Genomic DNA, 56,874 nt, shown 5'->3' with positions numbered 1-56,874 from the left:
GTGCCGGCGCCCCTCCCCGCGGGGAGTGACGACGTGCGCCCCGGTGCCGGCGCGCGGCCCGTCGAGGTGGGCGGCGTTGCGCGAGGGTGAGGGCTCGCGGACCCGGGCGGTGCCCGCGCGCACCGCCTGCTCGGCCCGCCCCGCCACGACGCCCATGCCGCAGACGATCCAGAGCGTGTACGCCACCGGACCCTCCTGGAGCGTCGGCAGCACCGTGTAGCTGACCAGCGTGCCCGCGACCACGGCCGTGGGCAGGAAGCCGTCGAGGGTCGGCGCGCGCAGCCCGCGGAGGAACAGGTACACCAGCAGCGCCGCGAACAGCAGCATCACGATGATCCCCGACTCGATCGCGAGCACGAGGAAGAAGCTCTCGACGAGGACGCTGTCGGTCGAGTACAGCTGCGCGCGCGGGCCGACCTTGCCGAGGCCGAAGCCGAACGGGTGCGCGACGAGCAGCGGGATGTTCTCGAGCAGGCTGTCGCTGTGGCCGATCAGCGACGGGTCGGCGACGTGCGAGATCACCTTGTCGATGTAGAGGTAGAGCGTGACTCCGCCGACGGCCGCGGCCGTGGTCACGGTGAGCATCGCCCACACCAGCATCGGCTTCGCGCGGAACAGCGCCCAGGCCACCAGGGTCACCGCGAGCATCGCCAGGCCGATGTAGCCGCTCCGGGACTGCGTCAGGTAGACGGCCACCAGCGGCAGGAGCGTCAGAGCGCCCTTCAGCCACAGCGGCCAGCGGGGGCGGGTCCACAGCACGGCGAGCGCGATCGTGACGGCGACGGCGCTCTCGTTCGGGGCGCTGTAGGGGCTGAAGCCGCGGGGCACGATGCTCCCGGCGACGAAGAGGGAGGAGGGGAACGGCGTCCCGGGAGCCAGCGGGAACACCCCGAGGGTGAACAGCCAGTCGAGCCCCTGGTTCCAGGTGAGGATGGTCGTGATCGAGGAGAGCTGCAGCGCGACGACGAACGCGGCCGCGAGGATCCCGAGGTGGCGCTTCTCGAGCACCGCGGGCACCACGATGAGCGCGAGGAACGGCAGGAAGTCGTTGCGCCAGCCGTAGGCGGCCTGGATCGGGTTCTCCGTCCACACGGCCGAGACGGCGCCGAGGCCGACGATCATCAGTACGAGCACGACGATCGGCACCGGCACCCGCTTGATCCGCCCGCTGACCAGCACGAGCAGGAAGAGTCCGAGGATGGTGGCGTCCTTGATCGCGCCGAACGCGGTCGCCGAGGCGCCCGGCAGGAACGCGGAGGCGACTCCGTTCGCGGGGAGGGCGAAGACCAGCAGCAGGACGCCCAGCCACGGCAGGCCGAGCCCGTCGCGGCCGAGGAGGGCGCGGAGCGTGCGGCGGGTGCGCACCGGTCCGCGGGCGGCCGTGCGGGAGCCGGCCCGGGGCAGCGGCGCCGCGGTGCGGGTCATGCCGCGCCGCCCCGCATCGTGAGGCGCCGGACGACCAGCGGGACGTCGGAGGGCCGCGGGACGATGGTCCGCGCCGGGGGCCGGATCGCGAGCACCATCACCACCAGCGCCATCAGGATCCCGCTCGCGTTGGCGATGGCGGCGGCGATCGCGCCGTTCGCCGGGCCGAAGGCGAACAGGAGCACGAGGCAGGTGATCAGCCCGGCGCCCTGCGCGACGGTGAGGCTGATGCCGCGGTTGCGCGCCGAGAGCACCTCGCCGGCGCTGACGGTGACGACCACGAAGACGGAGCCGAGGATCGCGAAGAAGACCGCGGGCATCGCCTCCGCGAACTCGTCGCCGAAGAGGAACGGCACGCCCCAGGGGGTGACGACGGCGAGGAACACGGCCGAGGCCAGGCCGACCGCGAAGGCCGAGCGCAGCGCGTCGCCGGTCGCGGTGACGCGGGCGCCCCCCTCCGTCCGGCTGATGTCCGAGAAGACCGGAGCGGCGACCGCGTGCGCGAGGAACACGGGCAGCGTGCCGATCGTCACGGCGACCGAGTAGAGACCGGCCTGGTGCGAGCCGATCAGCGGCAGCATGATCACCTGGTCGAGGCGCTGGTACGCGGCGTCCGAGGCCTGCGCGCCGTAGAAGGTGACGGAGCCGCGGACGAGCGGCCGCCAGGGCGCCGGAGCGGCTCCGCGGGGTCGGTCGAGCAGCGAGCCGATCAGCGCGGTCATCACGGAGCCGGCGAAGTTCGACCAGATCACGCCGGAGACGGTGATCGAGTCGAGGAGGAACAGCACCACGATCCCGCCGACGTAGACCAGCGGCTGCGTGGCCTGGAGCAGCGCGACCGCTCCGAAGCGGCGCTGCGCCCCGACGACGCCGATGTCGATCATCCAGCAGACCATGAGCGGGGTGCCGGTGATCGCGACGAACACCGCGATCGTGGCCGCCTCGTCGAGCGCCGAGAGGAGGGTCGAGGTGAGCAGCCAGGCGACCAGTGCCGCCGGGATCGCGGTCAGCAGCGCGAGCCGCCGGGCAGTGCGCACCGCGCCGAGGTCGCCCGCCGCGGCGAGCACGCGCCGGCGGATCTCGAGGGGCATGCCGAGCGCGAGCACGATCGGGATCAGGTACATCGAGGCGAGGGCCGCGGCCGTCTCGCCGCGTCCGCTCGGGCCGAGGGCCTGCGCGATCAGCGGGGCGCTGACCAGCCCGAGCGCCGCCACCGAGAGCCGGCTCGCGAGCATGGTGATCGGGGAGTTCAGGAGGCGCAGCAGCCCGCTCACGAGGCCTCCGCGGCCCGGGCGCCGACGGCGGCGAGCAGCCGCTCCTCGAAGCCGTCGAGAGCGAAGGTGCCGGTCTCGTCGTGGACGGTCAGGTGCATGCTGTCGCGCAGCGGCGCGATCTCGACCCAGACGCCGAGCGGGAAGCGCAGGTGGGCGGGCATCCCGCCGACCATGGTGTCCGGCTCGATCCGCGGCAGCAGCTCCTCCGGGACGGGCACCTCGGTGGAGGGGAGGGAGACGTGGATCTCCCACGGCACGCGGGGCGTCCCGCGCGGCGTGCGCAGGGGTGCCAGCGGGTGCTGCACGAGGGTCTTGATGCTCAGCAGCGCGCTCGCGAGCAGCCAGGTCGCGGGGAGGCCGGACTTCGTGGCCGCGGACAGCCGCTCGAGGAGCGAGGTCGCGGACCAGTCGTCGGCGCGGAGGCGGCCGAGCGGGAGGGACGGCGAGAGGTTGCCGCCGACCTCGGTGCCCTTCGCGACCCAGCGGCGCGCGTCGACCGGTACGACGACGCGGAAGTCGAGGCCGTCGGCGGCGCAGTCCTGCAGGCAGCGGAGCACGAGGCTCGCGGTCTTGAGCGACACCGGTGGGCGGGCGGGGCGCCGGCCGTCGCGCGCCTGCTCCGGGGTCGCGGCGATCGCCCGGAGCGTCTCGGGGCCGAGCACCGCGGTCACCAGGCGCGCGCGGCGGTCCGACTCCTCCTTCGAGAGGGTCGCGTCCAGCTGGTAGCCGGTGCCGGTCGCGGCGGTCAGGGTGCGGAAGGTGTCGCGGGCCCTCCTGGCGCCGGCGAGACCGGTGAGCTCGAAGCGCTCCACGATCTCGCGCAGCGGAGCGGTCGCGAGCGGTTTCGGAGCGGTGCCGTCGGCTCCCGGGGCGCCCAGCTTCTCGATCACGAGCGCGACGACCGCGGTCGCTCCCGTGCCGTCGAAGAGGCTGTGCGGGAGGGTGAAGCCGACCGTCGCGCCGTCGAACAGGATCCGGACCGGCAGCTCGCCCGGCGCGAACTGCGGCGCCAGCAGTCGGTGCGCCAGGTCCTCGCGCTCGAGCGGGCCGTCGACGACCCGCACGGCGCGCTCGGCCGCGTCGAGGGCGGCGGCCACGTCGATCCGGCGCCACCCGCGGAGGCGGGTGCGGCGCCGCAGGAGCACGGCGCCGCGGGGCGAGAGGAGGAGGTCGCGCAGCGCGGTGCGCACACGCTCCGCGGTCACGCCCGTCAGCGGGCCGACGTGGTAGCTGATGAGGAGGTCGTCGTAGCCGAGGTCGCGCGGGGCCCTCACGCCCGGCTCCTGCTCGCTCCCGCGGAGGCCCGCTCGGCGATAACGCTCAGCAGCGAGCGCTCGTAGCCGGCGTTCACCTCGGCCCAGGAGTAGGAGTGCACGGCCCGCAGGTGCCCGCGGTACGAGAGCCGCTCCTGCTCGATCGGGTCGTTCAGCACGGCGAGCACGCCCTCGGCGATCGCGTCCGGGGTCGGAGCGACGAAGCGCCCCGCCTCCTGGAGCACCTCGCGGTTGAAGACGGTGTCGCGGGCGACGACCGGAGCCCCGCAGGCCATCGCCTGCACGAGAGCCGGGTTGGTGCCGCCGACGCTGTGCCCGTGGAAGTAGGCCCCGGCGTGCTGCCAGAGGGAGTGGAGCCGGGTGTCGTCGCTGACGTGCCCGAACCAGTGCACCCGCGCGTTCTGCTGCGCGAGGGCGCTCACCGCCTGGTCGATCGGCCCGCCGTAGCCGGAGGAGCCGACGACGACCACGTCGTGGGTCCGCGCGATCCGCTCGGCCGCCTCGATGAACTCGGGCACCGTGTTCTCGGGGACGAAGCGCGCCACGATCAGCGCGTAGCCGCGGTGGGTGAGCCCCGGCTCGACCGGGTGCTCCGGCGGGACGTCGCCGCCGTAGGGGATGACGTCGCCGTCGCGGCCGAACTCCCGCTTCCAGCGCGTCTCGATCGCCGCGGCGTCGTAGACCATGCGGTCGCCGTGGCGGGCGGTCCAGACCGCGCCCTGGTGGAAGACGAACTTCGCGAAGCGGCCCCACTTGGCGCGGTCCCACTCGATGCCGTCGACGTTGACGACGGTGGGGATGCCGCGCTGCTTGAGGATCGGCAGCCAGAAGCCGTTGGCGCAGTTGAGCACCAGGGCGACGTCGGGCTTGCGCTTCGCCGCGTCGAGAGCGGCCGTGAGCCCGTAGGAGAGGGTGCTGAGCGACTTGCTCTCGACTCCCCGCGTCTGCCGGGTGATCACCCGCTCGTCGCGGTCCGGGTCCTGCAGGGCCGTGGTGCCCGGCCTTCCGTAGACCGTGACCTCCCATCCCTGCTCCGCCAGGAATGGCGCGAGACGTCGGACGGCTGTCTCGAATCCCCCGTAGTAACTGGGATAGCCCCGCGTGCCGATAATGGCGACCGACCTGCCCATGTCCCGGTTCTCCCTTTGTTGTGCGTCGCCTCGTCACAGGCGATCGCCGGACGAAATCTGCTGTCGCAATACCAGGCGTATGCGACGGTGCACAGCATTCATTCGACGGCTTAACTCGCACCCCCGAAGGCGGGTATTGGCGCTCATACTAGCGGCGAACGGACCGCCGTTCGCCACCGCTGGAGGGACAGGATCGCGACACCCATCAGGAAGAAGATCGAGAGGATCAGGACGGTCATCCCGACGATGATCCGCTCCCCGCCGGAGAGCTCCGGGTCGAGGAACTCGTACACGTAGCGCGACGTGAGAGCGCCCCTGGCGAAGGTGTAGGCGAACCACAGGACGGGGAACACCATCATCGCCCAGACCAGCCGGAGGTCGACCGGGCGGGCGCCCGGGACGGCGAGCAGCTCGACCAGCGCGAGCGCCGGCACGAGCACGTGCAGGACCACCGTGCTCGGGTTCAGCTGAGCCGGGTCGCCGAGCACGGCGGGCCCGTAGATCACCAGGAACAGGCCCGACATGCTCAGCAGCGTTGCGGTGTTGAGGGTGCGCATCGCCGTGATCGCCCGCGACTCCCCGTGCGCCGCAGCACTCCTCCTGCCCCCGGATCGCGCGGATCGCCAGGCGCTCCGGCCCGCGATCGCGAAGGCGATCACCGAGAGGATGTTGGTCAGCGCCGTGACCGAGCTCAGGAAGTCGGCGGTCGCGTCCGAGCCCACCTGCGTCTGGGCGACGACGACCGCGTTGAGCACCACGACCGCCCCCAGCGCGGCGACGGCCCAGCGGACGAGTGCAGTGCGGCGTCGAGCTCTCATGGGGCCCTCTCCTCGGTGCGGCGACCCTCGGGCCGGTACTCGTGGGCGTCCGGTGCAGGAGTCCGTTCGCTACAGTCGGGACATCCATGAGAACCCATTCCCAGACAGGGGTCGAATGCCCGGCACAGGTTCGCACCGAGGATCCCTACGGGTCCTGCTCGATGGTAATTGGTGGATTCGCGGCCCGATCTCCAACCGCGAGGTCATGCGAGAGATCACCTTCTCCTGGGCACGACTCTTTCCTGAGGATTCCCTTATCATTGCTGTCCCCCTGACGGGGGTGGAGACGGCGAGGCGAGAGTTAGCGGGAATCGCCCGAGTAGTGCCGACGAGACTCCGGCCGCAGGGGATCAGTGCCGTTATCGAACTCGCTCTGCTCTCTCTCCGGCTGCGTCCGGACATCACGTTGGCGCACAACTTCACCCCCCTTCTGGGGCGGTCCGCCGTGTTCATCCAGGACTTCCTCTTCCTCACGAATCCGGAGTGGTTCACGCGGAAGGAGCGCGCCTACTTCTCGCTCATGCCGCTCAGCGTCCGCCGCGCCGACGTGGTGATCGCGAGCAGCGTCGCGGAGTCGCGCCGCATCGTCCGCACCTCCGCCGCGACGAGCGCCGTGCCCGTCGGCCTCGGCCTCAACCGGGCGTTCGCCGCCGCGGAGCCCGTGGCGCCCGCCGGCGTCGACGGCCTCGACGGCTTCCTCCTCGCCGTCGGCCGCCTCAACGCGCGCAAGAACCTCGCGACCACGATCGAGGCCGCTCTCGCCTCGGGAGTGCTCTCCCCCTCCTTCCCGCTCCTCGTCGTCGGCGAGGCCTCGGGCGTCCGCACCGAGTTCCCCCCGACCGTGCGCGCCGCGCTCGACGACGGCTCGGTGCGCCTGCTCGGGCGGATCGAGACCGAGGAGCTCCGCTGGCTCTACGAGAACGCCGCACTGTTCCTCTTCCTCACCCTCGACGAGGGCTTCGGCCTGCCGACCCTCGAGGCCCTGGCCTGCCGCACGCCGATCCTCGCCAGCGACATCCCCGTGTTCCGCGAGATCCTCGGCGAGCACGCCCGCCTGGTCGATCCGCGCGACGTGCCGGCGATCGCGGCGTCGATCCGCGAGCTCGTCGCCGACCCGCCGGAGCCGCTCGATCCGACTCCGGTGCTCGAGTACTACAGCTGGGACGCCGTGGTCGCCCGGCTGCGCGCCGCGATGGTGGCGGTACTGCCGTGAGCGGGCCGTCCGTGTCGATCGTGATCGTCACCTACAACAGCATCGGCGTCATCCGCTCCTGCCTCGACGCGCTCGCCGGCCGCGACGAGAGCGTCGAGATCCTGGTGGTCGACAACCTCTCGCGCGACGAGACGGTCGCCGTGCTGCGCGCCGAGTACCCGGACGTCCAGGTCGTCGAGAACACCGAGAACGCCGGATTCTCGCGGGCCGTCAACCTCGGCGCCGCCCACGCCACCGGCCGCCACCTGCTGCTGCTGAACCCGGATGCGCAGATCTCGGCGGAGGTCGTCGGCTCGCTCGCGTCACTTCTCGACAGCGATCCGACGATCGGCGCCGTCTCCCCCCTCCTCGAGAACGAGGGCGAGGACGTCGTGATCGTCGCCGCCGGCCACGCCCCCACGGTCCGCCGGATGCTCGTGCACCAGACCGGCCTCTCGCGCCTCGGTCGCCGCTTCCCCTCCTTCGAGGGCCACTACCTGTTCGCCGCCGACCTGCACGGCCGCCCGCGCGACGTCGACTGGGTGAGCGGCGGCTGCCTGATGATCCCGCTGGCCGTCTGGGACCGCGTCGGCGGACTCACCGACCGCTGGTTCATGTACGCCGAGGACGTCGAGATCTGCCTCCGCCTGCGCGCCGAGGGCCTGCGCGTGGTCCTCGATCCGCGCCTGCACGCCCTGCACGCGATGGGCGGCTCCTCGAGCGGCGTCGACGGCCGCGTCGGCACCGCCTGGATCGTCAACCTCTTCGACCTGTACGGCTGGCGGATGGCGCGCTCGGACCTGCAGCAGCAGGTCTGGCGGGCGGTCGTGCTCGCGGGGATGGCGTCGCGGATGCTGGTGTACCGGCTGTCCGGCCTGCGCCCCGGACGCGCCGCGGCGGCGGCCGGCCAGCTGCGGCGGTACGGGATCTACATGCGGGCGTTGCGGGCGGCCCCGCTGACGCGCGACCGCGATCCGCTCGCCTGACGGCCCCTCTCCGTCCGGCGTTCCCCGCGCACGGTCCGCGGCCCGCGATCGAGGCGTCACGAACAGTCGCTTCCGGGCGCGCTTGAGGACCGTTCGTGACGCATCGGAGTCCCGTTCGCGCGACAGGCTCGTCCGTCGGCCGGCAGCGGGCGCGGGAAAGGGGCGGCAGCCCCGGGTCCAGCCCGGAGCCGCCGCCCCTCCTCGCCGCTACTTGCCGGTACCGCGGTACGCCACCCGGAAGGTCTCCCGGGTCCCGTCCGGTGCGGTCGCCGTCACGCGGAACGAGCCCGACGGCACCCGCGAGAGGTGCGTGTCGACCGAGACCGTCTTCGTGCGGCCCGCCGCCAGCGAGGCGACCTTCAGCTCACCGAAGGCCGTCGGGATGCTGAGACGGACCGGCGTGCTCCCCTCGTTCGTCGCGGTGGCGGTCAGCACGACCGAGCCGCCGCGCTTCACGCCGGTGATCGTCACGTCGACGTCGACCCGGGTCGCCGGGGCGACGACGGTGACGGCGGGGAGGAGTCGGCTGACGCCTCCCGAGACCGCGGTGATCGAGACGGCACCCGTGCCGGGGCCCGCCGTGGCCGCGGGGAGCGGAGCGGAGCCGTCGGCGCCGGTCGTCGCGGCGGCGGTCGTGCCTCCGTCGGCGAAGCGGGCCGGACCCTCGATCGTGTACGCGACGTCCGCGCCCGCCACCGGCTCGCCGGCCGCGTTCGCTGCGGTGACTCCGAGGCCGGCGATCGCCGCTCCGGTCTCGACGGTCTGCGCCGCGCCCGCGGGGGTCAGCGAGGCGACCGCCGCCGGATCGGTGAACATCGACGGAGTGAGCGGTGTGACCGTCAGGCTCTCGAGGCGCGCCGTCCCTCCGGAGGAGAGGAGCGAGACTCCCGTGCTGCTCGGGTCGGGGAAGACCTGGTCGGTGATCGTCGCGCGGCCGCCCTGCGCGAACGTCTCGACGGAGGCGTGATCGACGTAGAGCTCGAGGTGCAGCTTCCCGTCGTCGAGGGCCACCGGTGCGGTCTCGACCGACGGGAAGTCGGCGTCGAAGCCGATGTCGCCCGAGCGGGTGCGGTCGACGCTCAGCTGACCGGACGCGACGTCGTAGGTGATCGGCGTGCGCTGGGAGCCGTCAGCGGAGTTGCGGACCGAGAGGCCGAAGGAGTCGGCGTCCCCGGCGCTGAAGGTGGCGTCGAGCCTGTAGACGCTGCCCTCAGCCGCGGCCGGGAGTGCGGTCTCCCCGTCGGCGATGTCCGTGGCGCCCAGCGTGAACGCCTCGTCGCCGCGCTCGAGGGCCGCGGTCTGATCGACGACCTTCTGCACGAGCTTCGGGGCGCCGTCGACGGTCTCGAGGGAGAGCTCGCGCGGGAGCGCCATCGCTCCCCGCCAGGTTCCGGTCGGGATGGCCTCGCCGTACTGCCAGTTGTTCATCCACGCGATCATGATCCGCTTGTCGTCGGGCGCGTTGTCGAAGGTGACCCCTGCGTAGTAGTCGCGGCCCCAGTCGAGCCAGTCGTAGTCGACGAGGCGGCTCTGCGCGGGCTCGTCGGCGAGCATGAACTGGTCGGCGAGGATGTGGCCCCAGCCGGCGCGGTTGTTGTCGACGACCTGCAGGTGCGCCGCGCGGCCGGCGAGGTCCGCGACGTCCCAGCTCTTCCAGTCCAGCGTCTCGCTGTCGCTGCCGGTCGCAGTGCGGACGATCTCCCCGTCGACGACGAGGTTCACGCTCGTCTCGTTGGAGCGGACCTGCGCCGGAGCGTCGGCGAGCACGATGTGGTCGACCGTCAGGTGACCCCAGCCGCCGGTCGCGTCGTCCACGACGACGATCCGCGCCGCCTTCCCCTGGTAGGCCGAGACGTCCCAGCTCTTCCAGTTCAGGGCGCCGTCGTTCGTGCCGGCGGTGGTCTGCACGACCTCGCCGTCGACGACGAGCTGCACCTCGAGGGCCTGGGCGTCACCCTCGGGGCGGAAGCCCCCGCCGACGAGCATGCTCAGGTGGCTCTTGTCGATCGTGAACTCCGGCGAGGTCAGGGTGCCGAGGTTGTCGTCGCCCTTCGGTCCGCCGTCGAAGGTGTTGATCCGCTTCTGGCCGAGGAAGAACTCGCCGCCGCTGGTCGAGGGGTTGGTGCCGTCGGCGAGGTCGCCGGTCACTGCCCAGCCGTTGTCCGCGAGGCCCTGCTGGTCCGGGAACTCGAAGCCCTCGAAGAGCAGCTCGCTCCCGGCGGGCGGGTCGTTGGCGAGCTGCGTGCCGTCGACGTGCGGGTGGTTCCCGCCGCCGACGAGGAAGTTCAGGTGGTCCTGGTCCACCGTGAAGTCGGGCGACTCCATCGTGCCGATCGGCCAGTCGCCGTCGTTGAACCCGTTGATGAGTCCCGTCCCGGCGAAGCCGGTGACGGTCTGCTGGCCGTCGATCGGCCCGGTGGCGGGAGCGGAGGCGAAGGGCCCGTTCTTCCAGTTCCCGGGCTCGTTGTCCACGGTCCAGCCGTTGTAGGTGCCGTCGTCGAAGCCTGCGAGGGTCGTGCCCTCGGGGAGGGTGTCGGAGCCGACGGTCGACTCCGCGGTGAACGTGGTGCCGTCGAAGTCGCCGACGAAGTACTGCCCGCCGGAGCCGCCGCCCACCGCTCCCGGGTTGAGGTTGACGACCATGACCCACTTGATGTTCGACGGGTCGCCGTCGACCGCCAGCGGGAACAGGTCCGGGCACTCCCAGACGCCTCCGGTCGCGTTGGCCGGGCCGAACTCGCTGAGCTCGGTCCAGTTCCGCAGGTCCGTCGACTTGTGCAGCAGGACCTTGTGGTCGTCGGCCTCCACGGTGACGACCACCCAGTAGGAGGATTCCGGAGTGCCGCCGTCGTACCAGAACACGTGCGGGTCGCGGAAGTCGTTCTGGTCACGGTCGATGACCGGGTTGCCCTCGTACTTCGTCCACGTCTGCCCGGCGTCGGTGCTGTACGCGAGCGCCTGCGCCTGCTCCCCCGTCTTGTACGCGGCCGTGTACATCGCCACCAGGGGCGGGTTCTCGGCGGTGCCGAATCCGGAGGTGTTGTCCTTGTCCACGACGATCGAGCCGGAGAAGATGTCCGACTCCGCATCGCCCGGGATCGCGAGCGGCTGCTCGGTCCAGTGCGTGAGGTCGGTGCTGGTGGCGTGGCCCCAGCTCATGTTCCCCCAGCGCGTCCCCTGCGGGTTGTACTGGTAGTAGAGGTGGTAGACGCCCTCGTAGAACACGAGCCCGTTCGGATCGTTCATCCAGTTCTTCGTCGGCGAGTAGTGGATCGCCGGACGGTAGGTCTCGGCGGCCGCGTCGAGTGCCGCGGCGCGGTCGAGCGGAGCGGCGGAGACAGCGGGGACGGAGAGCCCGCCGCCGACGAGGCAGAGCGCGGCGGCGACGGCCACCAGGCCGCTGCGCCGTGGGAGCGAGCGATGAGGAGAAAGCACGGAAGAACGCCCTTCGTTGCGCGTGTCACGAGTGACAACGTTGTCAATTGCGGGGCAATCTACGGACTGTCCTCCGGACAATTCAAGAGCGGTCTTCGAGAAAGATCAGATCCCGTCCCACCGCCTCTCAGTCGGGGCAGGGCACCTCGCCGGAGCCGCGGGCGATCAGCTCGGTGGGGATCACGAACGTCTGCGCCGGCTCGTCCTCGCCGTCGAGGCGGAGGAACACCCGCTCGGCGGCCGTCCGCCCGATGACCGCGGGGTTCTGCGCGATCACCGAGACGGCGGGCTCGAGGAGCTCCGCCAGGGGGATGTCGTCGAAGCCGATCAGGGCGACCCTTCCGTGCGCGCCACGACGGCGGAGCGCGGCGAGCACGCCGATCGTGATCAGGTTCTGCCCGCCGACGATCGCGGTCGGCGGCACCTCGAGGTCGAGCAGAGCGGTCGCCATCTCCTCCGCCGCGTGCTCGTCGTGGGCGCCGTGGCGCACGTACGCGGGCGGCACCGGCAGACCGAGCCGGCTCATCTCCTCGAGGAAGCCGCGCTCCCGCTCCTGAGCGGTGAAGATCTCGGGCCGGTCGCCCAGGAACGCGATGCGGCGATGCCCGAAGGAGGCGAGGTGCCCCACTGCGCGGGCGATGCCGGCGGCGTTGTCGGTGATCACCGCGTCCGCCGTGATCCCCGAGGGGACGCGGTCGACGAACACCGCAGGCGTGCCGCGGTCCACCTCGACGCCCAGGTAGGCCTGGCTGGGCGCGACCGTGGTCAGGATGAGCCCGTCGACGCGCCGCGAGACGAAGGCGTTCACCGAGGAGCGCTCACGGGCGGGGTCGTCATCGAGGCTCGAGGCGAAGACCGCGACCCCGCGCTCGTTCGCGAGATCCTCGACGGCACGGTGGAGAGCACCCGAGAAGGGGTTCGCCACGCTGCCCACCAGCAGTCCGAGGGTGTTCGTGCGCCCGTTGGAGCGGCGGAGGTTCCCGGCGTGCAGATCCGGCTGGTACTGCAGCTGCGAGGCGGCGGCCTGCACCCGCTCGATCGTGGCGGCCGACACGTTCGGCTCGCCGTTGATGACCCGGGAGACCGTCTTGATGCCCACTCCGGCCAGAGCGGCGACGTGCTTCATGGTCGGACGGCGGCCTGCACCGGCGCCGCTTCGATCTGACAACGATGTCACGGTCGGGTCTCGCTTTCTGGAGGATCGCTTGACCTTAGCGTCACCGACCCGATAGACCTACCTCTGACATCGTTGTCGGGAGGCTGCTCCCGCCTTATGAACAGGACTTTCAATGACGAACCGTTCCCCTCGCCTCACCCGGTACATCGGCCTCGGCTCCGTCGCGATCCTCGCGGCCCTGGGCATGACCGCCTGCTCCAGCTCCGGCCCCGGCTCGTCCGACGACGGCTCCACCGCCGGCAGCGGAGACGGCGTCGGCGTCACCCTCATCGTCAAGACGACGACGAACCCCTTCTTCGTCGCGATGGAGGACGGCGCCAAGGAGGCGGCCACCTCCGCCGGCGTGAACCTCACGCTCGCCGCGGGCAAGGAGGACGGCGACGAGGACACCCAGATCCAGGCCATCGAGAACGCGATCTCGAAGGGCGACAAGGGCATCCTGATCACCCCGAACGGCCCCTCCGTCGTCGACGCCATCCAGAAGGCGCGCGACGCCGGTCTCTTCGTCATCGCCCTCGACACGGCGCCCGACCCCGCCGACGCCGTCGACATCACCTTCGCCACCGACAACTTCAAGGCCGGCGAGGCCATCGGCGAGTGGACCGCCGCGCAGCTCGACGGGAAGAAGGCGACCATCGCGATGCTCGACCTCTTCGACGACAAGGTCGTCTCGGTCGACTACAACCGCGACCAGGGCTTCCTCACCGGCATGGGGATCGACGTCGCCGACGACCAGACCAACGGCGACGAGGCGAAGACCGGCAGCTACAGCGGCGGCGACTACGAGATCGTCGGCAACGAGGCCACCCAGGGCGCCGAGGACGGCGGCCGCACCGCCATGGAGACGCTCCTCTCCAAGAACCCCGACGTGAACGTCGTCTACACGATCAACGAGCCCGCCGCCTACGGCGCTTACCAGGCCCTCCAGGCCGCGGGCAAGGAGAAGGACGTCCTGCTCGTCTCGATCGACGGCGGCTGCGCCGGCGTGAAGAACGTCAAGGAGGGTCTCATCGGCGCCACAGCGCAGCAGTACCCGGTGAAGATGGCCCAGCTCGGCGTCGAGGCGATCGCCCAGCTCGCCGAGGACGGCACCAAGCCCAGCACCAGCGAGGGCCTCGACTTCTTCGACACCGGCTCGCAGCTGGTGACCGACACCCCGGTCGACGGCCTCGACAGCATCACCTCCGACGACGCCGCCGGGATCTGCTGGGGCGAGTAGCCCCCCGCGGGCGGGGCGCTCCGGCGCCCCGCCCTCCTCCTCCCGCTCCCAGCGACTCCAGAAAGGCCATCGTGGCTCAGAAGACCACCGACCCGAATCCGCCGACCTCCGCACTCGACCTCGCGAGCGAGTTCCTCGACCGCCGCACGCCGCTGGACCGCGTCCGCGGAGTCCTGCACCGCTATCCGGCCGTCAGCCCGGCGGTCGTCCTCGTCCTGGCCGTCATCGTCTTCGGGCTCCTGAACGACCGCTTCCTCGACCCGTCGAACCTCTCGCTCATCACGCAGCAGGTCGCGGTGGTCGGCACCCTCGCCGTCGCGCAGACGCTGATCATCCTCACCGCCGGCATCGACCTCTCGGTCGGCGCGGTCATGGTCCTCACCTCGATGGTCATCGCGCAGACCGCGACCGAGAACGGGCTCCCGGCGGTCGTCGCCCTGCTCCTGGGCCTGGTCGTCGGCCTCGCGGCGGGCGCCTTCAACGGCCTGCTCGTGACGAAGCTCCGGCTCCCCCCGTTCATCGTCACGCTCGGCACGCTCAACATCTTCGTCGCGCTCACGCTCCTCTACTCGAGCGGCTCGACGGTCCGCGGCACCGACATGCCGGCTCTGCTGCCCTCCACCGGCGGCACCTTCGACATCCTCGGCGTCCGCATCAGCTACGGCGTCCTGCTGATGCTCCTCGTCTACATCGTGATCGCGTTCATCCTCGGCAAGACCGCCTGGGGCCGCCACGTCTACGCGGTGGGCGACGACAAGGAGGCCGCCCGCCTGGCCGGCATCAGCGTGAACCGCGTCCTGATGAGCGTCTACCTCGCCGCCGGCGCGATCCTCGCCATCGGCGCGTGGATCCAGATCGGCCGCACCAACGCGGCGAGCCCGAACGCCGGAGCCGACCTCAACCTCGACTCCATCACCGCGGTCGTCATCGGCGGCACCAGCCTCTTCGGCGGGCGCGGCACGGTCTGGGGCACGCTCCTCGGCGCCCTCATCGTCGGCGTCTTCCGCAACGGGCTCTCGCTCGCCGGGCTCGACGTCCTCTACCAGACGCTCGCTGTCGGCGTCCTCATCATCGTCGCCGTCTCGGTCGACCAGTGGATCCGGAAGGTTCGCAAGTGACCCTCATCGATGCCGCGGGCACCGCTCCCGCCGCCGCCCGCACCCCCGTCCTGCAGGCCAAGCGCCTCGTCAAGACCTTCGGCCGCGTGGTCGGGCTCGACGGCGTCAGCCTCGAGCTCTACCCCGGCGAGGTCCTCGCCATCATCGGCGACAACGGCGCCGGGAAGTCGACGCTGATCAAGTGCCTCACCGGCGCCGAGATCCCCGACGAGGGCGAGATCCTCCTCGACGGGCAGCCGGTGACCTTCAAGCGCCCTCAGGACGCCCGCGGCGCCGGCATCGAGACGGTCTACCAGAACCTCGCCGTCTCCCCGGCGCTCGACGTCGCCTCGAACCTCTACCTCGGCCGCGAGAAGCGCAAGAAGGGGATCCTCGGCTCCGTCTTCCGGATGCTCGACACCGCCGGCATGCGCAAGGAGGCGCGCGCCGAGCTGACCGAGCTGGGCATCTCGACCCTCCAGGACGTCACGGTCCCGGTCGAGAACCTCTCCGGAGGACAGCGCCAGGCCGTGGCCGTCGCCCGCGCCGCCGCATTCGGCTCGAAGGTCGTCGTCCTCGACGAGCCGACCGCCGCCCTCGGAGTCCGCGAGTCGAACCAGGTGCTGCAGCTCGTGCGCAATCTGCGCGACCGCGGCATCCCGGTCATCCTGATCAGCCACAACATGCCGCACGTGTTCGACGTGGCCGACCGGATCCACATCCAGCGCCTCGGCAAGAAGGCCGCGACGATCACCCCGCAGTCGCACTCGATGACCGACGCGGTCGCGATCATGACCGGGGCGGCGACGGCATGAGCGCCCGCATCCTCTACGCCGAGTTCACCGCGAAGCCCGGTCACGAGGAGACGGTCGCCGGCATGATCGCCGACCTCGCCGTCCTGGTCCGCCGGGAGCCGGGCAATGTCGAGTTCACGCCCTACCGGCGGGAGGACGATCCGGCCCGGTTCTTCGTCTACGAGGTCTACCGCGACGAGGACGCCTTCCAGGCGCACATCTCGGCCGACTACGGAGCCGAGTTCAACAGGGAGCTCGGCCCGCTGATCGTCGAGCCGCACTCGCAGCTCACCTGGCTCGTCGCGGTCTGATCCGTCGCAGAAGCGCACCGTCTCTCCGGGGGCGGTGCGCTTCCGCGTCCCTCGACTTCTTCCACGCCGACGGGAGCGCCCTCGAGTTCCCCGGCAGCGACCGGATGGTGCGCGTCTCCCGCGAGGATCTGGCGGCCGTGCCGCACGCCGTGGGCGTGGCGGTCGGGGCCGAGAAGACCGCGAGCATCATCGGCGCCGTCCGCGGCTCGCTGATCAACACGCTCGTGACGGACGCAGCCACGGCGGCGGCCATCCTCGCCGCCCTCTGGGCGCCGGCCGTCGCTCCCCACTGACCAGAAGTCGTCGCACTCGACGCCGAATGCGACAACTCCTGGGGAGTCGAGGAGGGCGACCCGCGTCAGGGCTGCGTGAACGCGACCTTCTGCACGCTGGTGCGTCCGTCGAGCGTCGTCGTCGTGATGCGCATGCTGTACGACCCGGCCGGGGCGGCGGCGCCGTTCGTCAGGCGTCCGTCCCAGGCGAGGGTCTGCCGGCCCGCGAGGTGGCGGATCGACGAGGTCAGCTGCTTCGCGACTCCGCCGGACGCCGTGAGCACCGCGACGCTGGTCGTCGCGCCGTCGCCGGTCATCCAGTCGAGCGTCGTCGTGCCGCCGGGGCGGGTCACCGCGGGCGCCGAGACCACGAACGCCGGCGTCCGGCCGAGCGTCGCGGTCGCGTGGCCGTCGGCGACGGCCAGCGCCGTGCTGCCCGCGGTGGTCCGGATCGACGCCGTCGCCCCCGAGACCTGCACCGAGGCCGTCGACGGGCCCGCGGTGTAGAGCGCCTGCACCGTCTCGGTCGGCGTCTGCAGCACCGTCCCGTGCAGATTCACTCCGTAGTCGGCCGTCACGTCGTCGATCGAGACCGTGCCGGAGGAGATGCCCGACATCGCCTTGTAGACGAAGGCGTCCACGAGCTTCACCGGGTAGTCCCACACCCCGTCGCCGTCACCGCCGGAGTGCGTGTAGTTGGCGTTCAGCCCGTCCGAGAACAGCGTCATCTTCTGCCACGGCGAGCCGCCGACGTTGCCGACGAGGCCCTGGAAGGTCTCCCCGGTCGCGTCCTGCAGCTTCAGGTAGACGGGGCTGGTGCTCGCGTCGCCGCTGACCCGGACCGAGACCGCTGTCGGCGAGCCGGGGAGGGTGCGCGAGGTGTGGAGCTGCGCGCCCTTCGAGGCGCCGGAGAAGTCGTACGTCAGCTTCAGCGCGCCCGAGCCGGAGTAGCCGGTCGACGTCGCGGCCAGCGAGGCGGTCCCGCCGCCGATCGGCGCCACGGCCCACCCGCTCGTGGAGGAGAGGTCGTCGACCTTCACCGGCGAGGCGGAGGCGGTCGCGCTCGCCCGGCCGACCGCGGTGCCGGTCGCGAGGACCGCGCCGACCTCCTTCAGCGCCGCGTACGCGGGCTTCTGCCGTCCGGAGCGCTCGGTCACCGAGAAGGTGTCCAGCGGCGCCTGCGGGTCGGGGCCTCCGACCAGGTTGTACCAGGCGATCGCCTTGATCCCGCGGGCCGCGGCGTCGAGGTAGGAGCGCGAGAGGTACGACGCCTGGTCGGCCTCGCTGGTGGCGCCGGTGCAGGTGGTGCAGGTCGCCCAGCTGACCTCGGTGATCCACAGGCTCCGGCCCGGCGCGCTGCGGTTGAGGAAGTTCTGCGCCGCGTCGAGGTAGGTCGGGATCGCTCCCGTCTCGGGCGCTCCGTCGACCGTGTACGTGTGGATCGCGAGTCCGTCGAAGGAGTCGCCCGCCCCGGCCGCCAGCACGCCCGCCATGAACGGGTCGCTGAACTGGTCGAGCCCGCCGACCAGCACGGTCGCGGTCGGGTCCACGGCCTTGATCGCCGTGTACGCGGCCTTCAGCATCTCGCCGTACTGGCCGGCCGTGGCGCCTCCGCGCCAGTAGTAGTCGGTGTTCGGTTCGTTCCACACCTCCCAGACGTGCACGCGGTCCTTGTACCGGGCCACGGTCGCCGCTGCGTACGACGCGAAGTCGGCGTTGCTGCGCGGCGGGTAGTACTGGGCGTCCTCCGCCGCGGTGCCGGCCGGGGCCGACGAGGCCCAGGGCGCGGAGTAGGCGAGCTTCCCGATCATGTCGACGTTGCGCGCCTGGCTGATCGCGACGGCCTGGTCGAACTTCGCCCAGTCGTAGAAGCCCTTCCGCGGCTCGACGCGCTTCCACTCGAACTCCTCGCGGGCCCAGCGCACCTGCGCGTCCTCGAGGAGGGCGGCCTGCCGGTCGGCCTCGACGGGCGAGTCCTGCTCGGTGAGGAAGCTGTTGATGCCGCTGATCGACGTGGGCGACGCCTCGGTGACCCGGGCGCTCACTCCGGTGAGGTAGGGGCGGGTCGCCGTGGCGGCTCCCGAGAGCGCGCCGTCGGCGGTCGTGTCCCAGGTGAGGCGTCCGGCGATGCTGCCGGCCATCGCGGCTCCGCTGTCGTCGGTGCCGTCGTAGGTCGCGGTGATCTCGCCCGCGGCGGCGGCGGTCCCGCCGTAGGTGCGGGTGCGGCCGGCGCTGTCGCGCAGCACCAGGGCGTAGTCGCCGGGCCCGCCCGCCGTGAAGCGGACGGTCGTGGTGGCCGCGTTCTCGCGGGAGAAGCGGGCGGCGCTCGCGGTCGGCAGGGTCCAGTCCTTGTCGAGGACGCGCAGGTTGTCGAGCACGACGGTGCCGGTGGCGGGGGCCGAGGCGCCGTTGTGCACCACGTTGATCCGCACCAGCGAGACCGGGTAGTCGAGCACGCCGTCGTCGTTGCCGAGGTGGGTGTTCGCGGCGGGCGACCGGAGGTCGATCGTCGCGGTCGTCCACCGGCTGAGGCTCATCGCGTCGACGCGGTAGAAGAACATCTCGCCGGTGGCGTCGCGCAGCTTGAGGAACACGGTGTTCCAGCTGCTGTCGCCGAGCAGGTCGACCTTGAGCGCGGTCGCGGGCTGCGTCAGCAGCGGCACCGGAGTCGTCGCGGTCTCGATCTCGGCGTCGGCGCGGGAGAGGTCGTAGGAGATCTTCAGCGCGCCCGAACCCTCGGTGCGGGTGGCCGAGGTCGAGGGGGTCGCGGTGCCGGCGGCCTGCACCCAGTCGGTCCCGGCGGAGTCGAAGGACTGCGCGAGGCTCGCGTCCGCGTCGATCTCCGCAAGGGTCAGCAGGAGCGGGATCCCGCTGCGGGTGGCGTTCGAGGCGAGGACGCCGTCGTCCGTCCCGTCCTGCGAGAAGACGCCGCTGACGTCGCCGCGCATGCGGGTCCCGGAGTCGTCCGAGCCGTCCCAGGTCAGGGTGACCGGGCCGGCCGCGGCCGCACGCCCGGTGATCGTCTTCACGCGCCCCTCCTTGTCGCGCAGCTCGAGGCGGTGGTCGCCCGGGCCTGCCGCGGTGAAGGAGAACGAGGTGGTCGCCGAGGCGCCGGGGGTGAAGAACGCGGTCGCGGCCGTCGGCAGCGACCAGCCGGTGGCGAGGGTGCGCAGGTTGTCGAGCACGACGGTCCCGGTGGCGGGCTGGCTGCCGTTGCGCACGATGATCACGCCGGAGAGCTTCACCGGGAAGTCGAGCACCTGGTCGCCGTCGCCGCCCTCGATCAGCGCGGCCGGAGCGGTGAGGTCGACGTCGATCGTCGCCCACGCCGTCGAGCGCATCGCGTCGAGCCGGTAGGTGAAGGTCTCGCCCGAGGCGTCGCGGAGGCGCGTGTAGACGGTGTTGTAGGTGCCGTCGCCCTTGAGGTCGATCCGGAGCGACGAGGCCGGCTTCGCGATCACGGTCGCGGGGGTGCTCTGCACCGTCTCGACCAGGCCCGACGAGACGTCGTAGTCGATCCGCTGGGCGTAGGAGCCCTGGGTCTTCTGCGCGCTGGTGCGCGAGACCGCCGCCGAGCCCATCGCGACGCTCCAGCCCGACGCCGCACCCTCGAAGCCCTCGACCACGCTGGTCGTCGACGGCTGCGCCGCGGCGACGGTCAGCAGGGTCGGAGTCGCCGAGCGGGTCCGCGACGCGGAGAACTGCCCGTCCGGGGTCGAGTCCTGCAGGAAGGTGCTGCGGATCGGGCCGTCCATCTCCTGTCCGTCGTCGGCCTTCCCGTCCCACTGCACGGCGGTCTCGCCGGGCTCCGCGAGGGTGCCGGTGAGGGAGCGGCTGCGGCCGGTGCCGTCGCGGAGGACGATCATCCAGTCGCCGGCCGTGGCGGCCGAGAACGCGAGGCTCGCGACTCCGCCCTCCGACGGCACGAGGAACTCGGTGTCGGCGACGGGCATCGTCCACCGGCTGCTCACCGCGCGCAGGTTGTCGAGCACGAGCGAGCCGGTGGCGGACTGCTCGCCGTTGCGCACGACGTAGAAGCCGGTCAGCGTCAGCGGCATGTCGAGCACGGAGTCGGCGTTGCCCCCCTCAGCGAGCACCGGGTCCTGGGTGAGGTCGATGGGCACCGTGGTCCACGTGGTCTGCCGCATCGCGTCCATCCGGTAGGTGAACGCCTCGCCGCTCGCGTCGGTGACGCGGAGGTAGACCGTGTTGTAGCTGCCGTCGCCCTTGAGGTCGACCTTCAGCCCCGTGACCGGGCCGGTGGCGACGTCGAGCGGAGCGGTCCGCGTGATGCCGGCCATGCCGTCGGTGAGGTCGTAGTCGACGGCGAGCGCGTCGGTGCCCTCGGTGCCGGCCGCGCCGCCCCCGGCCGCGGAGGCGCGGCGCAGGGTGGCGGATCCGGTGGCGACTCCCCAGCCGGCGTCTCCGCCGTCGAAGGCCTCGACCACCGAGGTCGCGTCGGGGTCGTCGGCCGCGGCCAGGGTGAGCAGGAACGGGACGCCGGTCGTCGTCGCGGCGCCGAGGGAGCCGTCGGCCGAGTCGTCCTGGCGGAGCACCGCGCGCACGTCGCCGGTCATCGCGGCTCCGGAGTCGTCGCGTCCGTCCCAGTCGACGGCGACGGGACCCGCCGCGGCGGCCGTGCCGGTGAGGGTGCGCGAGAGCCCGGCGGCGTCCGCGAGCCGCAGCTCCCAGTCGCCCGCGGATCCGGCGTCGAAGGAGAGCGCGGCGCTCGCCCCGGCGGCGAGGTAGGTCGACGCGGTGACGGGGAGGGTCCAGCCGGTGGTGTCCGCGCGCAGGTCGTCGAGGGCGAACGTGCCGGTCGGCGGCTGCTCGCCGTTGCGGACCACGAGGACGCCGGCCACGGTGAGCGGCGCGTCCATGACTCCGTTGCCGTCGCCGCCGTCGCGGGCCACCGGCTCCGCGGTCAGGTCCACGGTGAGCGTCTGCCACTGGGTCGAGCGCATCGCGTCGACGCGGTGCACGAAGGTCTCGCCGCTCGTGTCGCGGACCCGCAGGTAGACGGTGTTGTAGGAGCCGTCGCCGCGGAGGTCGACCGTCAGGGACGAGGCGGGCGCGGGGATGACGGGCGCCTGCAGCGGGTCGAAGCCGAGCTCGGCGAGCCCCCCGGTGACGTCGTACGAGACCTCGAGCGACGAGTCGCCCTCCGTGCTGTCGTCGGAGACGGCCGTGGAGGCCGTGCCGGTCACCGTCGTGAGCGCGGGCGAGCCGCTCTCGAAGCCCGTCACGGGAGTGGTCCCGGGAGTCGCGGCCGACGCGGCGCTCGGCGCCGTGAGCAGGCCCGCGACGAGGGCGGCGGTGACGAGGAGGACTGTTCGGGCACGGGACATGGGGGCACTCCGCTGGGCGTCGGATCGAGGATCGAACGCTCGCCTGGGGGTGATGGCGAGCCGGCCGCATCGACGACCTGCGCGTCACGCTAGGACCGGCGGAGGTACCCGGACGGGCGCGGAGGAAAGCTCGATTCGCCCGCACTCGAAGAGGGGTGGCGGGCCGGGGCGGATCCCCTCGGGCGATATCACGAGGGCCGATCCGCGCGCCAGCCCTCGCAGAGAGGGCAGACGGGGCGCTGAGAGGAACGCTATCCCGTGCGGCGCCGGAGCGCACGCCTCACTTCGTTCGAGTGCTCTCAGGTCCAGTCGAGAGCGGAGCGCTCGGCCCAGTAGCGGGCCGGATCCACGGCGAGCGCCGGGAGATCCGCGAGCTCCACAGGCTGCGCGCGCAGGTTGGCCCGCAGCTGCTCCGGAGTCGCCGCGCCGCTCAGCACGACGTCGGTCCAGGGCTGCGCGAGGGCGGCCCCCAGGGCGACGGCGTCCGGCGCGGCGCCGGCGTGCTCGATCGGGTGCGCCACGAGCCTCCCGTTGGCGAGGGCCTCCTTGACCACCACCAGCCAGCCGTCGTCGTGCGCGGCGGCGAGCGCCCGGCCCGCGGACTGCTCGAGCGGGTTCCAGGTGCTCTGGACCGCGCTGAACGGCGACTCCGGGATCGCGCGGGCGAGCTCGATCACGCGCGCCTGCTCGGGTCCGCTGGTGGAGAGGCCGACGCGCACTCCGGAGCCGGCGAGGCCGCGCAGGCGGTCCAGCAGCGGGCGGTCGGTGAGGGCCGGGCTCTCGGGAGTGATCGAGTGGACGAGGTAGGAGTCGGGCGCCGAGCCGAGCGCGTCGAGCGTGAGCGGCCACTGGCGGTCGAGCATCGCGACCGAGTGCTCCTTGCGCTCGTGCACCGGCGCATCCATCGCCCACCCGCCGACGTACTCGTAGCCCCACTTCGACTCGATCGTGAGCGCCGCCCGCCGCTCCGGATGCCGGGCGAGCCAGCCGCCGAGGAACTCCTCCGCCCGCCCGTAGGAGCGCGCGGCGTCGAGGAAGCGGACGCCGGCGTCCCACGCCGCGTCGAGCAGCAGGTGCGTGCGCTCGCGCAGCGCGTCGACGCTCCGCTCGGCCGCGGGGCCGAGGTCGTCGTCGCGCCCTGCCGTGATGTACGCCGGCCGGCCCACGGCCGCCAGCCCGATCCCGAAGCGCTGCATCCCGCCCACGGTACGCCCGTCCCGGAGCTCCGGCAGCCGCTAGCGTCGAGCGGTGACCTCAGCCCTCGACCGCAGCATCCTCCGGCTCGCCGTCCCGGCGCTGGGCTCGCTGGTCGCCGAGCCGCTGTTCCTGCTCACCGACTCCGCCCTGGTCGGCCACCTCGGCGCCGTCCCGCTCGCCGGGCTCGCGCTGGGCGGCACGGTGCTGCAGACGATCGTCGGCCTGATGGTCTTCCTCGCGTACAGCACCACTCCGCGGGTCGGCCGGGCCCTCGGCGAGGGCGACGAGCGGAGGGCCGTGGCGGCCGGGATCGACGGCGGCTGGCTGGCCCTGCTCCTCGGCGCCGGCATCGCCGTGGTGGGCGCGCTCACCGCTCCGGCCGTCGTGGCGCTCTTCGGCGCGGAGCCGGCGGTGGCCGAGGCGGGCGTGCGGTACCTGGCGGTGAGCATGGCCGGGATCCCCGCCATGCTCGGCGTCTTCGCGCTCACCGGGCTCCTCCGCGGCTTCCAGGACACCCGCACTCCGCTGGTGATCGCGGCCGGAGGATTCGCCCTCAACGCCGCTCTCAACGCCGTGCTGATCTACCCGGCCGGCCTGGGGATAACCGGCTCCGCACTGGGGACGGTGATCGCGCAGTGGGCCATGCTCGCGGCCTACGCGGGAGTCGCGCTGCGGCTCGCCCGGAGGGTCGGCGCGCCGCTGCGGCCGCACCTCGCGGGCCTGGCCTCGTCCGCGGGATCCGGCGGCTGGATGCTGCTGCGCACCGCGAGCCTCCGCGCGGCGATCCTGCTCGCGGTCGCGACCGCCACCTCGCTCGGGGCGGAGGAGCTGGGCGCCTTCCAGGTGGCGATGACGCTGTTCTCGACGGTCGCCTTCGCCCTCGACGCGGTCGCGATCGCCGCACAGGCGCTGCTGGGCCGCCTCCTCGGCGCGGGCGACGCCGAGCAGGCCCGCGCCGTCACGAAACGCTGTGTGACCTGGGGAATCGGTGCGGGTGCAGTGCTCGGCGCGCTGGTCACCGGTCTGAGCGGTGTCCTGCCGTACGTCTTCTCGAGCGACCCGGAGGTGCTGCGGCTGCTGCCCGCGGCGATCGCCGTCGTGGGCCTCACCGCTCCGCTCGGCGGCTACGTCTTCGTGCTCGACGGCGTGCTGATCGGCGCCGGCGACGGCCGCTACCTGGCGCTCAGCGGCCTCGCGAACCTCGCCGTCTTCGTCCCGCTCGCCCTGCTCGCCCCCGCCGCGCCCGCCGAGTGGCGCCTCCTCGCGCTCTGGCTCGCCTTCGCCGTCGGCTTCCTCGGCGCCCGCGCGGTCACTCTCGGGCTCCGGGTCCGCAGCGACGTCTGGCTCCGCTGACCGCACTCCTCCCCTGTGGAGAAGCCTGTGGACAACTCCGGTCAGCGCGGCGGTGCGCTGGTGTTCCCGCGGTGGAAGACGGCGTGGAAGCAGACCGCCTCCGCCTCCTCGTCGGCCAGGAGCGCGACCGCGGCCCGTCCCGCCGCACGGCCCTTCTCGACCGCGGGCTGGGCCATCGTCGTGAGGTCGTACTCGGCCGCGAGACCGGGCACCTGCACGCCGTCGAAGCCGACCACCGAGAGGTCCTCGGGCACGCGCAGCCCGCGCTCCTCCGCCGCGAGGATCACACCCGCGGCCAGCAGATCGCTCTGCGCGACGACCGCGGTCGGCGGCTCCGCCCCCTCGAGCAGCGTGCGGCCCGCGGCGACGCCCTCGTCGACCGAGCTCGCTGCGGCGGCGACGACCGACGCGTCCGGGAAGACGTCCTGCACGCCGAGGAGGCGGTCGACCGGAGTGATGCTGGGGCTCGAGCGCCAGCCGGCCGGGATCGCGCCGCGGCGGCGGTCCTTCGCGAACGGGAGCGAGACCACCGCGACCCGCTCGTGGCCGAGCTCGCGCAGGTGCTCCGCGAGGGTGCGGCTGGCCTCGCGGTTGTCGAGCGAGATCACGGCGCCGCCCAGCTCCGAGAGGCCCTCGACCACGACGACCGGCACCCCCCGGCGACGCAGCACGGCGACGGAGTCGTCGACCGACGGGCTGCAGCCGACCAGGATCATCGCGTCGACCGGGGCCGTCGCCAGCAGGCCCGCGCCGTCGCCGGTCTCGGTGAGCAGCAGGATCCCGGCGTCGACCCCGCCGAGCACGTCGGCGATCCCGTCGAGCATGGCGATCTTGATCGGGTCGCGGAACGCGTGCAGCATCCGCTCGTCCACGACGACCCCCACGATCCCCGAGCGGCCGCGGCGGAGCGAGCGCGCCCGCGGGTCGGGACCGGCGTAGTCGAGCTCGGACGCCGCGCGCAGCACCCGCTCCTTCGTGGCCTCCGAGACGGGGCCGGAGCCGCTGAAGACCAGCGAGGCGGTGGAGGGGGACACTCCGGCCCGGCTCGCGACGCGGGCGAGCGTCGGCCGGGGGCTCTTGCGGGGTTCCACGTTCCTCCTCGTGGGGGCGGCGCGCTCGTCGTCGGTTGACCGTCCCCGGGGTTCCGGATAGCTTAGACCGGCTCGCTTCGAATCGATTCGACCGTGCCTCTCGATCCGGTGTCCGGATCCCGCCCGCACCAGGAGAACCGCCATGACCTCGACGTCCGCGCTCACGCGCCCGCAGCTGGTCGCCTGGCGCAACGCCGTCTTCACGATCTTCGTCCTCAGCGGGATCTCCATCGCCACCTGGGTCTCGCGCACCCCCGCCATCCGTGACGAGCTCCAGCTCTCGACCGCCGGAGTGGGCCTGCTGATCCTCTCGATGTCGATCGGCGCGATCGTCGGACTCGCGTTCTCGACGCCGGTCATGGGCGCGATCGGCGCCCGGCGCGGCATGGCGCTCGGCCTCACCGTCTCGGCGGCGGGGCTCGCGGTGCTGGGCGTCTCGGCCGACGTCATCGGCGTCCTCCCCGCGGCCTTCGCCGGCATGGCGATGCTCGGCTTCGGCAACGGAGCGGTCGACGTGATGATGAACGTCGAGGGAGCGGCCAACGAGAAGGCCTTCGGCAAGACGCTCCTGCCGCTGTTCCACGCCTTCTTCAGCCTCGGCACCGTGGCCGGCGCGCTGATCGGCGCGGGCGCCTCCGCCCTGGCCGTGCCCGTCGCCGTCCACCTCGGCGCGATCGCCGTGGTGATCGCCGTGACCGCGGTGATCGCGATCCGCTTCGTCCCGGTCCGCGAGGAGCTCGACACCTCCGGCGCGGCGACCACGGTGAAGCCGCCGGTCCGCGAGCGCGTCGCCGCCTCCCTCGGCGTCTGGCGCGACGGCCGCCTCGTCCTCATCGGCCTGATCATGCTGGGCATGGCCTTCGCCGAGGGCTCCGCGAACGACTGGCTGACCCTGGCGATGGTCGACGGCCACGGCACCGACAAGACGACCGCCGCCGTCGTGTTCGGCGTGTTCGTCGCCGCCATGACCGTCGGACGCGTGATCGGCGGACCCGTGCTCGACCGCTTCGGCCGCGTCCCGGTGCTGCGCGCCTCCGCCGGGCTCGCGATCGTCGGCATCCTGCTGTTCATCCTCGCCCCGGTCGACGCGCTCGTCGTCGTCGGCGCGGTCGCCTGGGGTCTGGGCTGCTCGCTCGGCTTCCCGGTGGGCATGTCGGCCGCGGCGGAGGGGCCGCACTCGGCCGCCCGTGTCAGCGCGGTGGCGATGCTCGGCTACGTCGCGTTCCTGGTCGGACCGCCGGCGATCGGCTTCCTCGGCGAGCACTACGGCCTGCTGAACGCCCTCTTCCTGGTTCTGGCCCTGGTGGTCGTGGCCGGGCTCGCCTCCCCCGCCGCCCGCAGCCGACGGAGCTGACCGCCCCGCTCCACGCGCCTCCGCAAGCCCCCGTGCGGCCCGGGCGCCCCGACGCGCCTCCCCCTAGGCTTCCCAGGACGGCGGCGGAGGGGGAGCGGATGCGGTACCGAGCGCGCGACGGCGCCCTGCTCCACGTCGACGAGCACGGAGCCGGTCAGGGGCGGCCCCTGGTGGTCGTCCCCGGCGAGCCGGAGCGCCACCCCTCCTACCTCGGCTCGTTCGCCTCGATCGCCTGCACGCGCCGCGTCCTCGTGCTGCACCCGCGCGGAGTGGGCGGCTCCGCGGAGCTGCCTCCCGCTCCCCCGGCCACGACGGCCGCCGACGTGGAGGACCTGCGCCGTCACCTCGGCGTCGACGAGCTCGATCTCGCCGCGCACGACTCCGGATGCCGCGCCGTCCTGCTCGCCGCCGTGGACGCGCCCGAGCGCATCGCCCACCTGCTCCTGATCGCCCCCGGCACCGCCTGGCTCGGGATCGACGACCGGGCTGCCGGTCACACGACTCCCGCCGGCTCCGACGACACCGCGGCGATCCGCGACGCTCTGCAGCGCCTCGACTGCCCCGCCGTCGTCCTCGGCGGCGAGGACGATCCGGTGACGGGCGTCGCCGCTCTGGAGGCGCTCACCGCGCTCCTGCCGCAGGCGAGCCTGGCCGTCATCGAGTCGAGCGGCCACCACCCGTGGGCGGAGGCGCCGGCCGAGTTCGCGGTCGCGCTGCGCGCCTCGCTCTCGGTGCCGCCGCCCGCTCCTCCGCTCGGCCGCCGGCCTCCCGTCGCCGCGCACTGAGCCGGGAGCCCGCCGGAGCCGCGCCGTCTATCCTCGACGGGTGCGTCTCGTCATCGCGCGCTGCTCCGTCGACTACACCGGCCGTCTCAGCGCCCACCTCCCGCTCGCCACCCGCCTCCTGCTCGTCAAGGCCGACGGGAGCGTCCTCATCCACTCCGACGGCGGCTCCTACAAGCCGCTGAACTGGATGAGCCCGCCCTGCACGCTGATCACGGGCGAGCCCGACGAGGAGGCGCGCACCGCGGGAGTGACGCAGCAGTGGACCGTCGCGCACCGCAAGACCGGCGACGCTCTCGTCGTCTCGATCCACGAGGTGCTGCACGATTCGGCGCACGAGCTCGGCGTCGATCCGGGACTCGTGAAGGACGGAGTGGAGTCGCATCTCCAGCGCCTTCTCGCCGAGCAGATCGGCCTCCTCGGAGAGGGGCACACTCTCGTCCGGCGCGAGTACATGACCGCGATCGGCCCGGTCGACATCCTCGCCCGCGATTCCTCGGGAGCCGCCGTCGCCGTCGAGATCAAGCGCCGCGGCGAGATCGACGGAGTCGAGCAGCTCACCCGCTATCTCGAGCTGATGAATCGCGATCCGCACCTCTTCCCGGTGACGGGAGTCTTCGCCGCTCAGGAGATCAAGCCGCAGGCGCGGACTCTCGCCGAGGACCGCGGAATCCGCTGCGTGGTGCTCGACTACGAGGCCATGCGCGGCACCGACGACTCCCACACGCGCCTGTTCTGACAGGCACGGCGACAGGCACGGCGAAGGCCCCCGCGATCGGATCACGGGGGCCTTCCGCTCACCGGGCGCGAGGCCCGGGAATGCCGCGTCTCACCGGGCCGAGAGCCCGGCGGCCGCTACTTGTGGGCGGCCTGGTAGGCGGCCTGGACCTCGGAGGGGATGCGTCCGCGGTCGGAGACGGGGTGGCCGTTGGCGTTCGCCCACTCGCGGATGGCCTTGAGCTGCTTGGGGTCGCTCTTGGAGGCGGTCGCGACGCTCGTGGCGGCCGCGGGGCGCGAGCCGACGCGGCGGGCGCTCGAGACGAACTTCTCGAGCGCCGAGTGGAGCTCGGCGATGTTGTCGGGGCCGAGATCGATCTCGTAGTTGGCGCCCTCGATGCTGAAGCGGACGGTACCGCCGTCACCGGAATCGATAAGGGTTCCGTCGATATCGTCGACAAGCGTGATCTTCTGGGCCACTTTTCCTCCTGGAGTTCGCGGGACCGGACTGTCTCGACCCGGACCGGGAGAGACATTACCCCCTTTCACAATCGAGTGCGCCATGAATGGCGCCATTCGTCCCTTTCTCGCGCCATGTCGAGGGGAATGTTCAGGATAAGCGGAGGCAATCACGGCGGAATCGAGCTGTTCGCCACCAGCCGTCGAATAGAGGACACGGTGTCCGCAGACGGCCGTAACGATTCCGGACACCGATCGCGCGCATTCCCGGGAACCGGTCCCGGCGATTCCGATCACGCCCCGGTCTTCGTTAGCGTGGAGCCATGGCACGACGAGGCGGACCCCCTGCACGCCCGGCGCGACCCGGTCCGTACCGCAATGCGGAGGCTCGGGAAGCACTGGAGGCGCTCGTCGCCGCTCCCACCGCCGAGGCCGTCGACCGGCTGCTCGAGGCCTGCCTCGACGGCTCCCTCGTGGTCGACGTCACGGGCTCCCAGCCCGGAGGCGTGCCGCACGTCCGCACCGTCGCGACGACCACCGGGGAGCAGGTCCTGCCGCTGTTCACCTCCACGGACGAGGTGCGCACCGCGGTCCCCCGGCAGCAGCATCCGCGGGTGCAGATGCTGGTCCTTCCCGGACGCGAGGCCTTCGCGCTGATCCGCACCGCCGACTTCGTCGCCGTGCAGCTCGACCCCGGCTCGATCGCCCAGGTCGTCACCCGTTCGTTCGTCGAACGGGCTCTGGACGCCGAACGGCCGTAGAGTGTGGCCCCCGGCGGGGCAGCGCCGGCGTCACCCCGTCCTCCGAGGTCAGGAGCCCGCCATGTCCGACACGACCCTCGCCGCCACCGGCCTCGACGCGCGAGCCGGCACCTGGTCCTGCATCCTGTTCGACCTCGACGGCACGATCACCGACTCGGCCCCCGGCATCACCGGCACCCTCGTCGAGACCTTCGTCGAGCTGGGCCGCCCCGTTCCCGCTCCGGCCGAGCTGCTGGCCTACGTCGGCCCTCCGCTGCTCGAGGCGTTCCGCGAGCTCGGCGGGATGACCGTCGAGGAGGCACAGGCCGCGCTCGTGGTCTACCGCCGCCGCTACAACGCGGGCGGGCTGTTCGACTCCTCGGTCTACCCGGGGCTGCCCGAGGTGCTCGCGCGCATCGCCGAGGCCGGCGTGCCGCTCTCGCTCGCGACCTCCAAGCCGGAGTCGGCGGCCACGCGCATCCTCGAGCACTACGGCCTGGCGCAGTACTTCACGGTGATCTGCGGCGCCTCCGAGGACGAGGTCCGCAGCGCCAAGGCCGACGTCGTGGAGGAGGCGCTGCGCCGGCTCCGCGAGCTCGGCGTCGACCTCTCGGCGCCGGTGATGGTGGGCGACCGCGAGCACGACGTGCAGGGCGCCGCCGCCCACGGCGTGCCGACGATCATGGTCGAGTGGGGCTACGGATCGCCGCTCGAGGCGGTCGGGACGATCGCGCTGGTGTCCGGCGCCGAGGAGCTCGCGGACCTCCTGCTCCCGTGACCTGCGTACGATGAGGGCATGACTGGTCTGGGCGTCGTCCTCTCGTTCGTGCTGTTCCTCGGCGGGATCCTCGTTCTCGGCAACTCGTTCCTGCTGCCCGACATCGCCGGATTCCTCTTCGTCGGCGGCATCCTGATGATCTCGGGATCGCTCGCCGTCGCGTTCCACGTCCTGCCGAAGTCGCAGTAGCCGGGTCGCTCTGAGCGGCCGCCTCCGCGGCTCGCCGCTCCGCTCACCCCAGCGTGCTCGCGTCGAGGTTGACGACTGCATTGATGTAGACCGCCTCGCCGGCTCCGGCGATCGTCGGGTTCATCCGGAGCAGCTGCTGCACCGGGATCCCGAAGCGCTGCGCGATGTCGAAGAACGTGTCGTCCTGCACCACGGTGTAGCTCACGATGTCCCCCTCCCCATCGCGGGTCGGCTCGCCGTTCGCCCCGGGAACCGCGCCGTTGTCGACCGCGAAGGCGGTCTCGGGGATGTCCGGCGTCGCGTTCGGCGTGAACGTGACCGTCGCCTCGGGGACCGGCGCGAAGACCGTGGCCGTCGCTTGCGGGAGCGCCGCCGTGACGGTCGGGTCCGGCACCGGAGTCGGCGTCGCCGTGGCGAACACGGTGACCGTGACCGTGGGAGCCGGAGCGGGCGCCGAGCACCCCGCGAGCGCGAGCACCCCGGCCAGTGCCGTCGCTCCGATGACCGTCCTGCGCATGTCCCCCGCCCTCCGCGCGCCCCGCGGCGCCCGCTCCACCCTAGGAGACGGGGCGGCCGGCGGCACGTGCTATCGCAGGAGGCCGGTGCTGCGGATCCACCGTCGTGCGGGGAGCCCTGTGGTCGTCCGGGACGGGTCGGCCTCGCCGGGACCGGGTCAGGACGGGGGCTCGGGGAGCAGGCGCAGCCCGCCGCCGCTGTTCGCCGCGTCCATCAGGAGCTCGACCCAGGTCGGGTTGATCGTCGGCTGCCGGCTCCCCGCGAAGTGGAACTGCAGGGCGATGTTCGGGTTCATCCAGAAGGAGTGGCGGCCGCGCGCACCCTCGGGCATCGAGTCGAGGGTGAGGCTGAAGCGCTCGTCGCGTCGGAACTTCGCGTAGATCACGATCTGGAGGTGGGCCAGGGTCCGGTCCTCGATCTCGATGACGGCGGGAGGAGTGCCGTAGAGGAATTGACCCATGCCGCCAGACTATAGGCCCCTCGGCTTATTACTAGTCCGTCTAGCTATTTCGCCGCGGAGGGTTCCGCCGGGTCGGCTTCGTCCGTATCGTGCCCGTCGCCGTGCTCCGCGTCGATCTCGTCGACGGCCGCGCTCATCCGGCGGAGGAAGTTGACGACGACCTCGGCCTCGGGGGCGTCCAGGTCCTCGGCGATCTCGAGCATCCGGCGGTGCATCTCCTGGAGCGTGGCGCGCACCTCGTCATCGCTGTCGACGGTCGCCTCCACGACGATCCCGCGCCGGTCGGTCGGGTTGGGCTTGCGCACGAGGTGGCCGCTGCGGACCAGGCGGTCGATGAGGACCGTGGTCGACGCGGACGAGATGGAGAGGTGCGAGGCCAGATCCTTGCCGGTCACCAGCTCGCCCTTGCGCTGCTGGCGGAGCAGGTACTGGATGGCGATCAGGTCCGTCTCGCCCATCGCCATCCGCTCGCGCGTGCGGCGGCGCATCGAGACCTCGGAGACGCGGTACGTGCGCATGGCGCTCAGCACCTCGACAGCGCGGCGGGTGGACGACTCGTCCGGGTACCAGTACCCGGCGCCGCTCCGCAGGCTCGTGTCGCTCATCCGCACATCCTAGACCGGCTGATCACCAGGCCGTCTAGCGAGTCGCCCGCGCCTACGCTGGACCGGTGACCGCCACCCTCGTCGCCAAGGGCCTCTCCGGAGGCTATGCGCACCGCACCCTGTTCGACGGACTCGACCTGACGGTCGCCCCCGGGGACGTGGTGGGCGTCGTCGGGGCGAACGGAGCCGGCAAGTCGACGCTCCTGCGCATCCTCGCCGGCGAGACGGCTCCGCTCGAGGGCTCCGTCGTTCTCTCGCCGGGCGACGCCTTCGTCGGCTGGCTGCCGCAGGAGCACGAGCGCCGCGAGGGCGAGACCGTGGCCGGCTACATCGCGCGCCGCACCGGCTGCGCCGAGGCCTCCGCCGAGCTCGACGCCGCCGCCGCCGCCCTGGCCGACCCCGATCCCGACGGCTCGATCGCCGACCGCTACGCCCTCGCACTCGACCGCTGGCTCGCGAGCGGCGCGGCCGACCTCGACGAGCGCACCCCGGTCGTCCTGGCCGACCTGGGCCTGTCGCTCGGAGCCGCGGCCGCCTCCTCGACGATGACCTCCCTCTCCGGCGGGCAGGCGGCGCGGGTGGGCCTCGCGGCACTGCTGCTCTCGCGCTTCGACGTGGTGCTGCTCGACGAGCCGACCAACGACCTCGACCTCGACGGCCTGGAGCGCCTGGAGGCCTTCGTCCGTGGACTCCGCGGCGGCGCGGTCCTCGTGAGCCACGATCGCGAGTTCCTCGCCCGCAGCGTGACCCGCGTGCTCGAGCTCGATCTCGCGCAGGGCACCAACCGGGTCTACGGAGGCGGCTACGACGCGTTCCTGGAGGAGCGCGAGACCGCGCGCCGCCAGCGCCGCGAGAAGTACGAGGACTTCGCCGAGCAGAAGGCCGACCTGGTCTCCCGCGCCCGCACCCAGCGGGAGTGGTCGAGCCAGGGCGTGCGCAACGCGATGAAGAAGGCCCCCGACAACGACAAGATCCGCCGCAAGGCCTCGGCGGAGTCGAGCGAGAAGCAGGCGCAGAAGGTGCGCCAGATGGAGAGCCGGATCGCGCGGCTCGAGGAGGTCGAGGAGCCGCGCAAGGAGTGGCAGCTCACCTTCACGATCGGCAGCGCCCCGCGCTCGAGCTCGGTCGTCTCGACGCTGAACGGCGCGGTCGCCCGCCGCGGCGCCTTCACGCTCGGGCCGGTGTCGCTCCAGGTCGACGCGGGCGACCGGATCGGCATCACCGGGCCCAACGGCTCCGGCAAGTCGACGCTGCTGTCGCTCCTCCTCGGCCGCGCCGAGCCGGAGGAGGGCGGCGCCTCCCTCGGAGCGAGCGTGGCGATCGGCGAGATCGATCAGGCCCGCGGGATGCTCGCCGCCGAGGTGCCGCTCGCGGACGCGTTCGAGGCGCTGGTGCCCGAGTGGCCGACCGCCGAGGTCCGCACGCTGCTGGCGAAGTTCGGGCTGAAGGCCGACCACGTCGGCCGCCGCGTCGGCGAGCTCTCGCCGGGCGAGCGGACGCGGGCCGCCCTGGCGCTCCTCCAGGCCCGCGGCACGAACCTCCTGGTGCTCGACGAGCCGACCAACCACCTCGACCTCGTCGCCATCGAGCAGCTGGAGGAGGCGCTCGAGGCGTACGAGGGCACACTGCTGCTGGTCACCCACGACCGGCGGATGCTCGAGACGGTGCAGCTGACGCGGCACTGGCACGTCGAGGCGGGCGTCGTCACGGAGGCGTGACGCCCGCCGCCGCGTCAGTCCCCGGAGGCGCGGGCCGCCTCGTCCTCGCGCCAGCCGGCCTCCTTCTGCACGTACTCGTTGTCGGCGAACTCCGCGAAGTCGCTCTCGTCGGTGATCCGGCGCACCTCGAGGCGGTTGCCGGGCACCAGGGGGCAGCGCAGCGCCCACTCGCGGGCCTGCTCCTTGGAGTCGACCCCGATGATCCAGAAGCCGTTGAAGAGCGACTCGGTCGGGCCGTAGGCGCCGTCGACGACGGTCGGCGGCTCGGAGGAGAAGTCGACCACGAAGCCGGAGGAGGCGACGTCGTCGGCCAGGCCGTCGCCCGAGAGCAGCACGCCCGCCTCGATCATCGCCTCGTTGTACTGCCCCATCCGGGTGATGATCTCGTCGAACGGGATGGAGGCGTAGGCCTCCTTCGCCGCATCGGTCGCGCGCATGATCAGCATGTACTTCATCGGGTCTCCCTGAGGTCGGTGCGCGGGGGCGCACCGCTCACTCTGGCGCGTCGCGGGCACGAGCGGAACAGCGGGGCCGGAGGCGCATCGTCCTCGGCGCGGCCGTCAGCCGCAACCCCCGCGCAGACCCTCGCCGAGCGGCGGAGACTGGCGACGGCCCGTTGCTCGACGGGCGCTCATCGACGGAAGGAACGACCCCATGGTGGATCTCGGAGGACTCGCGGACAAGGCGAAGAACGCCGCGAGCAGCGACAAGGGCGAGGAGCTGACCGACAAGGGACTCGACAAGGCGGGCGACGCCGCCGACTCCGCGACCGGCGGGAAGTTCGCCGGGCAGGTCGACAAGGCCCAGGAGGCCGGCGACCAGCACGTCGGCAACGACTGACCCCCGGGGCGGCCCTTCCGCGCTGTCGCGGAGGGCCGCCCGTCCGTCAGTCCCGGTCGCCCAGCCCGACGAGCAGCGCCCGCACCACGGCGACGGAGCGATCGGCCGCGTCGTCGACGTGCGCCTCGAACTCGCCGGGGGCGCAGAGGTCCGAGATCCCGCGGACCGAGACGAACGGCAGCCCGTGCACGTGCGCCGTCTGCGCGAGCGCGACCGATTCCATGTCGGTGGCGAGCGCGCCGGGGAAGTCGCTCCGCACGCGGTCCACGTGGGCGCTGGAGACGAAGACGTCGCTCGAGACGATCAGGCCGCGGCGCACCTCCGGCCCCCCGGGCAGCTCGAGCTCCGCGGCGAGCGCCGCGTCGTCCCCGGAGTAGCGGGCGGGCATCCCCGGGACCTGCCCGAGCGCGTAGCCGAACGCCCGCGCATCGGCGTCGGTCTGCACGTACTCGGCGCCGATCACGACCTCGCCCACGCGGACGTCGGCGCCCAGGCCGCCGGCGGTCCCCGCGCTCACCACGAGCGGCCGGGAGCCGGCCTCCCGCAGGATCGCTGCGGTGAGACCGCCGGCCGCGTTGACGAGGCCGATGCCCGTGCGGACGAGCAGCACCGCTCGGGAGTCGAGCTCGAGCTCCCACTGCAGGGCGTTGCCGACGGCGCGCGGCTCGGAGGCGCTGGTCGCGGCGGCGAGGAACGGCGCGGCCTCCTCGTCCATCGCGACCAGGACGATCGCCGTGCTCACGCGGTGACCGTCTCCCACTCCGAGCGGTGCGCGAGGAACGTGCGCGCCGCCTCCTGCGCCCCCTCGAGGGAGTGGTTGGCGCCCCAGCCGCACTGGGTCTCGTTGGCGGCCGGGACCTCGTCGGCCTCGGTGATGTCCTGGAGCGTCGCCTCGACCAGGCCGAGCACCTCGGAGAGCTCGGGCTCGCCCGAGAGGAGCAGGTAGAAGCCGGTCTGGCAGCCCATCGGCGAGAAGTCGATCACGCGGTCGGAGTGGTTGCGGGACTTCTCGGCGAACAGGTGCTCGAGCGAGTGCACGGTGGGCATCTCGAGGTGCCCGCGGTTGGGCTGGGTGAAGCGCACGTCGTACTTGACGAGGTGGTCGCCTCCGGGCAGCGTCTTCGCGTCGGCGAGGCGCACGTACGGCGCGGCGACGGTGCGGTGGTCGAGGTTGAACGACTCGACGTTCATGCGCGGCTGATCCACGGTGGTCTCCTTCGCTGGGGGTCCCTCCATTGTCCTCCGCTCCGCGGAGCAGAGGCGGACCCCGGCGGATCCCGCTGCTTCTCCTCCGGGGCTGCGCCCGGATGCGAGGACGGAACGGAGATCCCCGATCGACCGGGCGGAGGGTGGCCGGAGCGGGGCGGCCGTACGCGGGCGGGTAGCCGAGGGCCGTCGAGCCGTCGTTCGCAGTCGTCTTCCCGGTCGTCGTTCCTCCTCCTCGGCGTGCGGGGCGGCGTCCTCGGTCCACTCGACCACGGACTGGTCGGGCACGGAGAGCCAGCGTGCCGTCGCGCCCGACGCGGCGGGGACCCGGGCCCCTGAGCACTGGAGAACGGGCCGCTCCGGTCCCTGGGGAGGAGCCTCGGCCGCTCCTCAGAACAGGTCCGCGAAACCCATCGCGACGAGGTTGTCGTGCGAGATCCGCAGGCAGTCGAGCGCGCTCCGCCCGTAGCGCTCGTCCTGCTCGACGAGGAGGTGGTCGACGCCGAGCGCGAGGCTCGTCCCGATGATCCCCGGGAAGTCGAGATTGCCCTCCCCCACCTCGGCGAACTGCACGTTCGAGGTGAAGGCGTGCACGGACCACCCGCCGGACATGTCGGCGGGCGGCCCGACCCGGTAGTCCTTCAGGTGCACCAGGGCGACGCGCTCCCCGTACCGGCGCAGCGTCGTCACAGGATCGAGCCCGCCCCGCTGCACCCAGTGCACGTCGAGCTCGAGCCCCAGCAGCGGAGCCCGCTCGGCGATGACGTCGAGCAGGAGGCGGCCGCCGTGCCGCGCGAACTCGTTGTGGTGGTTGTGGAGCAGCAGCCTCAGCCCGTCGTCGCGGAGCCTCGCCGCGGCGGCCTGGCAGCGGTCGGCGAAGTCGAGCAGAGCGGCCGGCGAGGCCGCCGCGGAGGCGGGCAGCATGCCGATCCGGACCGTGCGCGTGCCGAGCGCGCGGGCGTCGGCGACGATCCCGGCGAGCCCGCCCTCGAGCGCGGCGCCCGGGGAGTCCCCCGGTGCCAGGCCCGCCGAGATCGCCGCGATCTCCACGCCGAGCTCGTCCCGCGCCCGCTGCAGCTCGGCCACGGTGGCCGCCGTCAGCGGGATCTGCGAGATCTCCACCGACCGGTAGCCGATCGCTCGGACCTCCCGGAGCGTCGCGAAGGCGCCCGCCGAGGCGAACGCGTCCTTCAGCATCATCGCCTGCACGCCGATCCTGGTCACGGCAGTCCTCCCGGTCGCGGTGGGGGCCGGCGTCTCCGCGGCCCGGAACGCCCCCGACGGTAGAGGCGCGCCTCCGATCTTGTCAATCGATTGCCAATACGCGTATGGTCGTGGCACGGCGGCGCTCCTGCCCGCCGGTTCCCGACGACGAGAACGAGGCACGCACCGTGACCACCGCACCCGCGACGACCGCATCCGAGAACCCCGCACCCTGGACCCTCTCCGGCTTCGGCGACGAGATCGACCCCGACCCGGTCGTCCAGGTCGCCGTCCTCCGAGCGCTCGGCGCGCACAGCATCGAGGTGCGCAGCGCCTGGGGCCGGAACGTCGTCGACCTCGACGACGAGCGCCTCGCCCGCCTCGCCGCCGTGCTCGAGCGCGGCGGCCAGTCCGTCTCGGCCGTCGCCTCGCCCATCGGCAAGGTCGACGTCGCCCTCGACCCCGAGCTCGAGGTGGCGCGCCTCGACCGCGTCATCCGCGTCGCGCACACCCTCGGCACACCGAGCATCCGCGTCTTCTCGTTCTACCGGGGCGAGGGAGTGCCGGTCGAGAACATCCGCGACGACGTCCTGCTGCGCATGCGCAGGCTCGCCGATCGCGCCGAGCGCGAGGGCGTGGTGCTGCTGCACGAGAACGAGAAGGACATCTACGGCGACGTCCCCGAGCGGATCCTCGACCTGGTCGAGTCCGTCGGCTCGCCCGCCCTGCGCCTCGCCTGGGACAACGCGAACTTCGTGCAGTGCGGGGTGCGGCCCTTCGACGACGGCTGGACGGCGCTGCGGCCCTACGTCGACTACCTGCAGGTGAAGGACGCGGTGGCCGCGACCGGCACCGTGGTGCCCGCCGGCGAGGGCGACGGCCAGCTGCGCGAGACGCTCACCGCCCTGCGCGACGACGGCTGGACGGGCGTCGCCTCGCTGGAGCCGCACCTCGCGATCACGGACGCCCTCGGCGGATTCTCCGGCCCCGAGTCGTTCGGAGTGGCCGCTCGGGCCTTCCGGGGGCTCGCCTCCTCGCTCGGGATCGACCTGCGATGACCGTCCGCGCGGCGGTGATCGGCTGCGGCGACATCTCCTCCGTCCACCTCGCGGCGATCGGCACCGCACCCGGCGCGGAGCTGGTGGCGGTCTGCGACACCGACCCGGGCCGGCTCGCCGCGGCCGCCGAGAGGCACGCGGTGCCGGGCTTCCCCGAGGCGGTCCGGATGCTCGACTCCGTCCGCCCCGACGTCGTGCACGTCTGCACTCCGCACAGCACGCACGCCGCGCTGGCGGTCGCGGCCCTGGACCGCGGCGTCGCGGTGCTCCTCGAGAAGCCGCTCGCCTCCTCCGTCGCCGAGGGCGAGCAGGTGATCGCCGCGGCCGAGCGGGGCGGGGCGCGCATCGGCGTCTGCTTCCAGAACCGCTACAACCCGCCCGTGCAGCGCCTCCGCGAGCTGCTGGCGTCCGGCTCCCTGGGTGCCGTGACGGGTGCGGCCGCGACCGTGCTCTGGCACCGCACTCCCGGCTACTACCTCGACCGCCCCTGGCGCGGGATGCGGGCCGAGGGCGGCGGCGGGATGCTGATGAACCAGGCGATCCACACCGTCGACCTCCTGCAGTGGCTCCTCGGCGAGGTGGTCGCGGTGAGCGGCTCCGCCTCCACGCGCCTGCTGCCGATCGAGGTCGAGGACACCGCCGACCTGGTGCTCACCCACGCCTCCGGCGCGCGCAGCGTCCTCTACGCGACCGTGGCGAACGCGTGGGACGAGCCGGTCGAGCTCCGCCTGCGCACCGAGCGCGCCACCGTCTCGCTGCGCGGTGCCCTCACCGTGCGGCGCGACGACGGATCCGTCGAGGTCGTCCCGGACACGGAGCGCCGATCCGGCGGGCGCTCGTACTGGGGCGCCTCGCACGAGCTGCTCGTGCACGACTTCTACGCCCGCCTCGGCGAGGACGAGCCCTTCTGGATCTCGCCCCGCGAGGCGGCGAGGTCGCTCGCGATCGTCCAGGCCGCCTACGCCCCGAGCGCGCCCGCGCGGATCCCCCTTTCCACCCCGAACGAAGGACTCCTTCCATGACCACCGTCCGCCTCGGCATCATCGGATTCGGCGCCCAGGGCTCCTCCTACGCCCGCTTCCTCGCCGACGGCAGGGTGCGCGACCTCGTCGTCACGGCCGTCGCCGACGTCGACCCCGCCCGGGAGGCGGCGGCCGCCGCGCTCGCACCCGGAGCGTCCTTCCACACCGACCACCGCTCCCTCCTCGCGAGCGGAGAGGTCGACGCCGTCGTCGTCTGCACTCCGCACTACCTCCACCCCGGGATCGGCATCGACGCTCTCGAGCACGGGCTGCACGTGCTGGTCGACAAGCCGGCGGGCGTCTACGCCGCGCAGGTGGCGGAGCTGAACGAGGCCGCCGCCGCCCGTCCCGGGCAGCGCTTCGCGATCATGTTCAACCAGCGGGCTAACCCGCTCTACCGCCGGCTCAAGGAGGTCGTCGACGAGGGCGGGATCGGCCGGATCCTGCGCTCGAACTGGATCATCACGACCTGGTGGCGGCCGCAGGCCTACTTCGACCAGAGCGCGTGGCGCGCGACCTGGGGAGGCGAGGGCGGAGGCGTCCTGGTCAACCAGGCGCCCCACCAGCTCGACCTGTGGCAGTGGCTGTGCGGAGTGCCGGAGTCGGTGGTCGCGAAGGCCGGCTACGGGCGGTGCCGCGACATCGCGGTGGAGGACGAGGTGACGGTGCTCGCCGACTTCGGCGGGGGCGCGACCGGAGTGCTGGTCACCACGACGCACGACCCGATCGGCACCGACCGCCTCGAGATCGTCGGCGACCGCGGCCGGATCGTCGTCGACGACTCCCGGGTCGCGACCATCACCCGGCTGAACGCCCCCGAGCGCGAGGTCAGCGCCGCCCTCAGCGCCGAGGACGTGGGCCTCCTGCTCAGCGGTCGCTACGACACCGCGGGCCTCTCCACGACGGAGCGGATCGAGTCGGCGTCGGTCTGGGGCGAGCAGCACACGGCCGTCCTGCAGGACTTCGCGGACAGCATCCTGCACGGCACGCCGCTGCTCGCACCCGGGGCGGAGGGGATCCTCGGGGTCCGGCTCGCCAACGCCATCCACTACTCGAGCTGGACGGGACGCGAGGTACCGCTCGACCTCGACGAGGGCGTGTTCCTGGCGGCGCTCAACGAGCGGATCCGCGAGGAGGGGGCGTTCCCGGAGCGGAGCTGACGGGGCGGAGCCGCGCGGACCCGCGCTGGAGGGGCCGGAGCGGTGGGCGGCCGACCGGCGACGGCGGCCTCCCGGAGCGCGGGCTCCCCGATCCGGCCCGACCCGGACGCGAGCGACGGGCCGGGCGGGCTTCTCGGCCCTGTGGCAGCATGGGCGGCGGACGGCGCCCCGTCCGCCGCCGTGCCCCTCGAGAGAAGACCGCGATCGTGCCCAGCGAAGACGCGCCCACCGGCCCCTCCGCCGCGAGACGCCGCGGCCGCTCCGCGACGACGATCTACGACGTCGCCCGACTCGCCGGCGTCGCCCCCTCCACCGTCTCCCGCGGGCTGAGCACGCCCGGACGGCTGAACGCCGCGACCGAGCAGCGGATCCGCGCCGCCGCGAAGGAGCTGGGCTACCGGCTCAACCCGATGGCGCGCGCGCTGCCGACGGGCCGCACCTCGACCCTCGGGCTGCTGGTGGCCGACATCACCAACCCGGCCTTCTTCCCCGCCGTGCGCGGAGCGGAGCGGGCGGCGTCGCTCCGCGGCTTCACGATGATCCTCGCCGAGTCGCAGGAGTCCGGGGAGCGCGAGGCCGAGGCGGCCGACCGCATCGCCGCCTCCACCGACGGGCTCGTCCTCGTCAGCACCCGCCTCAGCGACGAGGAGATCATCGCGCTGGCCGGGCGCATCCCGGTCGTCGTCCTCAACCGCGTGGTCCCCGGCGTCGCGGGGATCGTGCCCGATCTCGCCCCCGGGATCGACGCCGCGCTCGACCACCTCGCGGCCCTCGGCCACCGCTCCCTCGCCTTCATCGCCGGTCCGCCCGACTCGTGGATGAGTGCCGCGCGATGGGAGCTCCTCCTCGACCGCGCTCCGCAGCGGGGCATGACGGTCGTCGAGATCGGGCCGGGCGTCTCGACCCTCGAGGGCGGGAGGAGCGCGCTCGCGAGGGTGACCGCCTCCGGCGTCGGCGCGGTGATCGCCTACAACGACCTGGTCGCCATCGGACTGATGCGCGCGGCTCAGGAGTCGGGCGTCGCGATCCCGGAGCAGCTCAGCATCATCGGCTTCGACGACATCTTCGGCAGCGACTTCACCTCGCCGCCGCTGTCGACCATCAGCGCGCCGCTGGGCCGGATGGGCGAGCGGGCGGTCCGCCGGGTGCTCGGCGACGAGGAGCCTCCGGAGCGGGCCGACGATCTGCCGACGGAGTTCGTCCCGCGCGCCTCGACGGGACCCCGCCGCGACTCCTGACCCCGGTCCGCGCCCGGCGCGCCATCCGGTGCGACACCTCTGGCAATCGGTTGACACTCCTCGGCACCCATACTTGGATGGCCCCGTGCCGACGAAGCTGCTGAACGATCCCGACCGACTCCTGCCGATCGACCCGACGACCCGGGCGATCGCCCGCGATCTCCACGCGAGCGTCGCCGACCTGCCGATCCTCTCCCCGCACGGGCACGTGGATCCGCGCCTCCTGCTCGAGGACCGCCCCTTCGCCGACGCGTCGGAGCTCTTCCTCCGGCACGACCACTACGTCACCCGGCTGCTCCACTCCGCCGGGATCGACCTCGGCGATCTCGGCATCCCCGGAGGCGAGCGCCTCGCCGGCCCGGAGGAGGTGTGGCGCACGTTCTGCGCGCACTGGCGGATCTTCGCGGGAACCGCCTCGGGCTACTGGCTCCAGTCGATCCTCGCCGAGCAGTTCGGCATCACCGAGCAGCCCGACGCCTCCACCGCCGACGCCCTCTTCGCGGCGATCGGGGCCCGGCTGGCGTCCGACGCCTTCCGCCCGCGGGCGCTCTTCGAGCGGTTCGGGATCGAGGTGCTGGCGACGACCGACGATCCGCTGGACGACCTGGCCGTCCATCGGGCTCTGGCGGAGGATCCGGCGTTCCCGGGCCGCGTGCTGCCGACCTTCCGCCCCGACGCCTACCTCGATCCCTCCACCCCCGGCTGGCCCGAGCGCGTCGCCGCCCTGGCCGCCGCCACCGGAACGAAGGAGTCCAGCTTCCCCGGATTCCTCGAGGCCCTCCGCGCCCGGCGCCGGTACTTCCTCGACCACGGCGCCGTCTCCGCCGACCACGGAGTGCTGGAGCCGCTGACCGTCGACCTCGACCCCGCCGAGGCGCAGTCCCTCTTCGCCCGCGCCCGCGCCGGCACGATCGACGCCGAGGGCAGCCGCGTCCTCGCCGCGCACCTGCTGCTGCAGTCCGCCCGCATGAGCGTCGACGACGGCCTGGTGATGACCGTCCACGCCGGGGTGCTGCGCAACCACGATCGGCCGACCTTCGAGCGCTTCGGTCCCGACACCGGGCACGACATCCCCGTCGCGACCCGGTTCGCCGAGCCCCTCCGTCCGCTGCTGCAGGAGCTCGGCAACGCACCGGGCTTCCACCTCGTCCTCTTCGGGATCGACGAGAGCACCCACTCGCGCGAGCTCGCTCCCCTCGCCGGCTACTACCCGTCGGTGTTCCTCGGAGCGCCGTGGTGGTTCCTCGACGCGCCCGACGCGGTGCTGCGCTTCCGCGCCGCCGTGACGGAGACCGCCGGCTTCTCGCGGAGCTCCGGCTTCATCGACGACACCCGCGCGTTCCTCTCCATCCCGGCTCGTCACGACATGGCGCGGAGGCTGGACGCCGCGTTCCTCGCGCGCCTGGTCGCCGAGGGACGGATCGACTCCGAGACGGCGAGCGCCGTCATCCTGGACCTCGTCGACGCCCAGCCGCGGAAGGTCTTCAAGCTGTGAGCGGGCACGGCGGAGGAGGCGGTCTCGATCGCGCGTCCGCGGGCCTGCCGGCGGCTCCCGTCCGCATCGTCCACCTCGGCCTCGGCGCCTTCCACCGAGCGCATCAGGCCTGGTACACGCACGCCGTCGACGACGACCACGAGTGGGGCATCGCCGCATTCACCGGCCGGAGCCCCCGCGCGGCCGAGGAGCTCGCCGCGCAGGACGGCCTGTTCACGCTGATCGAGCGCGGACCGGAGGGCGACTCGGCGACGGTCGTGGGCAGCATCGTCGAGGCGGTCGACGGCGCGGACGTCGCGCGTCTCGTCGAGCTCGTCGCAGCTCCGGCGACGGCGATCGTCACGCTGACGATCACGGAGGCCGGGTACCGTCTCGCCGCGGACGGCGGCCCCGACCTGGACGACCCCGCCGTCCGGAGCGACCTCGATGCCCTCCGATCGGGAGGAGCGCCGACGACCGCGCTCGGCCGCCTCCTCCTCGGCCTCACCGCCCGGCGCGACGCCGGCTCCGGCCCTCTCGCCGTCGTCCCCTGCGACAACCTCTCCGGCAACGGCCCTCTCGTGCGCCGTGGACTGCTCCTGCTCGCCGAGCGGCTCGACCCGTCGCTCGCCGACTGGATCGACCGCACCGTCTCGTTCGTGTCGACCTCCGTCGACCGGATCACCCCGGCCACCACGGCGGCGGACCGGGAGGCGGCGGCCGAGCTCACCGGCATCAGCGACGCCGCGGCCGTCGTGACCGAGCCGTTCCGCGACTGGGTCCTCTGCGGCGGCTTCCCCGCCGGCCGACCCGCCTGGGAGCGCGCCGGAGCCCGCTTCGTGGACGACATCGAGCCCTTCGAGCGGCGCAAGCTGCGACTCCTCAACGGCGCGCACACGCTCCTCGCCGCCACCGGCCGCCGGCGGGGTCTCGCCACCGTCGCGGAGGCGATCGCCGACCCCGCCTGCCGGAGCGCCGTCGAGGCGTTCTGGGCGGAGGCGGCGGCCGGCCTCCCCGCTGGTCTCGACGCGGACGCCTACTGCGCCGCCCTCCTCGAGCGCTTCGGCAACCCCCGGATCGAGCACCGGCTCGAGCAGATCGGCGCCGACGCGACCGCCAAGCTCCGCATCCGGATCGTGCCCGTGCTCCTCGCCGAGCGCGCGGGCGGACACGGCGGAGCCGCCTCCCTCCGTGCCGTCGCCGACTGGATCGCACTGCTGCTCCAGGGCGACCGCCTGCCCGATGCGCAGCGCCCCGCCCTCGACCGCGCCCTCGGCTCCGCCCGGCCCGTCGAGGCGCTGCTGCGGCTCGTGGACCCGCGCCTCGCCGACGACCCGGCCCTCGCCGCCGCGGTCGCCGCTCAGGCGGCCTAGACCTCCACCCCGCCTCTCCGCGCGGCGCCTCCCGGCGCCGTCGGCAACCGATTGCCACCCTCGCACCGTCTCGATGCGGCGCGGATCCCCGACGGGTCCGCGCCCGGGTAAAGGAGCCCGCATGACCCCCCGCACCACCGCGCCCGGAGCGCCCGCCGCTGAGAAGCTCTCGAAGCTGAGCATCGTGGGCTACGGCGCCGGCGACACGGCGAACAACCTCGCCTTCACCACCGCCACGATGTTCCTGCTCGTCTACTACACCGACGTCGCCGGGATCTCCGCGGCCGCGGCGGGCACGCTGCTGCTCGTCGTGCGGATCTTCGACGCGTTCGCCGACGTCTTCGCCGGCCGGGTCGTGGACCGCACCTACAGCAGGCGCTTCGGCAAGTTCCGGCCCTTCCTGATGTTCGGGTCGGTCCCGCTCCTGCTGCTCTCGGCCGCGACCTTCTCCGTCCCGCAGATCGGCGAGAGCGGAACCCTGCTCTACGCCTACCTGAGCTATGCCGCGCTCGGCCTCGCCTACAGCCTCGTCAACATCCCCTACGGCTCGCTCGCCGGAGCGATGACGCAGGTCGGCACCGAGCGCGCGAAGCTCGCCAGCGCCCGCGCCATCGGCGGCGCGATCGTGGGGGCCGGGCTCGGCACCTTCATGGCCCCGCTGGTCGTCCCCGGCGCCGATCTGCAGTCGCTCTTCTCGATCGTCACGCTGAGCTTCGTCGTCGTCGGCTCCGCGCTCTACCTCTTCACGATCCTGACCGCGAAGGAGCGCGTCCAGCGCGACGTCGCGCACGTCACGTTCCGTCAGAGCATGACGACCCTCCGCTCCAACCGGCCGCTGCTCTTCCTCTGCCTCAGCTCGTTCCTGTTCCTCACCGGGACGCTCGCGCTCCAGACCGTGCAGCTCTACTACCTGCGCGACGTGCTCGGATCGGTCCAGCTCTACGCCGCGATGTCGCTGATCCAGCTCGCCCTGACCTTCGGCCTGGCCGCCCTCGTCCCGACGATCGTGCGGCGGTTCGGCAAGCGCAACGCATACATGGCCGGAGTCGGGGTCCTGATCAGCGGCGGAACGGTCGTCTTCCTCGCCCCGGGCGACGCGGTGGCGGTCGGCTTCGGCGGACTGGTCCTCGCCTACGTCGGCATCCAGCTCGTCAACATGCTCGTCTGGGCGATCGAGGCGGACACCGTCGAGTACGGGGAGTGGAAGACCGGCATCCGCTCCGAGGGCACGATCTACGCCCTGTTCTCCTTCACCCGCAAGACCGGCCAGGCGGTCGGAGGCGCCCTCGCCGCGTACGCGCTGGCCTGGGGCGGCTACGTGGCCGGGGCCGCGGAGCAGAGCGAGCACGCCGAGTGGGGCATCCGCGCCGCCGCCGGCCTCATCCCGGCCGTCGCGGCCCTGCTCGCGGTGCTGATCATGGCGTTCTATCCGCTGACCGACCGCCGGCACGCGCAGATCGTCGCCGAGATCGCCGAGCGCCGCGAGAGCACGGGGCAGGCCGCGCCCGTGGCGCCCGGCCTCTCGACCGCCGCGTTCTCGATGGACCGCGCTCCCGGCCGGAACCCCTGACCCGATCCCCCACCACGAAAGGCATCCCATGAAGATCGACAAGGCCGAGGTCGTCGTCACCAGTCCCGACCGCAACTTCGTCACCCTCAAGCTCACGACCGACGACGGGCTGACCGGCCTCGGCGACGCGACCCTCAACGGCCGCGAGCTCGCCGTGGTCTCCTATCTCGCCGACCACGTCGTGCCGCTGCTCCTCGGTCGCGACGCCTCGCGCATCGAGGACACCTGGCAGTTCCTCTACCGGTCGTCCTACTGGCGCCGCGGGCCGGTCACGATGGCGGCGATCGCGGCGGTCGACACCGCCCTCTGGGACATCAAGGGCAAGGCCGCGGGCGTGCCGCTCTACCAGCTGCTCGGAGGCGCGTCCCGTACCGGCCTGCTCGCCTACGGCCACGCGTCCGGGCGGACGGACGCGGAGCTGTTCGACAGCATCCGCGAGCACCAGGAGCAGGGGTACCGCGCGATCCGCGTGCAGACCGCGGTGCCGGGGCTGACCTCGATCTACGGCATCGCCTCCAACGCCGTCCTCGAGGGCAACGCCGGTGTGCGCTACGACCACGAGCCGGCGCAGCGCGGCGGCCTGCCGACCGAGGAGGACTGGGACACCCGCGCCTACCTGCGCCACGTCCCCCGCGTCTTCGAGGCCGTCCGCAACGAGTTCGGGCCGGGGCTCCCCCTCCTCCACGACGGCCACCACCGGATGACACCGATCCAGGCCGCGGCCCTCGGCAAGTCCCTCGAGCCGTACGACCTCTTCTGGCTCGAGGACTGCACGCCCGCCGAGAACCAGGAGGCCCTCCGCCTCGTCCGGCAGCACACCACCACGCCCCTGGCGATCGGCGAGGTCTTCAACACCGTCTGGGACTACCAGCTCCTCATCCGCGAGCAGCTGATCGACTACATCCGCAGCGCGGTCACGCACACCGGAGGCGTCTCCCACCTCCGGAGGATCCTCGACCACGCCGCGCAGTACCAGATCAAGTCCGGGATGCACGGACCCACCGACGTCTCCCCGGTGGGCATGGCGGCCGCGATGCACCTGGGCCTGGCGATCCACAACTTCGGGATCCAGGAGTACATGAAGCACGGCGAGCGGACCGACAGCGTCTTCCAGCAGTCGTTCACCTGGAGCGAGGGACGGCTGCACCCGGGCGACGCCCCCGGTCTGGGCGTGGAGCTCGACGTCGACGCCGCCGGGAAGTACCCCTACGTGCGCGCGTACCTGCCCTTCAACCGCCTCGCCGACGGCACCGTCCACGACTGGTGACCTGCCCCCCTCCGCCGAGGCGATCCCGGACCGTCGAGGGAGCCACGGCAGCGGGCCCCCTCGACGGTCCGGGGTTCCCCCCGCTGGGCACAGGCCGGTCAGGGCACGAAGCGGTAGCCCATGCCCGCCTCGGTCAGCAGGTGCCGCGGATGCGCGGGGTCGGGCTCGAGCTTCTTGCGCAGCTGCGCGAGGTAGAGGCGCAGGTAGCCGGTGTCGGTGACGTGCGCGGGGCCCCAGATCTCGGCCAGCAGCGAGCGGCGGGTGACCAGCTTGCCCGCGTTGCGGATGAGGATCTCGAGCACCTGCCACTCGGTCGGGGTGAGCCGCACGGAGACGCCGTCCCGCGTCGCGCTCTTGGCCACCAGGTCCACGGTCACCTCGCCGATCACGACCAGCGGCTCGCCGTCGGCCGGCTGCACCCGCCGCGAGAGGGCCCGGATGCGCGCGAGCACCTCGTCCATCGAGAACGGCTTGGTGACGTAGTCGTCCGCGCCGGCGTCGAGCGCGCCCACCTTGTCGGCCGCGCCCGTCCGCCCCGACACCACCAGGATCGGCGCGCTCGTCCAGCCGCGCAGTCCGTGGATGACCTCGACCCCGTCGAGCCGTGGCATGCCGAGGTCGATCATGTAGAGGTCCGGATGCTCGTCCACCGCGCGGTTGATCGCCTCGGTGCCGTCGCCGGCCGTCACCACGTCGTATCCGCGGGCGGTGAGGGTGATGCGCAGGGCGCGCAGGATCTGCGGGTCGTCGTCGGCGATCAGGATCTTCATGCGGCTCCTCCGGAGTCCTCTCGCGGGGCGGCGCCCGACCCGCCGTCGTGCGGAGCGGCAGGAGCGACGTGAGCCGCAGGAGCAGCGGGAGCAGTCTCCGGCGCCAGCGGCAGCGTCACCACCATCGTCAGCCCGCCCCCCGGAGTGTCCTCCGTCTCGAGCGTGCCGCCCATCCCCTCCGTGAACCCCTTGGAGAGCGCGAGGCCGAGGCCCAGGCCCGTCAGGTTGTCGTCGTCGCCGAGTCGCTGGAACGGCACGAAGATCTCGGCGCGCCGCTCCTCGGGCACCCCGGGGCCGTGGTCGACGATCCGCAGCTGCGCGCTCCCGCCGAAGGCGCTGGCGGCCACGCGCACCCGGGTGCCGGACGGCGCGTAGCGGACGGCGTTCGCGAGCAGGTTGACCACGACGCGCTGCAGCAGAGCCGCGTCGGCGAGCAGCGCCGGGCCCTCCGGATCGAGGTCGAGGTCGACCTCGCCGGGACCGAGCCCGAGCTCGTCGAGCGCGGGGAGCACCACGTCGGCGGCGTCGAGCGGAGCGAGCGCCACGGCGAGCGCCCCCGCCTCCAGCCGCGTCACGTCGAGCAGGTCGGTGACCAGCGCGGCCAGCACGGTGAGGCTCTCGTCGGCGGTGGCGAGCAGCTCCTCCCGGTCGCGCTCGCTCCAGACCACCTCGGGCGAGCGCAGACCGCTGACCGCCGCGGTGGCCGCGGCGAGGGGCCGGCGCAGGTCGTGGCTGACGGCCGAGAGCAGGGCGCTGCGCACCCGGTCGGTCTCGGCCAGCGGAGCGAGGGAACTGGCCGTCTCGCTGAGGGCCGCGTTCTCGAGCACCGAGTCCAGCTGGGCGGCGACGACCTGGAGCAGTCGCCGCTCGCTCCCCTCCAGCTCGCGGCCGTGCAGCTCGAGCACCGCGCCCTCGCCCACCGCGATGCGCGCGGGATCGCCCTCCGGCTGCGGCTCACCGTCCGCCGCGACGAGCTCGCCGCCGCGCAGCAGCCGCACGCCGGTCAGCCCGAACGCCTCGCGCGAGCGCTCGAGGATCGCCTGCAGCGCCCCCTGCCCGCGGATCACGCCGCCCGCGATCGTCGCCAGCAGCTCCGACTCCGCCCCCGACCGCTTGGCGGCCCGCGCCCGCCGGGCCGCGCGGTCGACCACGGCGCTGACGAGCGCCGCGTTCAGCACGTAGAGCACCAGCGCGAGCGCGTGCAGAGGCTCGTCGACGGTGATCGTGTAGAGGGGATCGACGAAGAAGAAGTCGAGGGTCAGCCCCGAGAGCACGGCCGCGAAGAGGGCCGGCCAGAGCCCGCCGACCAGCGCGACCACCACCACCAGCAGCTGGTACGAGAGCACGTCGCTCGTGATCGACTCGTCGCTGCGGAGGCTCGAGAGCAGCCAGGTCACCAGCGGGCCGCCCACGAGGGCGAGGGCCAGTCCCAGGAGGCGGCGCCGCAGCGTCAGGGCCCCGTCGAGCCTCGGCAGCACCGCGGTGCGCCCGGCGGCGGAGTGGCTGACGATGTGCACGTCGATGTTGCCGGACTCGCGGATCACCGTCGACGCCGTGCCGGGCGTCAGCGCCGAGGCGAGACGGCCCCGCCTGCTCACGCCGATCACCAGCTGCGTCGCGTTCACCGAGCGGGCGAACTCGACCAGCGTGCGCGGCACGTCCTCGCCGACCACCTGGTGGTAGCTGCCGCCGAGCTTCTCGACCAGCACCCGCTGCGCCTCGAGCACGTGCGGCCGGGGAGTGCGGAGGCCGTCGGGGGTCACCACGTGCACGGCGAGCAGGTCGCCCCCGGAGGCGCGGGCCGCGATCCGCGCGCCGCGCCGCAGCAGGGTCTCCCCCTCCGGCCCGCCGGTGAGGGTCACGACCACGCGCTCGCGCGCCTCCCAGGTGCTGTCGATGCCGTGCTCGACGCGGTAGTCGCGGAGCGCGCTGTCGACCTCGTCGGCGAGCCAGAGCAGCGCGAGCTCGCGCAGGGCGGTCAGGTTGCCGAGCCGGAAGTAGTTGGACAGCGCCGCGTCGATGCGCTCGGGCGGGTAGACGCGGCCGTCGGCGAGGCGGTCGCGCAGCGCCTGGGGCGCCAGGTCGACGACCTCGATCTGGTCGGCGGCGCGGAGGACCGCGTCCGGGATCGTCTCGCGCTGCGGCGCTCCGGTGATCGCGTGCACGACGTCGTTGAGCGACTCGATGTGCTGGATGTTCACGGTCGAGAAGACGGTGATGCCGGCGTCGAGGAGCGTCCGCACGTCCTCCCAGCGCTTCTCGTGCCGGGAGCCGGGGGCGTTGGTGTGCGCGAGCTCGTCGACCAGCGCGACGTCGGGCCGGCGGGCCAGCACCGCGTCGAGGTCCATCTCGTCGAGCAGCACGCCGCGGTGCTCGACGGCCCTCCTCGGCACGACCTCCAGCCCCTCGACCATCGCGGCGGTGGCGGAGCGGCCGTGCGTCTCGACCACGGCCACCACGACGTCGCGACCCTCGGCGGCGAGCCGGCGGCCCTCCTCGAGCATCGTGTAGGTCTTGCCCACTCCGGGCGCGGCTCCGAGGAGCACGCGCAGGCGGCCCTTCGTCATGCTCCCGGCCTCCCCTCGTGCTCGCGGCGCCGGGGCGCCCCGGGCTCGCGGGACCGGCGTCGATCCGCTCGATCGGACGGTCCCGACGAGCCGATCGCGATTCTACGAGCCGGAGGCGCCACCGGATCGGTCACAACCGCGCGAGAGCGGCGTTGAGCTCGAGCACGTCCACCGTCGGCTCGCCGAGGTACCCGAGCTCGCGGCCCGCGGTGTGCTCCTCGACCAGCGCGCGCACGGCGCTCACGTCGAGCCCGCGGGCGGCGGCGACGCGGGGCGCCTGCAGCTGCGCGTAGGCGGGGCTGATCGCGGGGTCGAGCCCCGAGGCGGAGGCGGTCAGCGCATCGGCCGGCACCGCGGCCGGGTCGACGCCCTCGAAAGCGGCGATCGCGGCCCGGCGCTCCTCGACGGACGCGACCAGGTCGGCGTTCTCGGGGCCGAGGTTGCTGCCGGTCGAGGCCGCGGCGTCGTAGCCCGCGGCGGAGGGACGCGACTGGAACCACTCCGGCAGGGGCGCTCCGTCGGCGTCCGTGAACGACTGGCCGATCAGCGACGAGCCGATCACCGCGCCGTCCTGGCGCAGCAGCGAGCCGTTCGCCTGGGCGGGCAGGGCGAGCTGCCCGATCCCGAGCACCGCGAGCGGGTACGCCGCTCCCAGCAGCACGGTGAGCACGATCATCGCGCGCAGCGCGACACCGTAGGGACGGAACATGGTCTCTTCTCTCTGTCTTCGGTGGTCGGGACGGGCGGATCAGAAGCCGGGGATCGCGGCGACGATCAGGTCGACGAGCTTGATCCCGAGGAACGGAGCGATCACTCCGCCCAGCCCGTAGACCAGGAGGTTGCGGCTGAGGATGCGCGAGGCGGCGACCGGGCGGTACGCCACTCCGCGCAGCGCGAGCGGGATCAGCACGACGATCACCAGCGCGTTGAACACGATCGCCGAGAGGATCGCCGAGGCCGGCGAGTGCAGCTGCATCACGTTCAGCACCGCGAGCCCGGGGAAGACCCCCGCGAACATCGCCGGGATGATCGCGAAGTACTTCGCCACGTCGTTCGCGATCGAGAACGTGGTGAGCGCGCCGCGGGTGATCAGCAGCTGCTTGCCGATCCGCACGATGTCGATGAGCTTGGTGGGGTCGGAGTCGAGGTCGACCATGTTGCCCGCCTCCTTCGCCGCCGAGGTGCCGGTGTTCATCGCCACGCCCACGTCGGCCTGCGCGAGGGCCGGGGCGTCGTTGGTGCCGTCGCCGGTCATCGCGACCAGCGCGCCGCCCTCCTGCTCGCGCCGGATCAGGGCGAGCTTGTCCTCGGGGGTCGCCTCGGCGAGGTAGTCGTCGACTCCCGCCTCCGCCGCGATCGCCTTCGCGGTCAGCGGGTTGTCGCCCGTGATCATCACGGTGCGGATGCCCATCGCGCGCAGCTCCGAGAAGCGCTCGGCGAGCCCGTCCTTCACCACGTCCTTCAGGTGCACGACGCCGAGCAGGCGGGCGCCGTGGGCGTCCTTCACCGCGACGACGAGGGGCGTGCCGCCGCTCTCCGAGACGCCGTCGACGAGCACCGTGAGGCGCGCCGCGACCGCGGACGGCAGCGGCCCCTCCTCCTCCACCCAGGCGCGCACGGCCGAGCCGGCGCCCTTGCGGATGGAGGAGCCGTCGGGGAGGTCGAGCCCGCTCATCCGGGTCTGCGCGGTGAACGGCACCACGGCGGCCTGAGCGGGCTCGACGGCGGGACGGCCCGAGTCGTCCGCGAGGTCGACGATCGACTTCCCCTCGGGTGTCGGGTCGCTGAGCGAGGAGGAGGCGGCCGCGTCGACGAGGGCGGCCTGCGCCACTCCGTCGAGCGGGAGGAACGCCACCGCGCGGCGGTTGCCATAGGTGATGGTCCCCGTCTTGTCGAGCAGGAGCGTCGTGACGTCGCCCGCCGCCTCCACCGCCCGGCCTGACATCGCGAGCACGTTGCGCTGCACGAGCCGGTCCATGCCGGCGATGCCGATGGCCGAGAGGAGGGCGCCGATGGTGGTCGGGATGAGGCAGACGAGCAGGGCGACCAGCACCGGGACGCTCACGGAGGCTCCTGCGAACGAGGCGATCGGGTTCAGGGTCAGCACGACCACGACGAACACGATCGAGAGGCTCGCCAGGAGGATGTCGAGCGCGATCTCGTTCGGCGTCTTCTGCCGCGACGCGCCCTCGACCAGGCCGATCATCCGGTCGACGAAGGTCTCACCTGGCCGGGAGGTGATGCGCACCACGATCCGGTCCGAGAGCACTCGCGTGCCGCCCGTCACCGCGCTGCGGTCGCCTCCGCTCTCGCGGACGACCGGCGCCGACTCGCCCGTGATCGCCGACTCGTCGATGGAGGCGATGCCCCAGACGATGTCGCCGTCGCCGGGGACGAGGTCGCCCGCCTCCGCCACGACCACGTCGCCCAGCTGCAGCTCGGCCGAGGAGACCTCGACCAGGCGGGCCGACAGGGCGGAGGGGTCCGCGGGGTCGTAGTCGACCACGCGCCGGGCCGGAGTGCTGGTGCGGGTGGCGCGCAGGCTCTCGGCCTGGGCCTTGCCGCGGCCCTCGGCCACCGACTCCGCGAGGTTCGCGAACACCACGGTGAGCCAGAGCCAGATCGCGATGCCGGCCGTGAAGGTGACGGGCACCGTCGATCCGCCCGACTCCTCCGGCCCCCCGAGGAACGGCTCGGCGATCGCCAGCACCGTGGTCAGCACGGCGCCGACCTCGACGATGAACATCACGGGGTTGCGCCACATCAGGCGCGGATCGAGCTTGCGCAGCGCTCCGGGGAGGGCGGCGGCGAGCTGGCGCGGCCCGAGGGCGGCGCGGGTGGGGCGCGCGGGTTCCGCGGGGGCCTCGGTGAGTGCAGTAGTCATCGGAGTCGCAGTCCTTCCGCCAGGGGGCCCAGCGCGAGTACGGGGAAGTAGGTGAGCGCGGTCACGACGACCGTGACGCCCACGAGGAGGCCGACGAACTGCGGCCGGTGGGTGGGCAGCGTGCCGGCGCTGGAGGGCACCGGCGACTGCGCCGCGAGCGAGCCGGCCAGGGCGAGCACCAGCAGGATCGGGAGGAAGCGGCCGAGGAGCATCGCGACGCCGAGCGCCGTGTTGAGCCAGGGCGTGTTCGCCGTCAGCCCGGCGAACGCCGAGCCGTTGTTGTTGGACGCGGAGGTGAAGGCGTAGAGCACCTCCGAGAGCCCGTGCAGGCCGGGGTTCAGGATCGACGTGCTCTCCACGTCCTCCCGCACCGCCGGGATCGCGAAGCTCAGGGCCGTGCCGGCCAGCACGAGCGTCGGCGTCACGAGGATGTAGAGGCTCGCGAGCTTGATCTCGCGCGGGCCGAGCTTCTTGCCCAGGTACTCGGGCGTCCGGCCGACCAGCAGCCCGCCGACGAACACGGCCAGCACCGCGAGCACGAGCATCCCGTAGAGGCCCGAGCCGACGCCGCCGGGGGCGACCTCGCCGAGCATCATGTTGAGCATCGGCAGCATGCCGCCGAGCGCGGTGAAGGAGTCGTGCATCGCGTTGACGGCGCCGGTCGAGGTGAGCGTCGAGGCGGTCGCGTAGAGGGCGGAGCCGGCGATGCCGAAGCGCGTCTCCTTGCCCTCCATCGCGGCTCCGGCGGCCTGCGCCGCGGATCCGCCGCCCGCCGCCTCCAGCGCGGTGAGGGCCGCGAGCGACACGACGAAGATCGTCGCCATCGCCGCGAGGATCGCGCGCCCCTGCCGCACGTCGCCGACCATCCGGCCGAAGGTGCGCGGCAGCGAGAACGGGATCGCGAGGATCAGCACGATCTGCAGCAGCGACACCCACGCCGAGGGGTTCTCGAACGGGTGCGCGGAGTTGGCGTTGAAGTAGCCGCCGCCGTTGGTGCCGAGCAGCTTGATCGCCTCCTGCGAGGCCACCGCGCCGCCCGGGATGCTCTGCTCGCCGCCGGTGAGCGTGGTCACCGTCAGCGGGCCGTTCAGGTTCTGGATCACGCCGCCCGCGATCATCACGACCGCCGCCACCACCGCGAGGGGCAGCAGGAGGCGCAGCGTGCCGCGCACGAGGTCGACCCAGAAGTTGCCGAGCGTTCCGGAGGAGCGGCGCGCGAATCCGCGGATCAGCGCCACCGCCACGGCCAGGCCCACGGCCGCCGAGACGAAGTTCTGCACGGCGAGGCCGCCGAGCTGCACCGCGAAGCCGAGGGTCGCCTCCGGGGAGTAGGACTGCCAGTTGGTGTTGGTGACGAACGAGACGGCGGTGTTGAACGCCAGCCCCTCCGGCACCGCGGGCAGGCCGAGGGAGCCGGGCAGGACCGCCTGGAGGCGCTGCATCCCGTAGAGCAGGAGCACGCCGACGAGCGAGAAGGCCAGCACGGCCCGGAGGTAGGCGCGCCAGCTCTGCTCGCCCGCGGAGTCGACGCCGATGAGGCGGTAGACGCCGCGCTCGAGGGCGAGGTCGCGCGTCGAGGTGTAGACGCGGAACATGTGGTCGCCGAGGGGGCGGTGGAGGAGGGCGACGGCCAGGCCGACGGTCGCGACCTGGAGGACGGCGAGGAGCGGATCCATCAGAAGCGCTCCGGTCGGATCAGGGCCGCGACGAGGTAGACGGCGGCGGCGAGCGCCAGCACGGCCGCGAGGGCGTCGAAGACGATCACCGGCCCGCCTCCTTCTCGCGGGTCCCGCGGGTCGCCGAGGGGGGCGGTCCGCCCAGCCGCTCGACCCCCTTCGCGGCGAGAGCGATGAGCGAGAAGAGGGCGAGCACGCCGAGGAGGTAGGCGAGGTCGAGCACGGAGGACTCCATCCGGGGAGCGGACGACGCCCGGGACCGGACGCCTGCCGGGAAGCGGCACAGGAAGCGATGCAACACCTCGCGGGGGCCCCTCGGAGCGGTCCTCACGGTTCCCCTACGGCCCGGCCCGGAGTCCTCGCGTTTCCCTCACGCGGACGGCGGGGGGCGCCCGGCGGAGGGGCGGGACCCGGGCGGTGAGAGCGTTCTCCCTCAGCAACGGCGGGGGTCGACGTCCCGAAGATCACATTTCGGCATCGCCTGGACAAATTCACGGCCCGCGCTTTACTCCTCCCGATCGAGGGAATATGTTCTCTCCGTGGACAAAGCCCCTCGGGGCTCTCCCGCCCTCCCGGGCGACGACACGACGACGTGCGCCACACGTGCACGCCTCTTGTCGTCCTCTCCCTCGGACACTGCTTTCAGAGAGGAATGCACTCCATGAAGTTCTCCCGCGGCATCACCACGCTGGCCGCCGCCGGCATCATCTCCCTCGGCCTCGCGGCCTGTTCCGCGAGCCCCGCCAACTCCGGAGGCGCCGCTGCCGGCGCCGGCGCGGAAGGCGACTGCACCGTCGGCATCTCGATGCCCACGCGCAGCCTCGAGCGCTGGATCAACGACGGCGAAGGCCTCCAGTCGCAGCTCGAGGGCGACGGCTGCACCGTCGACCTCCAGTACGCCGACAACAAGACCGATCAGCAGATCTCGCAGATCCAGAACCAGATCGCCGGCGGCTCCAAGATCCTGGTCATCGCCGCGATCGACGGCGAGGCGCTCGCGCCCGTCCTCGCCGAGGCGAAGAAGCAGAACGCCACCGTCATCGCCTACGACCGTCTCATCAACGGCACCGCGGACGTCGACTACTACGCGACCTTCGACAACTACAAGGTCGGCCAGCTCCAGGGCCAGTACATCGAGTCGACCCTCGACCTGAAGAACGCCGCGGGCCCCTTCACCCTCGAGCCCTTCGCCGGCAGCCCCGACGACAACAACGCGAAGTTCTTCTTCTCCGGCGCGTGGGACGTCCTGCAGCCCTACATCGAGAGCGGCAAGCTCACCGTCCCCTCGGGCAAGTCGCCCGCGTCGGACGACGACTGGGCCTCGATCGGCATCCAGGGCTGGGCCTCCGACAAGGCGCAGTCCGAGATGGACAACCGCCTCTCGTCCTTCTACACCGGCGGCCAGAAGGTCGACGTCGTGCTCTCCCCCAACGACAGCCTGGCCATCGGCATCGAGGCCTCGCTGAAGTCGGCCGGCTACACCCCCGGCGCCGACTACCCGGTCATCACCGGCCAGGACGCCGACAAGGCCAACGTCAAGGCGATCCTCGCCGACGAGCAGTCGATGACGGTCTGGAAGGACACCCGCACCCTCGGCGACCGCGTCTTCCAGATGGTGCAGTCGATCGTCGCGGGCGAGGAGCCCGAGGTCAACGACACCGAGACCTACGACAACGGCGAGAAGGTCGTCCCGTCCTACCTGCTGGAGCCGCAGGTCGTCACGAAGGACGACGTGCAGTCGGTCCTCGTCGACTCCGGCTTCCTCAAGGCCGGCGACGTCGGACTCTGATCCGTCGGGCGGGGGCGGGGAGGAGCGATCCTCCCCGCCCCCGCCTCCCCGTCCGCACACCACTCC

The 56,874-nt window shown here is 72.8% G+C and carries 50 protein-coding genes (1 of these 50 only partly in view); 25 read left to right on the top strand and 25 right to left on the bottom strand.

All coding sequences use genetic code 11. From position 1 onward, the window contains the following. From C5C49_RS12865 to C5C49_RS17090, 5 genes are all read right to left on the bottom strand, one after another. Positions 1-1,425: the 5' portion of an O-antigen ligase gene (locus C5C49_RS12865; RefSeq protein ID WP_104346308.1), read on the bottom strand. 114 nt of this gene lie to the left of the window's left edge; 1,425 of the gene's 1,539 nt are visible here — the first part of the coding sequence; it begins with the start codon at positions 1,423-1,425; its stop codon lies beyond the left edge, outside the window. Then, the gene (locus C5C49_RS12860; RefSeq protein WP_104346307.1) at positions 1,422-2,699 is read right to left on the bottom strand and encodes a lipopolysaccharide biosynthesis protein; all 1,278 of its coding nucleotides are present in this window, start codon (positions 2,697-2,699) and stop codon (positions 1,422-1,424) included. The genes C5C49_RS12865 and C5C49_RS12860 overlap by 4 nt, the downstream gene beginning before the upstream one ends. After that, entirely contained in the window at positions 2,696-3,973 is a 1,278-nt protein-coding gene (locus tag C5C49_RS12855) for a hypothetical protein (protein WP_104346306.1), read from the bottom strand. Before C5C49_RS12855 ends, C5C49_RS12860 begins: the two co-directional genes overlap by 4 nt. Continuing rightward, complete coding sequence (locus tag C5C49_RS12850; RefSeq protein WP_104256434.1) at positions 3,970-5,103, bottom strand: glycosyltransferase; 1,134 nt, start codon at positions 5,101-5,103, stop codon at positions 3,970-3,972. Before C5C49_RS12850 ends, C5C49_RS12855 begins: the two co-directional genes overlap by 4 nt. A 143-nt stretch (positions 5,104-5,246) precedes the next feature. Beyond that, positions 5,247-5,921: a Pr6Pr family membrane protein gene (locus C5C49_RS17090; RefSeq protein WP_181135776.1), complete on the bottom strand. Its 675-nt coding sequence runs from the start codon at positions 5,919-5,921 to the stop codon at positions 5,247-5,249. Between the two features lie 445 nt (positions 5,922-6,366). Here C5C49_RS17090 and C5C49_RS17085 point away from each other — a divergent pair, with 445 nt between their 5' ends. Then, complete coding sequence (locus C5C49_RS17085) at positions 6,367-7,134, top strand: glycosyltransferase family 1 protein (protein WP_181067888.1); 768 nt, start codon at positions 6,367-6,369, stop codon at positions 7,132-7,134. 11 nt (positions 7,135-7,145) lie between these two features. Next, positions 7,146-8,099, top strand: coding sequence for a glycosyltransferase family 2 protein (locus C5C49_RS12835; protein ID WP_181067889.1), 954 nt, complete (start codon positions 7,146-7,148; stop codon positions 8,097-8,099). 207 nt (positions 8,100-8,306) lie between these two features. On the opposite strand, the gene C5C49_RS12830 is transcribed toward C5C49_RS12835, so the two are convergent. Together C5C49_RS12830 and C5C49_RS12825 are read right to left on the bottom strand one after the other, a co-directional pair. Beyond that, positions 8,307-11,534, bottom strand: a complete 3,228-nt coding sequence (locus C5C49_RS12830) for a GH32 C-terminal domain-containing protein (protein ID WP_258068464.1) — start codon at positions 11,532-11,534, stop codon at positions 8,307-8,309. A 127-nt stretch (positions 11,535-11,661) separates the two neighbouring features. Further along, complete coding sequence (locus C5C49_RS12825) at positions 11,662-12,660, bottom strand: LacI family DNA-binding transcriptional regulator (protein ID WP_104256432.1); 999 nt, start codon at positions 12,658-12,660, stop codon at positions 11,662-11,664. A gap of 163 nt (positions 12,661-12,823) precedes the next feature. Between C5C49_RS12825 and C5C49_RS12820 the strand changes: the two genes are divergently transcribed. The 5 genes from C5C49_RS12820 (at position 12,824) to C5C49_RS12800 (ending at position 16,425) form a co-directional block, all read left to right on the top strand. Next, complete coding sequence (locus tag C5C49_RS12820) at positions 12,824-13,930, top strand: substrate-binding domain-containing protein (protein WP_104346303.1); 1,107 nt, start codon at positions 12,824-12,826, stop codon at positions 13,928-13,930. A 71-nt stretch (positions 13,931-14,001) separates the two neighbouring features. Beyond that, entirely contained in the window at positions 14,002-15,048 is a 1,047-nt protein-coding gene (locus tag C5C49_RS12815) for an ABC transporter permease (RefSeq protein ID WP_104238958.1), read from the top strand. Next, complete coding sequence (locus C5C49_RS12810; protein ID WP_104238957.1) at positions 15,045-15,842, top strand: ATP-binding cassette domain-containing protein; 798 nt, start codon at positions 15,045-15,047, stop codon at positions 15,840-15,842. Before C5C49_RS12815 ends, C5C49_RS12810 begins: the two co-directional genes overlap by 4 nt. Then, on the top strand, positions 15,839-16,132 hold the full coding sequence (locus tag C5C49_RS12805) for a putative quinol monooxygenase (RefSeq protein WP_104250283.1): 294 nt from the start codon (positions 15,839-15,841) through the stop codon (positions 16,130-16,132). The genes C5C49_RS12810 and C5C49_RS12805 overlap by 4 nt, the downstream gene beginning before the upstream one ends. Next, complete coding sequence (locus C5C49_RS12800; protein ID WP_104346302.1) at positions 16,114-16,425, top strand: sugar-binding domain-containing protein; 312 nt, start codon at positions 16,114-16,116, stop codon at positions 16,423-16,425. Before C5C49_RS12805 ends, C5C49_RS12800 begins: the two co-directional genes overlap by 19 nt. A 65-nt stretch (positions 16,426-16,490) precedes the next feature. Here C5C49_RS12800 and C5C49_RS16750 read toward each other — a convergent pair whose 3' ends face one another. Both C5C49_RS16750 and C5C49_RS12790 read right to left on the bottom strand, forming a co-directional pair. Continuing rightward, positions 16,491-21,752, bottom strand: coding sequence for a FlgD immunoglobulin-like domain containing protein (locus C5C49_RS16750; protein WP_146084884.1), 5,262 nt, complete (start codon positions 21,750-21,752; stop codon positions 16,491-16,493). Positions 21,753-22,051: 299 nt separating this feature from the next. Continuing rightward, positions 22,052-22,948, bottom strand: a complete 897-nt coding sequence (locus C5C49_RS12790) for an aldo/keto reductase (RefSeq protein WP_104346301.1) — start codon at positions 22,946-22,948, stop codon at positions 22,052-22,054. A gap of 52 nt (positions 22,949-23,000) precedes the next feature. On the opposite strand from C5C49_RS12790, the gene C5C49_RS12785 reads away from it, so the two are divergent. After that, positions 23,001-24,302, top strand: coding sequence for an MATE family efflux transporter (locus C5C49_RS12785; protein ID WP_104346300.1), 1,302 nt, complete (start codon positions 23,001-23,003; stop codon positions 24,300-24,302). Positions 24,303-24,343: 41 nt separating this feature from the next. Here the strand turns inward: C5C49_RS12785 and C5C49_RS12780 are convergent, their stop codons facing one another. After that, positions 24,344-25,393, bottom strand: a complete 1,050-nt coding sequence (locus C5C49_RS12780; protein WP_258068463.1) for a LacI family DNA-binding transcriptional regulator — start codon at positions 25,391-25,393, stop codon at positions 24,344-24,346. Between the two features lie 142 nt (positions 25,394-25,535). Between C5C49_RS12780 and C5C49_RS12775 the strand changes: the two genes are divergently transcribed. The 3 genes from C5C49_RS12775 to nucS all read left to right on the top strand — a co-directional run bounded on the left by C5C49_RS12775 (position 25,536) and on the right by nucS (position 28,268). Further along, positions 25,536-26,747 carry an MFS transporter gene (locus C5C49_RS12775; protein WP_104225755.1) on the top strand — a complete coding sequence of 404 codons (1,212 nt, stop codon included), beginning with the start codon at positions 25,536-25,538 and terminating at the stop codon, positions 26,745-26,747. A gap of 98 nt (positions 26,748-26,845) precedes the next feature. Beyond that, positions 26,846-27,532 (top strand): alpha/beta fold hydrolase, encoded by a 687-nt coding sequence (locus tag C5C49_RS12770; RefSeq protein WP_104346299.1) that lies wholly within the window; start codon positions 26,846-26,848, stop codon positions 27,530-27,532. Between the two features lie 40 nt (positions 27,533-27,572). Then, a complete protein-coding gene (gene nucS, locus C5C49_RS12765) occupies positions 27,573-28,268 on the top strand; it encodes an endonuclease NucS (protein ID WP_104247564.1) in 696 nt (231 codons plus the stop codon). Between the two features lie 116 nt (positions 28,269-28,384). On the opposite strand, the gene C5C49_RS12760 is transcribed toward nucS, so the two are convergent. Beyond that, a complete protein-coding gene (locus C5C49_RS12760) occupies positions 28,385-28,726 on the bottom strand; it encodes an Lsr2 family protein (RefSeq protein ID WP_104222624.1) in 342 nt (113 codons plus the stop codon). 302 nt (positions 28,727-29,028) lie between these two features. On the opposite strand from C5C49_RS12760, the gene C5C49_RS12755 reads away from it, so the two are divergent. From C5C49_RS12755 to C5C49_RS17080, 3 genes are all read left to right on the top strand, one after another. After that, positions 29,029-29,466, top strand: a complete 438-nt coding sequence (locus tag C5C49_RS12755) for an SseB family protein (protein WP_104222625.1) — start codon at positions 29,029-29,031, stop codon at positions 29,464-29,466. Positions 29,467-29,527: 61 nt separating this feature from the next. After that, positions 29,528-30,223: an HAD hydrolase-like protein gene (locus tag C5C49_RS12750; protein WP_104222626.1), complete on the top strand. Its 696-nt coding sequence runs from the start codon at positions 29,528-29,530 to the stop codon at positions 30,221-30,223. A gap of 18 nt (positions 30,224-30,241) precedes the next feature. After that, the gene (locus C5C49_RS17080; RefSeq protein ID WP_159911733.1) at positions 30,242-30,412 is read left to right on the top strand and encodes a hypothetical protein; all 171 of its coding nucleotides are present in this window, start codon (positions 30,242-30,244) and stop codon (positions 30,410-30,412) included. Between the two features lie 43 nt (positions 30,413-30,455). Here C5C49_RS17080 and C5C49_RS12745 read toward each other — a convergent pair whose 3' ends face one another. The 3 genes from C5C49_RS12745 to C5C49_RS12735 form a co-directional block, all read right to left on the bottom strand. Further along, entirely contained in the window at positions 30,456-30,929 is a 474-nt protein-coding gene (locus C5C49_RS12745; RefSeq protein ID WP_104346298.1) for a LysM domain-containing protein, read from the bottom strand. Positions 30,930-31,085: 156 nt separating this feature from the next. Continuing rightward, positions 31,086-31,388, bottom strand: coding sequence for an ATP-dependent DNA ligase (locus C5C49_RS12740; RefSeq protein ID WP_104225758.1), 303 nt, complete (start codon positions 31,386-31,388; stop codon positions 31,086-31,088). 44 nt (positions 31,389-31,432) lie between these two features. Continuing rightward, positions 31,433-31,993: a MarR family winged helix-turn-helix transcriptional regulator gene (locus tag C5C49_RS12735; RefSeq protein ID WP_104256423.1), complete on the bottom strand. Its 561-nt coding sequence runs from the start codon at positions 31,991-31,993 to the stop codon at positions 31,433-31,435. Positions 31,994-32,058: 65 nt separating this feature from the next. Here C5C49_RS12735 and C5C49_RS12730 point away from each other — a divergent pair, with 65 nt between their 5' ends. Further along, a complete protein-coding gene (locus C5C49_RS12730) occupies positions 32,059-33,711 on the top strand; it encodes an ABC-F family ATP-binding cassette domain-containing protein (protein WP_104346297.1) in 1,653 nt (550 codons plus the stop codon). Positions 33,712-33,725: 14 nt separating this feature from the next. Here the strand turns inward: C5C49_RS12730 and C5C49_RS12725 are convergent, their stop codons facing one another. Further along, complete coding sequence (locus C5C49_RS12725) at positions 33,726-34,166, bottom strand: YciI family protein (protein WP_104222630.1); 441 nt, start codon at positions 34,164-34,166, stop codon at positions 33,726-33,728. Positions 34,167-34,365: 199 nt separating this feature from the next. Here C5C49_RS12725 and C5C49_RS12720 point away from each other — a divergent pair, with 199 nt between their 5' ends. Beyond that, the gene (locus tag C5C49_RS12720) at positions 34,366-34,551 is read left to right on the top strand and encodes an antitoxin (protein WP_104282784.1); all 186 of its coding nucleotides are present in this window, start codon (positions 34,366-34,368) and stop codon (positions 34,549-34,551) included. 46 nt (positions 34,552-34,597) lie between these two features. On the opposite strand, the gene mtnN is transcribed toward C5C49_RS12720, so the two are convergent. The 3 genes from mtnN to C5C49_RS12705 form a co-directional block, all read right to left on the bottom strand. Next, positions 34,598-35,293, bottom strand: coding sequence for a 5'-methylthioadenosine/S-adenosylhomocysteine nucleosidase (gene mtnN, locus C5C49_RS12715; protein WP_258068462.1), 696 nt, complete (start codon positions 35,291-35,293; stop codon positions 34,598-34,600). After that, positions 35,290-35,787 carry an S-ribosylhomocysteine lyase gene (locus C5C49_RS12710; protein WP_308470742.1) on the bottom strand — a complete coding sequence of 166 codons (498 nt, stop codon included), beginning with the start codon at positions 35,785-35,787 and terminating at the stop codon, positions 35,290-35,292. The genes mtnN and C5C49_RS12710 overlap by 4 nt, the downstream gene beginning before the upstream one ends. A 360-nt stretch (positions 35,788-36,147) precedes the next feature. After that, positions 36,148-36,981, bottom strand: a complete 834-nt coding sequence (locus C5C49_RS12705) for a sugar phosphate isomerase/epimerase (protein ID WP_258068461.1) — start codon at positions 36,979-36,981, stop codon at positions 36,148-36,150. A gap of 167 nt (positions 36,982-37,148) precedes the next feature. Between C5C49_RS12705 and C5C49_RS12700 the strand changes: the two genes are divergently transcribed. The 8 genes from C5C49_RS12700 (at position 37,149) to manD (ending at position 47,122) form a co-directional block, all read left to right on the top strand. Continuing rightward, complete coding sequence (locus C5C49_RS12700) at positions 37,149-38,018, top strand: sugar phosphate isomerase/epimerase (RefSeq protein ID WP_258068460.1); 870 nt, start codon at positions 37,149-37,151, stop codon at positions 38,016-38,018. Beyond that, positions 38,015-39,040 (top strand): Gfo/Idh/MocA family protein, encoded by a 1,026-nt coding sequence (locus C5C49_RS12695; protein WP_104346295.1) that lies wholly within the window; start codon positions 38,015-38,017, stop codon positions 39,038-39,040. The genes C5C49_RS12700 and C5C49_RS12695 overlap by 4 nt, the downstream gene beginning before the upstream one ends. Beyond that, the gene (locus tag C5C49_RS12690) at positions 39,037-40,200 is read left to right on the top strand and encodes a Gfo/Idh/MocA family protein (RefSeq protein ID WP_104346294.1); all 1,164 of its coding nucleotides are present in this window, start codon (positions 39,037-39,039) and stop codon (positions 40,198-40,200) included. The genes C5C49_RS12695 and C5C49_RS12690 overlap by 4 nt, the downstream gene beginning before the upstream one ends. 206 nt (positions 40,201-40,406) lie before the next feature. Then, positions 40,407-41,438 carry a LacI family DNA-binding transcriptional regulator gene (locus C5C49_RS12685; protein ID WP_159940282.1) on the top strand — a complete coding sequence of 344 codons (1,032 nt, stop codon included), beginning with the start codon at positions 40,407-40,409 and terminating at the stop codon, positions 41,436-41,438. Between the two features lie 85 nt (positions 41,439-41,523). After that, positions 41,524-42,933: a glucuronate isomerase gene (gene uxaC, locus C5C49_RS12680; RefSeq protein WP_104250264.1), complete on the top strand. Its 1,410-nt coding sequence runs from the start codon at positions 41,524-41,526 to the stop codon at positions 42,931-42,933. Then, positions 42,930-44,285, top strand: coding sequence for a mannitol dehydrogenase family protein (locus C5C49_RS12675; protein WP_181135775.1), 1,356 nt, complete (start codon positions 42,930-42,932; stop codon positions 44,283-44,285). The genes uxaC and C5C49_RS12675 overlap by 4 nt, the downstream gene beginning before the upstream one ends. Before the next feature lie 121 nt (positions 44,286-44,406). Further along, positions 44,407-45,855, top strand: a complete 1,449-nt coding sequence (gene uidB, locus C5C49_RS12670; RefSeq protein ID WP_104257955.1) for a glucuronide transporter — start codon at positions 44,407-44,409, stop codon at positions 45,853-45,855. Between the two features lie 28 nt (positions 45,856-45,883). After that, positions 45,884-47,122, top strand: a complete 1,239-nt coding sequence (gene manD / locus C5C49_RS12665) for a D-mannonate dehydratase ManD (protein WP_104346293.1) — start codon at positions 45,884-45,886, stop codon at positions 47,120-47,122. 98 nt (positions 47,123-47,220) lie between these two features. On the opposite strand, the gene C5C49_RS12660 is transcribed toward manD, so the two are convergent. The 7 genes from C5C49_RS12660 to C5C49_RS17075 form a co-directional block, all read right to left on the bottom strand. Beyond that, positions 47,221-47,892, bottom strand: coding sequence for a response regulator (locus C5C49_RS12660; RefSeq protein ID WP_104222647.1), 672 nt, complete (start codon positions 47,890-47,892; stop codon positions 47,221-47,223). Next, complete coding sequence (locus tag C5C49_RS12655; RefSeq protein ID WP_104346292.1) at positions 47,889-50,459, bottom strand: ATP-binding protein; 2,571 nt, start codon at positions 50,457-50,459, stop codon at positions 47,889-47,891. The genes C5C49_RS12660 and C5C49_RS12655 overlap by 4 nt, the downstream gene beginning before the upstream one ends. Positions 50,460-50,589: 130 nt before the next feature. Next, on the bottom strand, positions 50,590-51,168 hold the full coding sequence (kdpC, locus tag C5C49_RS12650) for a K(+)-transporting ATPase subunit C (protein ID WP_104225770.1): 579 nt from the start codon (positions 51,166-51,168) through the stop codon (positions 50,590-50,592). 39 nt (positions 51,169-51,207) lie between these two features. Then, positions 51,208-53,343 (bottom strand): potassium-transporting ATPase subunit KdpB, encoded by a 2,136-nt coding sequence (gene kdpB / locus C5C49_RS12645; protein WP_104346291.1) that lies wholly within the window; start codon positions 53,341-53,343, stop codon positions 51,208-51,210. Next, positions 53,340-55,019: a potassium-transporting ATPase subunit KdpA gene (gene kdpA, locus C5C49_RS12640; RefSeq protein ID WP_104222651.1), complete on the bottom strand. Its 1,680-nt coding sequence runs from the start codon at positions 55,017-55,019 to the stop codon at positions 53,340-53,342. Before kdpA ends, kdpB begins: the two co-directional genes overlap by 4 nt. Then, the gene (gene kdpF / locus C5C49_RS12635) at positions 55,019-55,108 is read right to left on the bottom strand and encodes a K(+)-transporting ATPase subunit F (RefSeq protein ID WP_104346290.1); all 90 of its coding nucleotides are present in this window, start codon (positions 55,106-55,108) and stop codon (positions 55,019-55,021) included. Before kdpF ends, kdpA begins: the two co-directional genes overlap by 1 nt. Beyond that, entirely contained in the window at positions 55,105-55,254 is a 150-nt protein-coding gene (locus C5C49_RS17075) for a hypothetical protein (protein WP_167299012.1), read from the bottom strand. Before C5C49_RS17075 ends, kdpF begins: the two co-directional genes overlap by 4 nt. A 426-nt stretch (positions 55,255-55,680) precedes the next feature. On the opposite strand from C5C49_RS17075, the gene chvE reads away from it, so the two are divergent. Then, positions 55,681-56,808 carry a multiple monosaccharide ABC transporter substrate-binding protein gene (gene chvE / locus C5C49_RS12630; RefSeq protein WP_374952918.1) on the top strand — a complete coding sequence of 376 codons (1,128 nt, stop codon included), beginning with the start codon at positions 55,681-55,683 and terminating at the stop codon, positions 56,806-56,808. The last annotated feature ends 66 nt before the right edge of the window (positions 56,809-56,874 follow it).

Source organism: Rathayibacter sp. AY1E2 (assembly GCF_002932325.1).
Classification (GTDB): Bacteria; Actinomycetota; Actinomycetes; order Actinomycetales; family Microbacteriaceae; genus Rathayibacter.
The sequence above is the reverse complement of the archived record's forward strand: the minus strand, read 5'-3'. Positions and strand labels throughout refer to the sequence as shown.

Bases quoted from the DNA above. Each gene is read 5' to 3' on its own strand.
- C5C49_RS12850 (WP_104256434.1), bottom strand. From the start codon at position 5,103: ATGGGCAGGTCGGTCGCCATTATCGGCACGCGGGGCTATCCCAGTTAC.
- C5C49_RS17090 (WP_181135776.1), bottom strand. From the start codon at position 5,921: ATGAGAGCTCGACGCCGCACTGCACTCGTCCGCTGGGCCGTCGCCGCG.
- C5C49_RS12825 (WP_104256432.1), bottom strand. From the start codon at position 12,660: ATGAAGCACGTCGCCGCTCTGGCCGGAGTGGGCATCAAGACGGTCTCC.
- C5C49_RS12820 (WP_104346303.1), top strand. From the start codon at position 12,824: ATGACGAACCGTTCCCCTCGCCTCACCCGGTACATCGGCCTCGGCTCC.
- C5C49_RS12805 (WP_104250283.1), top strand. From the start codon at position 15,839: ATGAGCGCCCGCATCCTCTACGCCGAGTTCACCGCGAAGCCCGGTCAC.
- C5C49_RS16750 (WP_146084884.1), bottom strand. From the start codon at position 21,752: ATGTCCCGTGCCCGAACAGTCCTCCTCGTCACCGCCGCCCTCGTCGCG.
- C5C49_RS12790 (WP_104346301.1), bottom strand. From the start codon at position 22,948: ATGCAGCGCTTCGGGATCGGGCTGGCGGCCGTGGGCCGGCCGGCGTAC.
- C5C49_RS12775 (WP_104225755.1), top strand. From the start codon at position 25,536: ATGACCTCGACGTCCGCGCTCACGCGCCCGCAGCTGGTCGCCTGGCGC.
- C5C49_RS12770 (WP_104346299.1), top strand. From the start codon at position 26,846: ATGCGGTACCGAGCGCGCGACGGCGCCCTGCTCCACGTCGACGAGCAC.
- C5C49_RS12755 (WP_104222625.1), top strand. From the start codon at position 29,029: ATGGCACGACGAGGCGGACCCCCTGCACGCCCGGCGCGACCCGGTCCG.
- C5C49_RS12750 (WP_104222626.1), top strand. From the start codon at position 29,528: ATGTCCGACACGACCCTCGCCGCCACCGGCCTCGACGCGCGAGCCGGC.
- C5C49_RS17080 (WP_159911733.1), top strand. From the start codon at position 30,242: ATGACTGGTCTGGGCGTCGTCCTCTCGTTCGTGCTGTTCCTCGGCGGG.
- C5C49_RS12745 (WP_104346298.1), bottom strand. From the start codon at position 30,929: ATGCGCAGGACGGTCATCGGAGCGACGGCACTGGCCGGGGTGCTCGCG.
- C5C49_RS12740 (WP_104225758.1), bottom strand. From the start codon at position 31,388: ATGGGTCAATTCCTCTACGGCACTCCTCCCGCCGTCATCGAGATCGAG.
- C5C49_RS12735 (WP_104256423.1), bottom strand. From the start codon at position 31,993: ATGAGCGACACGAGCCTGCGGAGCGGCGCCGGGTACTGGTACCCGGAC.
- C5C49_RS12725 (WP_104222630.1), bottom strand. From the start codon at position 34,166: ATGAAGTACATGCTGATCATGCGCGCGACCGATGCGGCGAAGGAGGCC.
- C5C49_RS12720 (WP_104282784.1), top strand. From the start codon at position 34,366: ATGGTGGATCTCGGAGGACTCGCGGACAAGGCGAAGAACGCCGCGAGC.
- C5C49_RS12710 (WP_308470742.1), bottom strand. From the start codon at position 35,787: ATGGAGGGACCCCCAGCGAAGGAGACCACCGTGGATCAGCCGCGCATG.
- C5C49_RS12695 (WP_104346295.1), top strand. From the start codon at position 38,015: ATGACCGTCCGCGCGGCGGTGATCGGCTGCGGCGACATCTCCTCCGTC.
- C5C49_RS12690 (WP_104346294.1), top strand. From the start codon at position 39,037: ATGACCACCGTCCGCCTCGGCATCATCGGATTCGGCGCCCAGGGCTCC.
- uidB (WP_104257955.1), top strand. From the start codon at position 44,407: ATGACCCCCCGCACCACCGCGCCCGGAGCGCCCGCCGCTGAGAAGCTC.
- manD (WP_104346293.1), top strand. From the start codon at position 45,884: ATGAAGATCGACAAGGCCGAGGTCGTCGTCACCAGTCCCGACCGCAAC.
- C5C49_RS12660 (WP_104222647.1), bottom strand. From the start codon at position 47,892: ATGAAGATCCTGATCGCCGACGACGACCCGCAGATCCTGCGCGCCCTG.
- C5C49_RS12655 (WP_104346292.1), bottom strand. From the start codon at position 50,459: ATGACGAAGGGCCGCCTGCGCGTGCTCCTCGGAGCCGCGCCCGGAGTG.
- kdpC (WP_104225770.1), bottom strand. From the start codon at position 51,168: ATGTTCCGTCCCTACGGTGTCGCGCTGCGCGCGATGATCGTGCTCACC.
- kdpB (WP_104346291.1), bottom strand. From the start codon at position 53,343: ATGACTACTGCACTCACCGAGGCCCCCGCGGAACCCGCGCGCCCCACC.
- kdpA (WP_104222651.1), bottom strand. From the start codon at position 55,019: ATGGATCCGCTCCTCGCCGTCCTCCAGGTCGCGACCGTCGGCCTGGCC.
- C5C49_RS17075 (WP_167299012.1), bottom strand. From the start codon at position 55,254: ATGGAGTCCTCCGTGCTCGACCTCGCCTACCTCCTCGGCGTGCTCGCC.
- chvE (WP_374952918.1), top strand. From the start codon at position 55,681: ATGAAGTTCTCCCGCGGCATCACCACGCTGGCCGCCGCCGGCATCATC.